The organism is Stenotrophomonas maltophilia, assembly GCF_047497515.2.
Lineage (GTDB): Bacteria > Pseudomonadota > Gammaproteobacteria > Xanthomonadales > Xanthomonadaceae > Stenotrophomonas.
Map to the genome: position 1 here is coordinate 1 of NZ_JAXAXL020000005.1, position 54692 is coordinate 54692.

Here is a 54692-nt window from a genome sequence, read left to right on the forward strand (position 1 = left end):
GCTGCATCACTACAACTGGCACCGACCCCACATGGGGATCGGCAGCCAACCGCCTATTTCCAGAATCCCGCTGAACAACGTGGTGGGTTTACACAACTAACAGTCGGCTCTACAGGACACCCGCACTTCTTCGCCCTCGCCGGACCTGCGGTGCTCGGCTCGCTTGAAGGCGGACTGGAAGGTCAAGATCAACGGCAACGGCATCCACGCATGGCGTGGATCTACTGGGTGCAGCTGTGGCATTTGACCTTGGGTCCGCCTTTTAGCGAGCCGAGCATCGCAGGGGAATCAGGGGCGCAGAGGCGCCGATGTCTGAGCGCAGCGAGTTCGGCGCCGTCCCCTGATTCGCCGAGAAGCACAGGGCACCGGTGCGTAGCACCGGCTCGCGGCCCGGCGGCGTGTTTCTTTGGTTACTTTCTTTGCACGAGCAAAGAAAGTGACACCCCTCCGCGGTCGCGGGAATGATCCGCTACAACCATCCCTTCTGCCGCGCCAGCCGATACGCCTCGATGCGATTGGCCACGCCCAGCTTGCCGATGCACTCGGACAGGTAATTGCGCACCGTGCCGTGCGACAGCCCCAGCTGCTCGGCAATCTCGCTGGCGGTACGGCCCTCGCCCGCCAGCCGCAGCACGCGGCGCTCGCGGTCGGTCAGCGGGTCGGCCTGCGACCACGCATCCAGTGCCAACTGCGGGTCGATCGCGCGGATGCCCTGCTTCACCTTGCGCAGTGCATCGGCCAGGTTCTCCGCCGGTGCGTCCTTCAACAGGTAGCCCAGGACACCCGCTTCCAGCGCGCGGCGCAGGAAACCGGCACGGGCGAAGGTGGTCACGATCACCACCTTGATCGGCAGTTCGTGGCGCGCGATGCGTTGCGCCAGCTCCAGCCCCGACAGGCCCGGCATCTCGATGTCGGTGACCAGGATGTCCGGCTGCAGCTGCTGCAGCATGCGCCAGGCAGCCTCGCCGTCGGCAGCGCTGCCCAGCACGTCGATATCCGGTTCCAGGCCCAGCAGCGCCGACAGCGCGCCGCGCACCATCGCCTGGTCTTCGGCCAGCAGGATGCGGATCATGCGGCACCGTCCTGCGCCAGCGACGACGGCGCTCCCGGGGGGAGCGGTACGGTTGCCGCAACCAACGGCACGCGCACGGTCAGCACGGTGCCGTCGCCCCGCACCGATTGCACCGCCAGCTGCCCGCCCAGCGCCGCCACACGCTCACGCATGCCGCACAGCCCATTGCCTTCAGCCTGTACCCCGCCGCGCCCGTCGTCGCGAATCTGCATTGCCAGCATTCGTCCTTCCAGCATGAATTCCACCCGCGCCTGCGTCGCCTGTGCGTGGCGCACGATGTTGGTGGCCGCCTCGCGCAGCACCAGCGCCAGGCCGCGTTCCACGTCCACCGGCATCGGCGGCGGAGGCGCGTACTGCAGGTGCACCTGCTGGCATTCCAGCAGCAGGCGCGCCGAGGCCAGTTCGCCGGCCAGGTCGCTGGCACGGATGCCGGTGACCGCACTGCGCACCTGTGCCAGCGCTTCGCGGGCGATGTCCTCGGCCTCTCCGATCTCCTGCCGCGCACGGGCATCGCCACGGTCGTGCAGCTTGCGCGCCAGTTCCAGCTTCAACGTGATCAGTGACAACGTGTGGCCGAGCAGATCGTGCAGGTCGCGGCCAATGCGCTCGCGCTCGGCGGTGGTCGCCAATCGCCGCACTTCCTCCTGCGACAACTGCAGCGCGGCATCCTTGTCCTTGTTCACCGCCTCCACGTTCACCACCAGGCCAATGATGAGCGTCACCGCTGGCACCCAGACCAGGCTTTGCCAGGGGTAGTGCGCCAGGTAGGCCACCACATAGAACACCGCATTGAGCACGGCCAGCAGCAACAGGTACCGCCACCAGGTGCCGCGTCCGCAGACCCGCAGCATCACGCAACCGAAGATGAAGTAGCTGATGCCCGAGGGATACCAGGGCACCAGTACGATCGCCAGTGCGGTCATCGCCAGCGCATAGCGCAGTGCGTGGTGACGCGGCGACAGCAGCACGCGCGCATACAACAACAGGAACAGCGGGTAGCTGGCCAGGGTGAACCACAGCCAGCGCAGCGTGTAACCGCCTGAAAACAGCGGCGTCATGAACACCCATACCGTCCACAACAGGTGGATGGCATCGGCCCAGGCCGGCTTGCCGCGGCGCAGGTTGTCGGCCACGGCGGAATCGGGTGCAGGGCGCAGCAGGGACGCAAGCCAGCTCGACGACACGGGGTGATCCAGGCGGGGACGATCGCTGCCGATCATGCCAGTTCAGCCGATCCGGCGCAGGCGGCGCCGCGCCAGCAACAACGCCACGACGGTGACCGCCAGCAGCACCAGCAGATGACCGGCAAGACGGCCCACCGACGGCAGGCCGACCACCGGCAGCGCCAGCTGGGCCAAGTGCCAGGTCGGCCACAGCGGTGCCATCATCGAGAACACCTGGGGCAACGCCGACAACGGCAGCCACAGGCCTGACAGCAGGGCCAGCGGCAGATAGACCAGGTTGACCATCGCCGGCGCCGCACTGGCGCTGACATGGCTGCCGATCAGCAGGCCGATCGCGCCCAGCGGCAGCGCGGCCAGCCCCGCCACCGCCAGCAGCTGCAGCACCTGCGCCGGCTGCAGGTGCACGCCGCCCAGTACCCGCGCCACGCCGATCAGCAACGAGGCCACCAGCAAGGCGAACAGCACCGCCATGATCAGCCGCGCCAGCAACGGGGCCGCCGCCGGCATCGGCAGCGCGCGCTTGAGCGTCAACAGGCCGCCTTCGCGGTCGAGCGCCAGTTGCACGCCGAAGCCGAACAGTGCCGGCGCCATCGCGCCGAACACGCAGTAGGTGGCCAGCAGGTACAGCGGCGCATGGCCACGCCCCAGCAGCACGCCGAACAGCAGGTAGAACAGCACCGGGAACAGCAGCGAGGGCACCGCGAAGGCCGGGGTGCGCCAGGCGCGCCGCAGTTCGGCCTGCAGTTCCGCACGGTAGGGGCGCACGGCGCGGCGCCACGCAGAACGCGGGCGCGCAGCAGGGGTGGTCGGGGTCAGGGTGTTCATGCGGCCTCCCGGGTCATGTCGAGGAAAGCGTCGGCCAGTGCCGCGCCCTGTACTTCCAGTTCACGCAGCTGTGCATCAGCGGCCAGCAGTCGCGCCACCACCGGTTCGGCCGGGCTCGCCAGCAGCTGCAGATGCTCTCCGTCGCGCTGCACCTGCTGCACGCCGGGCCACTGCTGCACGTCGTCGGCAAGCAAGGTGCTGCGGCAGCGGATGCGTCGCGGCCGGTCGGCCAGGCGCAGTTCGGCCAGCGGCGCATCGGCCAGCACCCTCCCCTGTTCCAGCACCACCACCTGCTGCGCCAGCGCCTCGGCTTCCTCCAGGTAGTGGGTGGTCAGCAGCACGCCGCAGCCTTCGGCCACCAGCTGCCGGATCGCCTGCCACATGGTCTGCCGCGCCTGGATGTCCAGGCCGGTGGTCGGCTCGTCCAGGAACAGCACACGCGGGCGGCCACACAACGCGATGGCAAACTGCACGGCACGCTGCTGGCCACCGGACAGCTGGCCGTAGCGGCGGCGTGCCAGCGCCTGCAGGCCGGCACGCCGCAGCACCTCCTGCAACGGCATGGGATCGGGATAGCAGGCGCTGGCCTGCGCCACCAGCTCGTCCACCTGCAGCATCGGCGGCAGGCTGGTGCTCTGCAGCATCACGCCCAGGCCGAGGCGGCTGGCGCGCTGCTGCGGGTCGCCGCCGAGCAACTCGACCTGGCCGGCATCGGCCCGGCGCAGGCCCAACAACACGCTGATCGCGGTACTCTTGCCAGCACCGTTGCGGCCCAGCAATGCCAGTACCTGGCCAGCACGTACCTGCAGGTCGATGCCATGCAGGGCGGTATGGTCGCGGTAACGCACCTGCACCTGCTGCAGGCGGGCCAGCGACGGGGAGATCAGATCCATTGCGTGGTACCGGTAGCGGGGACGTTGCCATCCTGTGCCGCCGTGGTCACGTTTCGCAGTTGCCGCCGTCAGTGACATCAGATGACAGCTGTCACTGCCGTCATCGCTGTGCTTGCCTTCATGCTGTGCCGCACGCTCCACCGCCGGAACCGCCGTCGTCTGCCCTTCCGGCCACACCCGCCCGAACGCCTGTGATGGAACGAATGAACGCTTCTGCCGAGCTGTTGAAGGAACTCCGTATCGACCGCAAATCGCCGCCGCCTGCCTCTGGTGGCAGTGGCGGCGGGCGCCGCTGGCTGTGGATCGCGATCATCGTGGTCGTGCTGCTGCTGGCCGCCGGCGCCTTCGCGCTGTTCGGCCGCACCCCGGTCGTAGAGGTGGAAACCGCGCCCGCGGTGGCCATCCAGCAGGGCAGCGCCAGCAGTTCGGTGCTCGACGCCAGCGGCTACGTGGTGGCCCGGCGCATGGCCACGGTGTCGGCCAAGATCACCGGCAAGGTCCGCGAGGTGATGATCGAGGAAGGCATGCGCGTGGAGCAGGGCCAGATCATGGCCACGCTGGACCCGATCGATGCCGACGCGCAGCGCAGCCTGTATGCCTCGCAGCTGCAGGCCGCGCGCAGCCAGGTCGCCGGCCTGGAGGCACAGCAGAAGCAGGCCGCCGCCGAAGCCAGCCGCCTGCAGGCGCTGGTCGGCCAGCAGCTGGTGTCGCGCTCGCAGTACGACCAGGCCGTGGCCCAGCGCGACAGCCTGCGTGCGCAGCTGGATACCGCACAGCGCAACGTCAAGGTCGCCCACGACCAGCTGGCCATTGCCGACCTCGGCGTGGACAACAACGTGGTGCGCGCGCCGTTCTCCGGGGTGGTCACCGCCAAGGCGGCGCAGCCCGGCGAAATTGTCTCGCCGTTGTCGGCCGGCGGTGGCTTCACCCGTACCGGCATCGGCACCATCGTCGACATGGATTCGCTGGAGATCGAGGTCGAAGTCGGCGAGGCCTTCATCGGCCGCGTGCAACCGAAGATGCCGGTGGAAGCCACGCTCAACGCCTACCCGGAGTGGAAGATTCCGGGCGAGGTGATCGCCATCATTCCCACCGCCGACCGCGGCAAGGCCACGGTGAAGGTGCGCGTGGCGCTGAAGGTGAAGGACCCGCGCATCGTGCCGGAGATGGGCGTGCGGGTCAGCTTCCTGGAGCAGGCGCAGCCGCAGGCCGCCAGCAAGCCGCAGGGCGTGCGTGTGCCGGCCGGCGCGGTGGTGCAGCGTGAAAGCAACACGGTCGCCTTCGTGCTGGGCGATGACAGCCGCGTGCAGCAGCGCACGGTCGAGGCCGGCCAGGCGATGGGCAAGGACCGCCAGATCCTCAAGGGCGTCAGCGCAGGCGAATCGGTGGTGGTCAATCCACCGGACACCCTGCGCGACGGCGCCAAGGTGCAACAGAAACAAGCGCAGTAACGGCCTGGCGCCCCCGCGCGCCGCCGGCAGCACCGCTCGACGCACGCCCGCGGCCATCGCGGGCGCACCGCCCCGTTTCCCGCCTTCCGTGGAGAACCACCCATGTCGACCCTGGTTTCACTGCGCAACATCACCAAGACCTACCAGCGTGGCCCCGAGAAGGTGCAGGTGCTGCACGGCATCGACCTGGACATCGCGCGCGGCGACTTCGTCGCGCTGATGGGCCCGTCCGGTTCGGGCAAGACCACCCTGCTCAACCTGATCGGCGGCCTGGACAACCCCAGCGGCGGCGAGATCAGCATCGAAGGCGAGCGCATCGACCAGATGAGCGGCGGCCAGCTGTCGACCTGGCGCAGCCACCACGTCGGCTTCGTGTTCCAGTTCTACAACCTGATGCCGATGCTGACCGCGCAGAAGAACGTCGAGCTGCCGCTGCTGTTGACCCACCTCAGCGCCGCGCAGCGCAAGCGCAATGCGGAGATCGCGCTGACCCTGGTCGGCCTGGCCGACCGCCGCAGCCACCGCCCGAATGAACTGTCCGGCGGCCAGCAACAGCGCGTGGCGATTGCCCGCGCGATCGTCTCCGACCCCACCTTCCTGATCTGCGACGAACCCACCGGCGACCTCGACCGCCAATCGTCCGAAGAGATCCTGGGCCTGCTGCAGCAGCTCAACCGCGAGCACGGAAAGACCATCATCATGGTCACCCATGACCCGAAGGCCGCCGAGTACGCCACGCACACGGTGCACCTGGACAAGGGCGAGCTGGCCGACGCGCCGCTGGCCCACTGACGGAGGCCACGACGATGAAATACTTCTCGTTGGTGTGGGCACAGCTGTTCCGCAGCCGCACCCGTACCCTGCTGACCCTGTTGTCGGTGGTGGCCGCGTTCCTGCTGTTCGGCATGCTCGACTCGGTGCGCGTGGCGTTCTCGTCCGGGGGCAGCGTGGAGGGCGCCAACCGGCTGGTGGTGGCCTCGCGACTGTCGATCACCCAGTCGCTGCCGATCCGCCTGGAAACCCAGATCCGCCAGGTGGCCGGCGTGCGCGACGTGGCCTATGGCATGTGGTTCGGTGGCATCTACCAGGACCCGAAGAACTTCTTCCCGAACTTCTCGGTGTCGCCCAACTACTTCGATGTCTACCGCGAGCTGCAGATCGACCCGGCGCAGCTGGAAGACTGGAAGCAGACCCGCACCGGCGCCATCGTCGGCGAAACCCTGGCCAAGCAGTTCGGCTGGAAGATCGGTGACACCATCCCGCTGCAGGCGACGATCTTCCCGCGCGGCGGCAGCAACGACTGGCCACTGGAGCTGAAGGGCATCTATCGCTCCAAGGACCGTGCGCTGGCGGCCAATGAAGAACGCCAGTTGATGATGAACTGGAAGTACTTCGATGAGTCCAACGACTACATCAAGAACCAGGTGAGCTGGTACACGGTGACGCTGGACAACCCCGACCACTCCTCGCGGGTGGCGCAGGCCATCGATGCGATCTCGGCCAACTCCGACCACGAGACCAAGACCCAGACCGAATCGGCATTCCAGCAGGCCTTCGTCAAGCAGTTCGCGGACATCGGCATGATCGTCACCTCGATCATGGGCGCGGTGTTCTTCACCCTGCTGCTGTTGACCGGCAACACCATGGCGCAGGCGGTGCGCGAGCGCGTTCCGGAGCTGGCCACGCTGAAGACGCTGGGCTTCAAGGACAGCACCGTGCTGGCCCTGGTGATGGTCGAGTCGGTGCTGTTGATCGGCCTGGGCGGCCTGATCGGCATGGGCCTGGCTGCACTGATCCTGCCGGCGATCGGGCCGAAGAGCATGGGCCTGCTGCCGCCACACGTGCCCACGCCAACCTGGCTGATGGGGCTGGGCCTGATCGTGGTGATCGGCATCATCGTCGGCCTGCTGCCGGCGCTGCGTGCCAAGCGCCTGAAGATCGTCGACGCATTGGCTGGCCGCTGAGGAGGACACCGACATGTTCAAGAGCAAACTCAAGAAGTGGCTGGGCAACGCGGTAACCGTGCTGCTTCTGGTGATCGGCCTGGCGGTGTGGATCAGCCTGCCGTGGATCGGCGTGCTGGCCGTGGCCGTGCTGGTGGCGCTGTGGCTGCTGCTGACCCGCGGTGGCCGGCTGGCACTGGCCGCCACCCGCATCGGCGTGGCCAGCCTGCCGCAGCGCTGGGGCGCCTCCTCGGTGATCGTGGTCGGCATCGCCGGCGTGGTCGGCGTGCTGGTAGCGATGCTGGCGATGGGCGAAGGCTTCCAGGCCACGCTCAACAACACCGGCGACGACACCACCGCCATCGTGCTGCGCGGCGGCTCGCAGGCCGAGACCAACTCGGTGATCACCCGCGAGCAGGTGCCCACGCTGTCCACCCTGCCCGGCATCAGCCGTGATGCGCAGGGCCGGCCACTGCTGTCACCGGAGCTGTCGCAGGTGGTCAACCTGGTGTCGAAGTCCGACGGTACCGACGTCAACGCGCAGTTCCGCGGTGTCGGCCCGCAGGCCTGGGCGGTGCATGACAAGGTCAAGATCATCGAAGGCCGCAAATTCGCCACCGGCCTGCGCGAAATCGTGGTCGGCCAGGGCGCCAAGGGCCAGTTCCGCGATATGGACGTGGGCAAGACACTGACGCTGGGCAACCAGACCTGGACCGTGGTGGGCGTGTTCGCCACCGGCGATGCGCACGATTCGGAACTGTGGACCGACGCCGATACGCTGGCCACCACCTATCAGCGCAGTGCCTGGCAGTCGATCAGCGTACGTACCGATGGCAAGGCCGGCTTCGAACAGTTCAAGGCCGCCGTCGCCGCCGACCCGCGCCTGAAACTGGATGTGGAAACCACCCGCGTCTACTACAGCAAGCAGGGCGGCGGGCTGACCAAGCTGATCGACATCCTCGGCAAGGTGATCGGCACGATCATGGCGGTGGGTGCGGTGTTCGGCGCACTCAACACCATGTATGCCGCCGTGGCCACGCGTGCGCGCGAGATCGCCACCATGCGTGCGATTGGTTTCCGCGGCCTGCCGGTGGTGACTGCGGTGATGCTGGAGACGATGCTGCTGGCGCTGCTCGGTGGCCTGCTCGGGTGTGCAGTGGCGTGGCTGCTGTTCAATGGCTACAGCGTGTCCACCATCGGCAGCAATTTCAGCGCGGTGGTGTTCAAGTTCCACGTGTCGCCGGAACTGCTGTGGACCGGCCTGAAGTGGGCGTTGGGTATCGGCCTGGTTGGCGGCCTGTTCCCCGCGCTCCGCGCGGCGCGATTGCCGATCACCACGGCGCTGCGCGAAACCTGAGCACCACGCAGCGATACAACGCGCATCCTGCAGGGGGACGGAGCGAAGGCTCCGTCCCTTTTCTTTTGCGCATCATCCACGCATGGCGTGGATCTACTGATGTGGTGCATCGCATGTGAGGTCGAGTAGATCCACGCCATGCCTGGATGAAATCGTGCGCACACGCGCCACTACAGATCGCCGCAACATTGCCGCTATCGATGCCTCTGCCCATCGCGCACGCAACGTGCGTGACGCTGCGCACATCGCATCTGTGGATTGTTGGTTGCGATTCATTTTCGCGCAGATCCGGCAGCGAAGAGACAAACAGTTACGAATGGAAACACTCTAGAATCGCGCCCCCCACGTTGGTTTGCAGCACCCCACGCGCCCACAGAACGGGCGCTTGTTTTTCCTGAAACACGAGATGTCACGGATGTCCCTGAAAACCACTCCGCTGCGCAACGCGATCGTCATCGCGCTGGTCGCCAGCTGCACCACCCCCGCCTTTGCACAAAGCGCTGGCGATACCCCGACCAACCTCGACCGCATCGAGATCACTGGCTCGCGCATCCGCCAGGCCAGTGTCGAAACCGCACAGCCGGTCGTCGCGCTCAGCCGCGCCGAGATCGAGAAGAAGGGCTACGTCAACGTCGCCGACATCCTGCAGGATGTCACTGCGGCTGGCGCACCGACCCTGAGCCGCGCTTCGTCGCTGAGTTCCTCGCGCGACTTCGGCGGCATGTACGTCAGCCTGCGCAACCTCGGCCCGGAACGCAGCCTGGTGCTGATCGACGGCCGCCGCATGGGCGTCAGCGCCGGCGGTTATTCCGACCTGGCCTCGATTCCGTCGGCGATTGTCGAGCGCGTGGAAGTACTGACCGACGGCGCCTCCGCGCTGTACGGCTCGGACGCCATCGCCGGCGTGGTCAACATCATCACCCGCAAGAACTTCGACGGTGGCGAAGCCAGCGTCTACGTCGGCCAGTACGGTGAAGGCGACGGCCAGAAGCGCTCCTACAGCGCGACCTTCGGCAAGACCTTCGACCGCGGCTGGTTCAGCGTCGGTGCCGAGCGCACCAAGGAAGACGAGATCCTCGGCAGCGAGCGCGAGTTCAGCCGTTACCCGGGTGGCCCGCGCCACGCCGATGACATCAAGGCACTGAACCAGACCACGCAGTGGGGCACCGTCACCGTCAACGACAAGGCGCTGACCGTGGGTCCTGGCGGCGACCCGGGCCAGAAGGGCAATTTCCATGCGCCCAATCCGGCCGACGGCGCCAACACCAAGACCAACATGAGCCTGCTGAGCGGCCTGGAGCGCACTTCGGTGTTCGCCAACGGCGGCTTCTCGATCAACGATGACCTGCGCATCGTGGCCGACGCGCTGTACAGCAAGCGCGAGTCGATCAAGCACCTGGCCGGTTACCCGTACTCGGTGTCCAGCGCGCAGGCGCGCAACGGCAGCCGTGCGGCCCTGTCCAAGGACAGCGCGTTCAACCACTGGGGCCAGGACGTGCTGTTCTCGCACCGCACCGAAGAACTGCCGCGTGCGACCGAGAACAACCTGGACACCAAGCGTGCCAGCATCGGCCTGGAAGGCAGCTTCGAAACCGGTTCGCGTTACTGGGACTGGAACGTCAGCTACATGTACAACCGCAATGAAGGCGAGCGGATCGGTACCGGCAGCCTGTACCAGCCGCACGTCAACCTGGCGGTCGGCCCGTCCTTCATGGACGGCACCGTGGCCCGCTGCGGCTCCCCGGGTGCGGTGATCGCCGGCTGCGTGCCGTGGAACCCGGCGGCGCCGATGGGCTACACCGGCCCGGGCTCGCTGAGCAACCAGGACGTGCAGGACTACCTGTTCACCCGCTTCGTCGACAAGATGAAGAGCACCACCAAGGTTGCCAGCGCCAACATCTCCGGTTCGGTGTTCACCCTGCCGGCCGGCGACGTGATGGCCGCGATGGGCTTCGAACACCGCAGCGAAGAGGCCAGCTACACCCCGGACCTGATGGTGCAGAAGGGCGAGATCACCGGCACCACCGGCCAGCCGACCCGCGGCGACTATTCGCTCAACGAGGTCTACCTGGAGCTGCAGGTGCCGCTGCTGGCCGACATGCCGTTCGCGCGTGAGCTGTCGCTGGACCTGGCCGGTCGCTACACCGATTACAACACCTTCGGTTCGACCACCAACAGCAAGTTCGGCCTGAAGTGGAAGCCGATCGACAGCCTGCTGGTGCGCGCCACCTACGGCACCGGCTTCCGTGCGCCGACCGTGGACGACCTGTACAGCGGCGGGGCCAAGACCCGCGATTCGTTCACCGATCCGTGCGATACCTCGTTCGGCATCGCCGCCAGCAGCGCCACCGTGGCCGCACGCTGCCAGGCGCTGAAGGTGCCGGCGAACTTCCGCCAGCAGACCGCGTCGGAAGGCAACGTCGCCAACCGTCCGGGCCAGCAGGGCATCGCCGACTTCGACTCCGGTTCCAACCCGAACCTGAAGCCGGAAACCGCCAAGACCTGGACCGTGGGCCTGGTCTACAGCCCCGAGTTCGTGCCGGGCCTGGACGTCAGCCTGGACTGGTGGAAGATCCGCATCAACAACGCGATCGTCGGTGAGTCGGCAACCGACATCCTCAACCAGTGCTACGTGCAGGGTGTGGATTCGGCGTGTGCCCGCTTCACCCGTTCGACCAGCGCCAAGACGCTGGGCCAGGTGACCGCGCTGGACCGCTCGCTGGTCAACGCCGGCTACCGCGAAACCGCCGGCTATGACGTCAGCCTGCGCTACCGCCTGCCGGAAACCTCGTTCGGCCGCTTCGCCGCCACCTGGAACACCACCTACACCGACTACCTGGAGCAGCGCAACGACAACGCCGCCACCACGCCGGTGGAACAGCGGACCGGCTGGCAGGGCAACTTCCGCGTGCGTTCGACCTTCAACCTGGATTGGCAGCATGGCGATCTGGGCATCGGCTGGACCGCCCGCTACTACTCGGGCATGAAGGAAGCCTGCTCGTATGACCTGGGCGGCGGCCCGGACTGCAACATGGCTGGTTTCGTCTCGGCGTACACCGATGCGCAGCCGAGCCGCAAGGTGGGTTCCAACACCTTCCACGACCTGCAGGTGCGTTACAGCCTGCCGTGGGACGGCACCGTGTCGCTGGGCGTGAACAACGTCTTCGACCACCAGGGCCCGATCATGTACAGCCAGCCGAACAGCAGCTTCACCTACTTCGGTGGCTTCGACATCGGTCGTTTCATGTACATGAAGTACCAGCAGCGCTTCTAAGCCTGCAACCGCGTTCCCGCCACAGCCATCTCTCTCCTGGCTGTGGATGGAAGCAGAGCGGCGCCCCTCGGGGCGCCGTTCTTTTTTGCGGGAAGCGGGGTCGCTACCGCTTGGCGCGCATCGTGCGGATGTTGTCACCGACGAACAGCATCAGGCCGGCCCAGATCGCCGCAAAACCGATCGCCTTGCCGGTATCGAATCCTTCCTGGAAGAAGAACACGCCCAGCAGCAGCTGCAGGCTCGGCGCGATGTACTGCAGGATGCCGACCAGCGACAGCGGAATACGCTTCACGCCGTAGGCAAAGCCGATCAGCGGTACTGCAGTGACCGCGCCGCCGAAGATCAGCAGCAGGTCGTTGCGCCAGCCCCAGCCATGGAAGAAGGCACCGCCGTGGCCGTTCTCGGCCCAGATCGCGAAGGCCAGCGCCGGCAGGAACAGGTACAGGCTCTCCACGCCCAGGCCGGCCACCGGATCGACCGAGACCAGCTTGCGCAGCAGCCCGTACAGGCCGAACGAACAGGCCAGGCCCAGCGCGATCCACGGCGGCGTGCCGGCATCGATGGTCAGCCAGGCCACGCCCACTGCCGCCATCGCCACCGCCACCCACTGCAGGCGGCGCAGGCGCTCCTTCAGCACCAGCACGCCCAGCAGCACGTTCACCAGCGGATTGATGAAGTAGCCCAGGCTGGTCTCGATCACATGCCCGGCATTGACCGCCCAGATGTACAGGCCCCAGTTGAAGGCAATGGTCAGGCTCGATGCCAGCAGGATCGGCAGCGCGCGCGGCTGCGCCGCAATCTTCTTCCACCAGCCCAGGCGCGAGCTGATCAGCAGCCAGCCCAGCACCATCACCGTGCTCCAGATGATGCGGTGGGCAATGATCTGGAACGAGGGCACTTCATTGAGCAGGTGCCAGTACACCGGCACCAGGCCCCAGATCACGAAGGTAGACGCGGTGACCAGCAGGCCCCGGCGTTGTTCTTTCTCGTCCATGCTCATTGCTTTCGCGTCCTTGCCATCGTCAATACCACCACGCCCAGAAGAATCACGACCATCGCCAGCAGGTCGCGCCAGCCAAAACGCTCAGCGTTGAGCAGCGCGCCCAGCAGCACCGCGATCACCGGATTGACGTAGGCATAGCTGCCGGCCAGCGCCGGGCGCACGTTCTGCAACAGCCACACATAGGCAGTGAAAGCGACGATGGAGCCGAACACGCACAGGTAGGCCATCGCCAGCACGCCGCTGGTGTCGGGCAGCGTGGTCGGGCGCTCGCCCACCGCCAGGCCGATCAGCACCAGCAGCACGCCGCCGCAGATCATCTGGCCGGCCGCGGTCATGAACGGGCCGGGCAGGTCCAGGCCGCGCGCCCACACCGAACCGAACGCCCAGCCGACCGGCGCGATCAGCAGCAGCACCAACCCGGTCGGCGATGCCGTCAGGCTGCTGCCGGCGTTGAGCCAGACCACGCCGAGGAAACCGATGGCAATGCCCAGCCACTCGCCGCGGCTGGCATGCTGGCCGCGCAGTGCCGAGAACAGCGCCATCCACAGCGGCACCGAAGCCACGGCGGTGGCGGCCAGGCCGGAGGACACCTCGCGCTCGGCCAGCACCACCATGCCATTGCCCAGCACCAGCATGGTCACGCCCATGACCAGCAGGTTGCGCCACTGCCGCAGGGTCGGATTCGGCAGCTTCCAGAACAGGCGCAGCGCCAGGTACATCACCCCGCCGGCAATGATGAAGCGGCTGCCGGAGACCATCGTCAGCGGCAGCGCGCCGCCGTGCAGGGCCTTGGCAATGCCCAGGTAGGTCGAGCCCCAGACCACGTAGACCAGCAGCAATGCCAGCGCAACAAGGCCACCCCGTGGGGCAGCCGCAGACGAAGAGAGAGGAGCCGACATGACGCACCAGCAGGCGGGGGAGAACCGATTCTAGAGCGTTCACCGGACGGAAATCACTCCGGTTTGCGACCGACGGCCACCGCCCGCCGCCGCGAAGTTCCGGCCGCGCGTACGACGATTTAGTTATGGTCCGGCAGGCAGGCCTGCTGCACCCTGTGCGGTTCCCATGCCCTGCCCGCCTCCCGGCACCTGGCGTTGACGTGGGATGCAGTACCTAGGAGGCTGGCCGCGGCGCCCTTCGCGCGCCGGGTACCCGATATTTCCCGCACGGAAGCGCCGCATCGAGGATCCACACCCAGATGAGCACCACGTCCCAACCTGCCGCACCCGCGAACGACCGCGCCGCCCTGCGCCGGTCGATCTCCAACACGCTCAAAGGCTCCGCCGGCAACCTGGTGGAGTGGTATGACGTCTACGTGTACTCGGTGTTCGCCGTGTACTTCGAGTCGCAGTTCTTCTCGCCCGATGACAAGAACTCCACCATGTACGTGTGGGCGATCTTCGCCGCCACGTTCCTGATGCGCCCGATCGGTGCCTGGTTCTTCGGCCGCTTCGCCGACCGCCACGGCCGCCGCCTGGCCCTGACCGTCTCGGTCACGTTGATGGCACTGTGCTCGTTCCTGATCGCCATCACGCCGACGGCGGCCAGCATCGGCATCTGGGCCGCGGTCATCCTGCTGTTCGCGCGCCTGTTGCAGGGCTTCGCCACCGGCGGCGAGTACGGCGCCAGCGCCACCTACATGTCCGAGGCCGCCATTCCCGGCCGCCGCGGCTTCCTGTCCTCGTTCCACTACGTCACCCTGGTCGGCGGCCACGTGCTGGCCCAGCTGACCCTGCTGCTGATGCTGACCTTCTGGGGCAAGCCGGAAATCTCCGAATGGGGCTGGCGCATCGCCTTCGGCATCGGCGGTATTGCCGCAGTGGTGGTGTTCTGGCTGCGCCGGGGCATGGACGAGTCGCTGTCGGAGTCGTCCATCGAAGCCGCACGCGAAGGCAAGGCACAGAAGTCCGGCTCGATGTACGAGCTGTTCGTGCACCAGTGGCGGCCGCTGCTGCTGTGCTTCCTGATCACCGCCGGTGGCACCGTGGCCTTCTACACCTACTCGGTGAACGGCCCGAAGATGATCCAGAGTGCCTTTGCCGGCAACGACCCGATGACCGGCACCCTGATCAACCTGGGCGTGCTGGCGTTCCTGATGGTGCTGCAGCCGGTCGGTGGCTGGCTGTCGGACATCATCGGCCGCAAGACCCTGCTGGTGTTCTTCGGCGTGGGCGGCGTGCTGTACAGCTGGTACCTGATCACCCAGCTGCCGCACCAGCATGACGCCACCCTGGCCTTCCTGACCCTGGCCATGGCCTTCGTCATCCTCACCGGCTACACCTCGATCAACGCGGTGGTGAAGGCCGAACTGTTCCCCACCCACGTGCGCGCACTGGGCGTGGGCCTGGGCTATGCACTGGCCAACTCGCTGTTCGGCGGTACCGCCCCGCTGCTGTACCAGGGCGCGCTGAAGACCGGCCACGTGGACTGGTTCGCCATCTACGTGACCGCCACCATTGCGGTTTCGCTGGTGGTCTACATCTTCTTCCTGACCAACAAGGGCCCGAACTGGCTCGACGGCACCCGCAAGTAAGGGCGCTGCAGTGATCGCGGCCACCGGTGCAATGCCGGTGGCCGCTGTGCAACATCAAGCGGGTGGAACCCGCGCAGTAGAGTCGACCTTGGTCGACTGCGCTTCGATCAGGCCGCGAAAGACCCCGCGCTGCGCGCGATGGAGGCGTGTCATCTGGCGGCACTTGCAGCCGCCGGCGCAGGCAAACACCCGGTAGTGCCGGCCGCTGGCCGGCAACCTCATGAGCCTTCGGAAAGGATGTGGAGTTGCCGGCCAGCGGCCGGCACTACCTCAACGGCGGGCGGCTTCGCTCTTGTCGCGCGCGCCGCGGAACTCCGATTCCTTCTCCCAGGTCGGCCAACGGCGGCTGTTGGCCAGCTCGGCACCGAGGTCGTAGACCAGCAGGGTATCGGCGGCGTGGCCGCTCGGGTCCCAGCTCGGGGTCCAGGCATCGCAGGCCTGGTGGTAGCAGTCGGCGAAGTACTTCTCACGCAGCGCGCGGCCGGCTTCCACGCCGCCGTCCAGCTTGTCCAGGCCCGGGCCGATGGTGATCGCCGGCACGCCCAGGCGGGCGAAGGCGAAGTGGTCGGCGCGGTAGAAGAAGCCCGCCTCCAGGTTCGGGTCCGGGCTGTAGCTGCGGCCGCGGGCCTTGGCCACGCGCTCCAGGTCGCCTTCCAGCGAGACCCGGCCCTTGCCCCACGAAGCGATGTCGCGGGTCGGGCCATCCGGGCTGAACATCTCGATGTTCAGTACGGCGGCGGTCTTGTCCAACGGCGCCAGCGGATGCGCAGCGTAGTAGCTGGCACCCAGCAGGCCCTTCTCTTCGGCGGTCAGCGCCACGAAGTACAGCGTGCGCTGCGGCTGCGGGCCGGCGGCGAACACGCGGCCCAGCTCCAGCACAGTAGCCACGCCGGTGGCGTTGTCGATCGCACCACGACGGATGCGGTCGCCCTTGGCGTCGGGCTGGCCGATGCCGAACGCATCCCAGTGCGCGGAGAAGATCACCGCCTCGTCAGCATGTTCGCCACCGGGCAGCTTGGCCACCACGTTGCGGGTCACCACCTGCTCGCGCTTCAGCGCGAAATCCACGCTCAGCTTGGCGTTGTCCAGCGCCACCGGGCGGAAGTCGGCGCGCATCGCCTTGCGCTTCTCGGCATCGAAATCGAGACCGGCGTCGGCGAAGATCGCCTCGGCCAGTTCGCGCTGCATCCAGCCACGCAGCGGCGTGTGCTGGGCCATCGCCTCGGCCTGGCCGCGCTCGATGTCGAACAGCGGCGAGGTCCCCGAGCCCTTCACCGTGGCCCAGCCATACGCGGCCGGTGCGGTCTCGTGCACGATCAGCACGCCTTCGGCGCCACGGCGTGCGGCTTCCTCGAACTTGTAGGTCCAGCGGCCGTAGTAGGTCACCGCCTTGCCATCGAACGCGCCCGGCGCATCGGCCTCGAAATCGGCATCGTTGATCAGCACCACCGCGATCTTGCCGTGCAGGTCCACGTCCTTGTAGTCGTTCCAGTGGCGTTCCGGCGCGTCGATGCCGTAGCCGACGAACACCAGCGGCGCATCCTTGATCTGCACGCGCTTGCGCGGCTGCAGGCTCTGCAGGGTCACGTCCACGCCGTTGGCCAGCGCGCGCTTGCCCTGCTTCAGCGAGAGGCTGGCCTTGGCCGGGCCGTCCAGCTGTGCGCGCACCAGCGGCACCGGCTGCACCCAGCTGCCGTCCACGCCGCCCGGCTGCAGGCCGTAGCTGCGGAACTGCTCGATCAGGTACTGCACCGTGCGCTCTTCGCCTTCGGTGGCCGGCGCGCGGCCCTCGAACTCATCCGACGCCAGCACGCGCACATGGCGCGACAGTGCCTGCGGATCGATGCCACCGCCGGGCAGGTCATTGGCCGCCTGGGCCAGGCCACCCACGAACAGGCAGGACGACAGCAGCAACACGCGCATCGGATTCACGGCAATACCACGGCAGGCTTGGAAGTCACCAGAGTGTAACGTGGTCGTGACATCGCGGCGCAGGCTTGGGGCTGTGTCATCCACGCATGGCGTGGATCTACTTGATGCGGTCCAGCCAGCAGGCCAGGCCCTGCGCGTTCAACTCGATGTCCATCGCCAGCACGGTGGTCACCGCCGCCTCGTCCAGCGCGCAGCCATGCTGCTGTGCGCGCTCCAGGTACAGCGCCTGCAAGGCGGCCAGCAGGCAGCGACGACGGTCCGGGCGTCCATCGCACTGGCGGCCGATGGTGGCCATCGCATCGATCTGTTCGAACAGGTCGTCGGCCAGTTTCTGCACCTGCTCGACGCGGCCATAGTGGGTCAGGTACATCGCCTGCGGCGCGTAGCCCAGCATGCGCCGGATCGAGGCTTTCATCGCCTCCGGATCGAACTGCACGGGCGACGAGGTGGGGAAGATGAAGGCACCCTGCGCGCTGTCCAGCTCGCGGTAGGAGATGCCGAACGTATCGCCGGTGAACCAGCTGCGGCTGCGCGCGCCCCACACGCAGTAGTGGTGCAGCGCATGCCCGGGCGTGTGCAACAGCACCAGCTCGCGCCCGGCCAGATCGATGCGGTGCCCGTCTTCGGCCACCACCACGCGCGTCTCCGGAATCGCCTCGATGCGGCCGTAGCTGCGCGCGATTTCCTCGGCGCCGTACACCGCTGTGGCACCGGCAATCAGCCGGGTCGGGTCGATCATGTGCGGCGCACCGCGCGGGTGCAGCACCGCCTTGGCGTTCGGCAGCTGCTGCATCAGCAGGCCGGCGCCGCCGGCGTGGTCCAGGTGCACATGGGTGAGCAGCAGCCAGTCCACCGCCTCCACGCCCAGGCCAGCGTCCGCCAGCGCCTGCAGCATCGCCGGCACGGAAAGGCCGGTGCCGCAGTCGACGAACGCGGCGCGGCCGTTTTCTACGATCAGATAGGCCGCGTCGAAATCCGGACGCTGGAAGCCGGTATCGATGGTGTGGATGCTGGGGTCGGCGGTCATCGGCACGCACCTGGCAGGATCGGGAACAGACACCCATGGTAGGCGCGCAGGCGGCCCGGGTTCGATGCGGCTTTGGTCGGGTAGTGCCGGCCGCTGGCCGGCAACCTCGGGGTAGCCTGGTGAATGCAGTTGCCGGCCAGCGGCCGGCACTACCGATCAGCCGCAGCGCAATGCGAACCGCGGCCGCAGCAGCAACGCCAGCACCAGCACCGCCAGGAACGCACCGTAGGCGTACAGCACGGCCAACACCTGCGGCCAGATCGGGCCGGCGCCGGGCTGCGCCATGCCAATGCGATAGCCCCACAACATCGACAGGATGCTCAGGGCGAAGGCCAGCAGCAGGGTGATGCCGTCGAACAGGCGCCGCCGCGCGGTGCGCGGCTGGCGCGGGAACAGCCAGTACAGGCTGCCCAGCAGCAGGAACCAGGGCAGGAACAGCAGCAGCGACAACCAGGCCATCGCAGACTCCATGTCATCGCGCCGGAGGCGCGCGGACATCATGCCATGCGCGCTGTGCCACGGTAGTGCCGGCCGCTGGCCGGCATTCCCCATGCAAATGCTGTGGTAGTGCCGGCCGCTGGCCGGCGTCTTCTATGCAGTTGCCGGCCAGCGGCCGGCACTACCCCTTATTCTTCGCGCAGCACGGCCAGGGCAGCCAGCACCGCATCCACCTCGGCTTCCAGCTTGAACAGCTCACTCTGCAGCTGGTCGCCCTGCTCGGCCTGCTTGATCACCGCAATCAGCTGGCCCGCATCGCGCGGCGAATCGAAGCCTTCGCTCTGGATCAGCAGCGTGCCGTCACCGGCGGTCAGCTTGAAGTAGAAGCGGCCGTCCTTCTCGCGGTACTGCTTGAACAGCGGCGGTGCCACGCGGGCCACGCCGGCATCTTCGCTGGCGATGTCGCCGGCGCTGGACAGGTCGCGCAGGCCCACCGCATGGCGCAGCTCGTCCAGCAGCGGGGCTGCCAGCTGCTCGCGCAGCTGCTGGCCACGGCGCTTGAGCAGCGCTTCAATCTTTTCCGGCTCGGCCATCAGCGCGTTGTAGCGCTCGCGCAGCGGCGAAAGCTCGCTGTCGATGCGCTCGAACAGCTGCTGCTTGGCATCGCCCCAGCTGATGCCGGCCGCGAACGCCTTGGCGAATTCGGCGGTCTGCTCCGGGGTGGCGAACGCCTGGTACATCTGGAACAGCGCCGAGCCCTCGGTGTCCTTCGGCTCGCCCGGTGCGCGCGAATCGGTGAGGATCGAGAACACCAGCTTCTTCAGCTCCTCGCGCGGCACGAACAGCGGAATGGTGTTGTGGTAGCTCTTGCTCATCTTGCGGCCGTCGAGGCCGGCCAGCGTTGCCACCTGCTCGTCGATCACCACGTCCGGCAGCGGGAAGTACTCCTTGCCGTACACGTGGTTGAAACGCTGGGCGAAATCGCGCGCCATCTCGATGTGCTGGATCTGGTCGCGGCCCACTGGCACCTGGTTGGCCTTGAAGATCAGGATGTCGGCGGCCATCAGCACCGGGTACATGAACAGGCCGGCGCTGACGCCCGCATCCTCGTCCACGCCTTCCTCGCGGTTCTTGTCCACCGCCGCCTTGTAGGCGTGCGCGCGGTTGAGGATGCCCTTGCTGGCAATGGCCGTCAGGAACCACATCAGCTCGGTGGTCTCGCGGATGTCGCTCTGGCGGTAGAACCACACGTGTTCCGGGTCCAGGCCGCAGGCCAGCCAGCTGGCCGCGATCTCCAGGGTCGCGCGCTGGGTGCGCTGCGGGTCCTGCGACTTGATCAGGCTGTGCAGGTCGGCCAGGAAGAAGAAGCTCTCGATCCCCGGGGCACGGCTGGCGGCGATCGCCGGACGGATGGCGCCAACGTAGTTGCCCAGGTGGGGCGTGCCGGAGGGGGTGATGCCGGTAAGGACTCGGGTCGTCATGACTGCGTGGGGTAACCTTCGATGAACGGGGCCAGTTTACCTTGCACGCCACCAACCCCGTCAGGGCCCGCGGCGCGTTCATTCACGCAACCCCGCTGGAGACGCCCGATGAAACGCCTGCTGCCCCTGCTGCTGATCCTGCCCCTGGCCGGCTTCCGCCCGGCCCCGCCTCCGCCGCCGGCCTATCCGGGCGGCCCGGTGCGCATGGCCCTGGTCGACCGCGACCGCGGCACCGAACTGCGCAGCTACCCCGCCGAGGGCCAGCGCTGGGTGGCCGGCGAGCGTGGCCATCGCTACGCCGTGCGCCTGTACAACGACAGCCCGCGCCGGGTGCTGGTGGTGCTGTCGGTGGACGGCATCAATGCCATTTCCGGCGAGGATGCCGACCCCTCGCAGACCGGCTACGTGCTCAACCCCGGCCAGCGCGCCGACATCACTGGCTGGCGCAAGAGCCAGGATGAAGTGGCGCAGTTCGTGTTCAGCAGCCCCAGCGGCAGCTATGCCAACCGCACCGGCCGCCCGGACAACATCGGCGTGGTCGGCGTGGCCGTGTTCGAGGAAGCGCGTCGCTGGCGCCCCGAGCCGATCCTGCGCCGTGGCCTGCCTGCACCGACCCCGGCGGCCGAAGCCGCCGCCGATGCCAGCGCCAGCCGCATCGAGGGCTATGCCAGCAAGTCGCAGGCACCGGCGCTGGGCACCGGCCACGGCGCACGCGAACAGTCGTCGGTGCGCGACACCGACTTCGAGCGCGCCAGCCGCAGCCCGGCACAGGTGCTGCAGCTGCGCTACGACAGCGCGCGCAACCTGCGTGCACGCGGCATCCTGGTAGACGCGCCATCGCGCCTGCCGCGCGAACCGCAGGCCTTCCCCAACCGCTACGTGCCGGACCCGCCGGCACGTTGATCGCGCCGCCCAGACAGCACAACGCCCGCAACCTCACGGTGCGGGCGTCGTGTTGTGGGGGAAACGCGTGGGGGAAACCGTGGTGCTTACTTGTAGTCCGGGTAGTCCTTGCTCACGCTGTCCTGGAACTCACGGACTTCCTTCTCAGCGCGGTCCTTGGCCCAGCCATAACGTTCCTGCAGGCGACCCGCCAGGTATTCGGCATTGCCCTCGGCCACATCGAAATCGTCGTTGGTCAGATCGCCCCACTTGGCCTGGGCCTTGCCCTTCAGCTGCGACCACTTGCCGGAAATGATGTCTTTGTTCATTGCTGGGAGTCCTTGGTTGCAACGGCGTTCTTACCGTGGCTCCAGCTTCGCGCAGTGGCTGTTGAATGCCGGTCAACCCGCCATGAAATACATGCTCACCTGCTTGAATGGTTCACTCCGCTTCGACAGCCGTGCAGCGGAAGGCGCGCAAAAAAAAGGGCCGGGGTTGTCCCCGGCCCTTCTTCTCTTTCCGTTCCGTCCAGGGCTCAACGGCCCTTCGCGGTGTCCTCGACTTTCTCGCCCGCCTTCTGCACGTCCTTGCCGGCACCGGCAATGGTGTTGCAACCGGCCAGCAGGGCCACCGAGAACATCGACAACAGCATCAGGGCAACTACGCGCTTCATGGGCTTCTCCTTGGGTTTGCCGCTACACCGCTCAATTCGCGGATGGGATTCTTTCGCTCGGCGGAAGAAGGCCAATGCCCACCGCCGCCGCGTGAAGTGCAATCTGGCGGCAGACGCGTGGAGCGGGTGTGAACGGATCACAGATCCGTTCAGGCCAAAGGCTCAGTCGCGCATCAGGGTGGACTTGCCGAACAGGCTTTCGACCAGGTCCACGGCCAGTTCGGCGGTCGCATTCTGCTTGTCCAACAACGGGTTAAGCTCGACGATGTCCAGCGAGCCCATGCGCCCGGTGTCGGCGATCATCTCCATCACCAGCTGTGCCTCGCGGTAGTTCACCCCGCCCGGCACGGTGGTGCCCACGCCCGGCGCGATGCTCGGGTCGAGGAAGTCCACATCGAAGCTGACATGCAGGTGGGTGTTCTCGTCGATGCCGGCCAGCGCCGCTTCCACGGTGCGCTTCATGCCGTTCTCGTCGATGTAGCGCATGTCATAGACATCGACCTTGTGGGTCTTGATCAGGCGCTTCTCTTCCGGGTCCACCGAGCGGATGCCGATCTGGTGCATCTGCGCCGGGGTGATCGCGGGCGACGTGCCGCCCAGCTGGGTCAGCGCATCCGGGCCGAGGCCGCACAGGCAGGCCACCGGCATGCCGTGGATGTTGCCCGACGGGGTCACATCGCTGGTGTTGAAATCCGAATGCGCATCCAGCCACAGCACGCGCAGGGTCTTGCCCTGCTCGCGGCACCAGCGCGCCACGGCGGTGATTGAACCGATGCCCAGGCAGTGGTCGCCGCCGAGCATGATCGGCATGCGGCCGGCCTGCAGTTCGGCATAGCTGGCTTCCATCAAGGCATGGTTCCACGCCACCACCTCATCCAGGTGGCGGTAGCCTTCCACCGGCGCGGTCCACGGGTTGCGCGGGCCGTCCAGGTTGCCCAGGTCACGCACGTCCACGCCGCGCGCCTCCAGCGCCTCCGGCAGGCCCGCCACGCGCAGCGCTTCCGGCCCCAGCCGGGCACCGCGATGGCCCGCACCCACGTCGGTGGGAACGCCAATCAGCGATACGGAGATGGGATGGGCCATGGGTGCCTCCTGCGGGGGAAAAAGAAGCACAGTCTAGCCAGAGCTGTGTGACACCACTCGCGGCGGTGCAGCAGTGAATTGGCATGGCATGATGCCGCGCGGACCCGCCCCCGCTTCACGGAAGATTGCGATGTCGCCCTTCATCAACACCGCCTGGCCCCGCTTTTTCATGGCGGCGCTGCCCATCGCCGTTTTTGCGGTTCTGTTGAGCAACTCCATCGATGCATCGCCGAACGGCTGGCTGATGCAGGCGACGCTCCTTCTGACGCCCTTCTCGTTTCTGCTGTTCCTCGGGTTGGGTTGGCAGCGCCTGCGCAAGGCGCACGCTGAATACCCGATCCTGAAAAGCGAACTGCACCGCATGCTGGCGGCGTTGATCGGCAACGTGAAGGTGGCCGCGCTGTGGTTCGGCCTGACCATCGTCGGCATGTTCGCCCTGATGCTGGCGTGGGTGCTGCTGCGGAAGAGCGGCGGCTGACAGCGTGGCCAGTCGCGTTGAGGGAACCGCCGACGACCACGCGTTGGTACGGAGCAGGCGCTTCTTCAGCACGCCAATCGCCACTGCCCCGCCACACACGTGAGCGCGAACAGGCGCTCGTAACGCAGCGCAAGTCCTCCAGCGGGCCACTTTTTTGCGCCCTGGCCGCTTATGATGATGGGGTAGAAGTTTCAGGCTGGAAGTTAAGCTGGCTTTACACGCCATTTCGCCCTGCCCGCAGGTGCCTGCGTAGCTGCGCGCCATTTCCAAGCGAATCCGTGCGATGCGCGATATGTCGTTTTTGACATGCAAATGCGCGAAACAGGCCAATCGCGATAATTCATTTTTCCTTTCAGATCACACGATGCCATCGGAACAAACGACTGGTAGGCGGTGATTTGCCGTGTGCATGATGAATCGCCCCCTGCAAAGGTGGCCGGGACTTCCAAGCCCGTTTAATCGAAGCTGTATACGCTTGCCAGCCGGCGCCGTCTTCCCAAGAGCGGCGTCGGCTGGCAATCCGTTCGCCGATCGACGGCGGGCGGTGCGTGGGGGCCCCGTGCCCACCGGCTCATCGATTACCGGTCTTGGAAGCCACGCATCGCCTGCCACCCTCTTCCGGTGGCACCTCTGTTCCTGCCGAGGATGCCCGCATGTCCAAGACGCTCTATCCGTACCTGACCGCCACGCTGGGCGACGCCGCCCTGCACCTGCCGCTGGAGTTGGCGCAGCCCCTGGAAGCCGCCTTCGCCGCGGCAAACGATGCGCCCGCGCCCATCAACCTTCCCGCCTGCCTGCGGCACATCCAGGCCGGCGATGCCGCCGACGGACAGCCGTGGCAGGGGCCGGCCAGCTCGCCCGGGCAAGCGGTGGCCGCCGCGCGCAGGGATCGTGCCGCAGTGGGTCTGGTGTCGGTGCTGGAGCTGTATCACGCCGCCGAGCGCGTTCGCGTGGATGGGGAAGAGAAAGACGATATCGGCGATGGCACGCGCGAGGGGCTGATGCTGGCCTGCCGGGGGTTGGCGGAGTATGTGGCGTTGCAGGTACGTAGCTGAGGCTGCGTTGGCAGTGTCAGCCGCGTTGATCGAAGGATCTGCCCACGTCATGCATTGAGCTGACTCACCGGCTTGGGACGAAGAAACCGCCGAAAGGCGGTTTTTTCATGTTCGTTCCACCGCCTTTGCGACCGGCGGCGCGCCGACGCATCAAGATCGGCGCGTGTGCTTATGCTGCGCTGGCATGCAGGCGTACACCCAGGGCGCGGGTCACTTTGAGGATGGTCGCGAAATCAGGGCTGCGCTCGCCCGACAGTGCGCGATACAGGCTCTCACGCGACAGGCCCGCCGCACGTGCGACCTTGCTCATCCCCTGGGCGCGCGCGATATCGCCAAGTGCCTTGGCAATGAACGCAGAATCGCCATCGCTTTCTTCGATGCAGGCATCGAGATAGGCCGCCATCTCCTCCGGTGTGCGAAGGTGCTCGGCCACGTCAAATGCTTTGAGTTCGACTTTCTTCTTGATGGCCATGATGGGACAGCTCCAGTACTTCGGTAGTGAGTCGTTTCACCTACAGCCCGTTCGACGCCTACAAGGCACGCGCAATCTCCCTGGCCTTCTCGATGTCGCGTTGCTGCGTACCCTTGTCGCCGCCAGCCAGCAGAATCACCCACTGCCTGCCGCGCAGGGTGTAGTACACGCAGTAACCCGGTCCCACATCGATGCGCAGTTCGGAAACGCCATCGGCCAGATAGCGGTGATCGCCCAGATGGCTTTCGCTGAGCCGACCGATACGGGCCATCGGTACGAGCAAACTCGGTTACGTGCTTGAGAGAACAAAGCAATCTTCTCTAATCTATGGAAAACCTCAAAGACCCAACCATGCACAGCGCCAACTCACTAATGAATATACTCGCTTGGCTCAGCGTTACCGTCACCATTCTGGCGATCACCATCATCTTGGGAAGGTTCTATCCACCACAGCTGCTAGCCGCATTCGGCCTGGGCTGCACGTTTCTTGGATTATCTGCCTCATTCGTGTCGGCATACACAGCGTCTAGACGAGCGCGGAAAGTAGAACACATGTCACCAAAGGATTTTTTACCACAAGAGCCTGCTCCTAGTGCCACTTTTGTTGACGAGTCCGGAATCATGGGCCAGCCCCCGCCAAGCCTGGATTCACTTAGCGCTCGACTCGACCAGCTAAAGAGCAGAGTCAACATTCTCCACTCGACTACTGAAAAGAGATTTGCGTTCTCCGATAGACGACATGATGCGATACTCGCGGTACTGCGGCATCAGCGGGAGGTGCTGATCCCCTTGGCGGCTGCCTCAACGTCTAGATACGTGTATTTCTCGTGTTGGCTAACGTTATACGGGGCAGTGCTTTTGGCTTTCCCCATCTGGATCAGCCAAGTCATCTCCGAAGTGAGCAATTCTGCGATCTACGTTTTCGGCGAGCTGCACCGCGTTTTGTGGCTGTAGTCATCGAGGATCTGCTGGCGCGTTTATAGAACCATCGCCATAGGGCAAGCGGGAGCTTAGGAGCCACGGATAACGTCATACAGGGGTGGGAATCCTGCAGGGGTTTCAGAAAAGGCAACCCATGGGTCTGACCGCAAGACGAGTAGATACGCCGGCTTGTGCGCGCGGAGATTCACACCTAACCTGAATGACGTTTGCGCTGCCTACGCAGGGCAACTGACATGCTCACCGGAAGGAGCCTCGTAATGACCGCAGAGTCCACGCTCGTTCGCTTGATTTCCTCGCCACAACCGCGAGCAGTAGCTCTGATTGGAGGCTGGGGGCGAGGTAAGACCCATTTGTGGCGCAACCTAGTCGAGTCCACGCCACACCAACCGCGTGCCAAGTACAGCTATGTGTCTCTCTTCGGAGTCAACAGTCTCGAAGATTTGAAGCTGGCGATCTTTCAGCGGGAGATCGACGCAGGCCCTCCGCTGGCCGAGCCGACTTGGTGGGAACGGATAAAATCAAAAGTGTCCGGGCGAGCCATTGTTGAATCCGCGACGCAGATCGAGAACCCTTGGCTAAACAACCTAAACGCGCTCTACAGAACGATTGCTTTCTCTCAAGTGAGAGAGCGACTCATCTGCCTGGATGACCTCGAAAGAAGGGGGAAAGATCTCAATCTGGAAGAAGTTTTGGGTTTAGTAACCTTCCTATGCGAAGAGCGGCAATGCGCTGTCGTGCTGATCTTGAATGACACCACTATGGACGGCATCGATGATTGGAACAAATACCGAGAGAAGGTTTTCAATGCAGAAGTGACATATCGCCCATCAAGTGAAATGTGCATCGACATAATTCTAGGAACCGACGTTCAGAATGAATGGTACAGAGGCGCGCGCCACGTTCTGATGCAACTGGACGTAAGTAACATGCGCATCATGACCCGTGTAAAGGACGCAATTGCACCCCTCACCGAACTATTTCCAGCTGCATCGGGCCCGACTCAGTTCCAGATCGGCGCAACGCTGGCTCTGTACGTGTACTGCCACAACGCCTCGGGAGAGGGAGCTCCGCCCATGGATCGAGCACTTGCTCACAATCGATTCGCGTTCGCGATGAGCGATGGTGAGCACACTGAGGAAGAGAAACGATGGGAGGCCATTCTGAGCAAGGTTGACTTCTACCCGGACGAGCTTGATCTCGCGGTGACGGCCTACGTCCGGGACGGCTATCCTGACGTTGCAGCGTTCACTGCCCAAGTCGCTCGAATGGAATCTGCGCATCAAGCAAACAGCGCAGACCAAGCTTTCACTTTGGCATGGGAGTCCTATCACAACTCGTTCGACGACAATTCAGAAGATGTCATTGCCAAGTTCGCCGAGGCGTTCCCAGCAGCAGCTTCGACCATGCACGCAATGAACGCGAATTCTTCGATTGCGCTGATGAGGCAGCTGGGGCAGGATCAGCTTGCCGATGCCTTCATCGCAAACTGGATCGCCCCGCGTCGGGGCGCGCGGCGGCGGGAGCTCTCTCTGCATGAGGCTCAGATCTTCGGCCCGCTTACCGACGCAGGGTTCATTAGTGCATTGGACCTAGCGGAGCGAGAGGAAACTACCGAGCCCGACTTGGACGAAGCCTTGGATACCGTAGCCCGAGGCCAAGGCTCGCTTGACCGAGCGCTCCATACGATCTCCCGCTCGGACCTTGAGGAGGTAGTTCATTGGTTTGAACGTAATCCGGGTCGAACGTCTAGAACCTTTATCACTACTAGCATGCAATTTCAGGGTGGTGAACACGTGGCCGTTGCGCAACGCCGAATCCGCAGTGCGCTTGAAACGCTTGCCGAACGGTCTCCCATCAATTCGGTACGAGTATCAGCCATACTCAGGGCCATTGATGGCTATTGACTTCGCTTGGAATTTCGATGAAGTCGAACCCTTGCATGGTTCAGAAGCGCCCAGCTGTGGCCGCATGCCATCCGGCTTATCTCAGATCCGATACCGCGCCGCGTGAAACACGCGCACTGTAGGATTTCGGCCCTGGGCGGCAGCCGACGCCAGTCATTTAATAGCAGCGCCTGAGCGTCATCCTTCCTCATGCGGAAGTATTGGGCCGGTCATAGGCGAATCCATGTCAGATGGAATTTCTAGTCCCATTCATGGTCGGCGAAGTCCTCGTGGGCGTGGCAATCGTGCTTCAATGCGGGCTAAGCCACACGAGCAGCACACCGCGCTAGCCTTCTTCGTTGAAACATCCATTTTCAATGGCGTTTCAGCAAATCCCAAGTGGTGCCGCTTATCCGAATCGAACGGATGACCTACTGTTTACAAGACAGTTGCTCTACCAACTGAGCTAAAGCGGCAAGGATGGATCACCGGCGGCAGTGCCGCGGTCCGGGGATTCTAGCGCAACCGCGTGCATTCCAGCGACCGGCTCTGGGCCGCGCCGCTGCGCTGCTGGGCCTGGGCCGGCTGCGTGCCCGCCGCCAGCTGGCCTTCCAGCCACCATTGGCCGGCGTCGCCGCTGGCCACCAGGCGCGGTTGGAAGCCGGCGGCCTGCACCGCTGCCATGCGCCGCTCGGCACCTTCGCGGTTGCGGTACTGGCCCAGTGCCACGGCGTTGATGTCCTCGCCCTGGCTGATGATGTAGTAGTCGCTCAGGCCGGCGGCGACGATGCGCTTCACCGTGGCCTGCGCTTCTTCCCGGTTGGCGGCAGCCGGCAGCAGCACACGATAGCGGGCACTGCCGCTGGCAGCGGGCTGTTCGCGCAGGCGCACCTGGCTGATGGCGTTGCCGGCCTTGCCCTGCGCGGCGGTCGCCGCGGCGCGGTCGGCAAACGGGCCCAGTGCAACGCAGCGCGGCGGTTCCGGGGCCGCAGGCGGGGTCGCGGGCTTCTCAGGTGCCGGGGTCGGCGCGGGTGGCGTCACCGGCTTGGCCGTTGCGGCAACAGGCGTGGGCTCGGGCTTGGCCGGCACCGCAGGCGCGGGCGTCGCTGCCACCGCGGTCTTCTCGGCCGGTCCGCGCTCCATCAGCGATGCGGTCGGGGCGGCAGCGGTGGCTTCGGCAGCGGCCGTCGCATCAGCCCCACCCGGCACCCAACGCAGTTCGGCCACGCCGGCCGGTTGCGGCGGCGGCGCAGGCGCTTGCGGCGCATCGCGCAGCAGCCACCAGCAGGCGACGCCAAGATTGAGGATGGCCAGTACGACGATCAGGGCACGGGTCAGCATGCGCGGATACTAGCCTGCGGGCTGGTGCACCGCCCAGCGGGCGAGGCCATCCAGCACCAGCGAGGGGTGGTAGTCGGCGCCGGGCAGCAGCGGCATCAGCGCCGGTGCGCCCCCCCCGTGCACCAGCAGCGACGGTGCCACGCCCAGCAGCGCGTGCGCCTGCTGCGCGCTGCGTTCGACCAGCGCCACCGCGGCGCCATCGCAGCCGGAGGCCAGCGCGTCGGCGGTGTCGTTGGCGAATTCGCTGTAGTCGCCGCCGGTGGCCGGCAGCTGCACCGCACGCGCATGCAGCGCTTCGCGCATGGTGGTGGGCGATGCGGAGATACGGCCGCCATGGTGCTGGCCCTCGGCGTCGAGCAGGTCAATCGTCAACGCAGTGCCCACGCCAACCACCAGCACCGGGCACTGCGCCTTGGCCGCAGCCAGCAGGGCCAGGAAGCGGTCAACACCGAACTTTTCCGGCTTGGCATAGGCAATGCGCACGCCGGCACACTCGGCGCTGGTGCGCACCACGTGCACGTGTTCGAAGCGGCGCTGCAGCTGGTCCAGCATGGCGCTGGTCAGCGACGGTGCGGCCACGCTGGCGACGAACGCGGTGGTGCCGCTGGGCAGGCTGTGCGGCGGCTGCCCGGCCATGCCTTCGGCGCCATGCGCCCAGGCCTGCACATCGCCAGCGCGATCACCCTGCAACGGCGCGAACTTGAAGCGCGAGTTGCCCAGGTCGAACAACCAATCGCTCATGCCGCCCTCACGCTGACTTCGCCGGCGTGCAGCAGGCGTTCCTGGCCATCGATGCGCACGCGCAGCGCGCCGTCATCGGCCAGGCCCAGTGCGGTGCCATGCTGCCACTGCCCTTCCAGCTCCACGCGCACTTCGCGCCCGGCCAGCATGTCGAACGCGGCGTAGCGCGGCAGGAACGGCGCCAGGCCTTCGCGATCGAATTGCTCCAGCGCCGGCAGCAGGCGCGTCAGCACTGCGGCGACCACCACGTTGCGGTCCACCGGCTTGCCGGCCAGCGTATCCAGGTCCACCCATGGCTGGGTGATCTGTTCGGCGAACGCGGGCGGCATGTGCGTGTTGATGCCGATGCCGATCACTGCGCGCGCCGGGCCGGCGTATTCGCCACCGCCTTCGGCGAGCAGGCCGACCAGTTTGCGCTTGCCATCGACAATCAGGTCGTTCGGCCACTTCAGCTGCGCCTGGGTGAACCCGAGGTCATGCAGCGCTTCGGCCACGGCGATGCCGGCCACCAGGCTCAACCCGGCCAGGCGGCCCAAGCCACCGGAGTACAGGCGCAGCACCGACAGGTAGATATGCGCGGCCAGCGGCGAGGCCCAGGTACGGCCACGACGGCCGCGGCCACCGGTCTGGCGTTCGGCCAGAAGGACGCTCACTCCGCGCTGGGGCGCGCTGCAACGCAGCAATTCGGCGTTGGTGGAGTCCACCGTCCAGGCCACCTGCAGGTCGTGCAGCAGCGGCAGAACCGCGGCAGGCAGGCCGGCGCGGATCGCGTCCGGGTCCAGCAGGTCGACCGGTCGGGTCAGGCCGTAGCCCTCGCCAGCGCGGCCCTCGACGTCTACGCCGGCAGCCCTAAGTCCTTGAATACGCTTCCAAATAGCCGCCCGGGTCTGGCCCAGCTCACGGGCCAGGGCGTCGCCGGACAGGCGACCGGCAGCGAGTTTGGCCAGCAATTGGCGATCGTCCACGGCAGCTTCCACGAAGTCAGAACGGAATTATGCGGGAAAGCCGCCAGCGACGCCTGCCACTCTGGGTTCCGCAGGGGCTTCCAACGGGGCCTCGGGTTCGGGCTAGAATCGGGAACTCACCTTCCCTTAACGTGGATGTCGTCAATGCGCCGTTATGCCCATTGCCTGATCCTGCTGACGATGCCCTTCGCGGCGTCTGCGACGGCAGCGCTGGACGACAGCCGTGGCGCCTGCGTGTCCTCCAACGGCGATGCCGCTTCGCAGCGTGCACCGACCGCGACCGCTTCGGCAGCTGCCGCCAAGCCGGCGCCGGTACGCCCGGCGGCCAACGGCAGCACCGGCGGCGGTGGCAGCGATGACGACGTGCTGCAGCGCATCCGTGCGCCGAAGTGGCACAGCTACCTGCCGGGAATGTTCCGCTGATCAAGTCGTTGCTGCGCTGGCTGCGGCCTGCGCCGCGGCCGATTGACGATGCACTTTGGGAGGACGCCTGCCGCCGCGCTGCGTGGCTGCACGGCCTGGACGACGCACGCCGCGCGCGCCTGCGGGTGCTGGCCACGCGCTTCCTGCACGAGAAGACCCTTACCCCGATCGGCGAGCTGCAGTTGCAGCCCGGCGATGGCGTGCTGCTGGCCGCGCTGTGCTGCCTGCCGCTGCTGGAGTTCGGCGAAGTGGGGCTGGAAGGCTGGTCGCAGCTGATCGTCTACCCCGATGCGTTCCGCGTGCACCGCAGCCACATGGACGCGGCCGGCGTACTGCACGAATGGGATGACGAACTGATTGGCGAATCGTGGGACAGCGGCCCGTTGATCCTGTCCTGGGCCGATGTGCAGGCCGACCTGGCCGCACCGCACGAGGGTTACTGCGTGGCCGTGCACGAGATGGTGCACAAGCTGGATGCGCTGGATGGTGCGATGGACGGCACCCCGCCGCTGCCACGCCCATGGCAGCGCGAATGGGCGGGCATTTTCCAGCGTGCCTACGATGCGTTCTGCGCGCAGGTGGATGCCGGTGAGGAAACGCTGATCGATCCGTATGCGGCCGAGGCGCCGGAAGAGTTCTTCGCAGTGGCCAGCGAGTACCACTTCTCTGCACCCGACCTTCTGCAGCAGGCGTTGCCGGAAGTGGCCGCGCAGCTGCGGCGGCTGTATGGCGAGCCGCCGAAGATCGAAATACGGTAGTGCCGGCCGCTGGCCGGCAATCTGCCACCTAAGATCTTGAGGTTGCCGGCCAGCGGCCGGCACTACCGGGACACCACGCGTTGTTGCGCCAGGCGATGCCCGGCGGACGGGAACGCGCGGTTTACGGCCCCGGCGGCAGGCGCACTTCGAAGCGGGCGCCGCCCAGTTCACTGGAACGGCCGACGGCCAGTTCGCCGCGGTAGTCCTTGATCAGGTCCTGCACGATGGACAGGCCGATGCCATGGCCCTGCACGCGCTCGTCGCCGCGCACGCCACGCTGCAGCACCTTGCCGATATCGTCCGGGGCGATGCCCGGGCCATCGTCGTCCACCGCCAGCAGCAGGCCGGCGCGGCGCGCGTTCGGGGCCGGCAGCGGCTGCGCGGTCAGCAGCACGCGGCGATTGGCCCACTTGAAGGCGTTTTCCAGCAGGTTGCCGAGCAGTTCCTGCAGATCGCCGGGTTCACCATGGAAGCGCGCGGCCGGGTCGATGTCGAATTCGCACAGCACACCCTTCGACGCGTAGACCTTTTCCAGGCCGCGCACGATTTCCTCGGCGTTGGATTCGATCGGCAGGGGCGCGGAGAACAGCTTGTGGCCCGACGACGCCGCGCGCGCCAGCTGGTACGAGACCAGGTTGTTCATGCGCTGCAGCTGCACGTCCAGTTCCTCGCGCAGCGCGCCATCACCGGCACCGCTGTCCATCTGCGTGCGCAGCACCGCGATCGGCGTCTTCAGGCTGTGCGCCAGGTCGGCCAGGGTGTTGCGCTGGCGCTCCAGGTTCTCGCGCTCACTCTCGATGAAGGCATTGATGCTGTCGGTCAGCGGCTCCAGCTCGCGCGGATGGCGCTCACTCATGCGCGCGGTCTCGCCACGCTGCACCTTGGTCAGCTCGGTGATCACGCGGCGCAGCGGGCGCAGGCTCCACTGCAGGATGACGGTCTGCAGCAGCAGCAGGATCAGGCCGATGCCGCCCAGGTAGAACCAGACGCGGCCGCGGAAGACACGCAGCTGCGCACCCAGCGCGCGCGAGTCTTCCATCACGTAGATGGTGTACGGGAATTCGGTGGCCGGATCGGCGTCGGCATCCCACACCAGGCCCAGGCCATAGCGGTACACCGAACCCTGGCTGCCATCGATCTGGATCATCGGCAGCGGGCCTTCGAATACTTCCTGGCGCGGGGCCAGCAGGCCGCCGCCCACGGTGGGCAGCATGGGGCCTTCGGCGGACATTGAATTGCCCTTGCCGTCAGGCATCACTACCTGCAGGTACAGGCCACTGCCGGGTACGTCGAAGCGCGGATCCGGCGGCTGCTCGCGGATGTACAGCGAGCGGTCGCGGGTGAAGTCGATGCCGGCCGCATAGGCCGTGGCGTAGTTCTTCAGGCGCTCACGCAGGTTCGCCTTCGCCGTATCGGCGAAGGCGGCGTCGAGCGCGTAGCCGGCCAGGGCCAGGAACGCGACCAGGCCCACGGAAGCGGCGAGCATCTGGCGCGCCTGCAGAGAGCGCGGCCGCCAGCGTCGGAAGAACCACAGACGGCCGGACATCGTGTTATCGCCAGGGTGAGCCGGCTCAGCCCTCGTTGCGCGGAATCGCGAAACGGTAGCCGCGACCGCGCACGGTCTCGATCGGCTTCAGTTCGCCATCAGGGTCCAGCTTCTTGCGCAGGCGGCCGATGAAGACTTCCAGCACGTTCGAGTCGCGGTCGAAGTCCTGCTGGTAGATGTGCTCGGTGAGGTCGGCCTTGGAGACCAGTTCACCGGCATGCATCATCAGGTACTCCAGCACCTTGTACTCGTAGCTGGTCAGGTCGACATTGCTGCCGGCGACGCTGACGGTCTGCGCGGCGAGATCCAGGGCGACCGGGCCGCATTCCAGGGTCGGCTTGCTCCAGCCTGCAGCGCGGCGCAGCAGCGCGTTGACGCGGGCCAGCAGCTCTTCGACGTGGAACGGCTTGACCAGGTAATCGTCGGCACCCTGCTTCAGGCCCTCGACCTTGTCCTGCCAGCTCGAACGCGCGGTCAGGATCAGCACCGGGAACTTCTTGCCTTCGTCACGCAGGGCCTTGATCAGCTCCATGCCCGACATCTTGGGCAGTCCGAGGTCGATGATGCCGACATCGAACGGAACTTCGCGGCCCATGTAGAGGCCTTCCTCGCCGTCCTGCGCAGCATCGACGGCAAAGCCTTCGCGCTTGAGCCGGGCTGCCAGGGTCTCACGCAGCGGGGCTTCGTCTTCGACCAGAAGGATACGCATGAACTCTCCCTAGTGTCCTGGGTGTGGCCCGGAGGCCTGTGGGTACGGGTTGATGGCGACAACTATCCCTGTTCAGGGGTTATCGCCGCGTAGTGATGACATATCCGACCGCGGCGTGCGCGGCTGTGAACGCGACGGGGCGGGGTCGTCCATGTAGCGGACCCGGCCCCGGTCGTCCATGTATTTCACCCGGTTGATGTCACGACCATCGAACGGCACCCGCTCGGCACCGAGGATGTGGCCCCCGGTGGTGCGCTGCACGCGGCGCACGGCATCGGACAGCGAACGCTCGTCGCCACGGCCACCGCGCTCGCCCCGCTCCATCATCTCCGCGCGCCCCTGGTCGCCACGCGGCGGCTGTTGCGCCAGCGCCGAAGACAACGGCGCAGCCGCCAGCACCACGCAGGTGGCCAGGGCAATGCGGCGATGGAAGGGAGCGGAAGACATCGATGCGATCCTAGCCGAGCACGGCGATTCGTTCAAAAGTCGTAAATCCGGGGACCGGGTTCGAGACCCGGCGCTTTACAAATCCTTTGCAAATTCTTGGTTTGGAGCAGTGAATCCGGTCTGAACTTTTCCGGCCCCACCGTCGTGTTGTTCAGCTAAGTGAACATTCGGGACGAATCCTCGTCCCTTGTCAAGTCAGGAATGTGACTTCGGTCACGCTGCGGCGCGATCTGCTTCGCGTTCGGTCACCGCCAGCGCCTGCTCGACCAGGGTCCAGTCGGCGCCCGGGCGGTGTGCGCCCTCGCTCAGCACCTGGCGGAATGCGCGGCCACCGGGCTGGCCGTGGAACAGGCCGAGCAGATGGCGGGTGATGTGCTTCAGCGCCAGGCCTTCGCCCAGGCGCGCTTCCACATAGGGGCGCAGCGCGCGCAGCAGATCGCCACGGGCCTGCAGCGGGGCGCCGGTGTGCAGCGCCTCCAGCTGATGCAGCAGGTAAGGGTCGTGGTAGGCCGCGCGGCCCAGCATCACGCCGTCGACGTGCGCGGCCTGTGCCTGCACCGCCTCAAGGCTGGCCAGGCCGCCGTTGAGCACCACCGGCAGCGCCGGGCGCTCCTGCTTCAGGCGATAGGCCCAGTCGTACTTCAGCGGCGGAACCTCGCGGTTCTCCTTCGGCGACAACCCCTTCAGCCACGCGTTGCGGGCGTGCACCACCACCATCGCCGCACCGGCGGCGACCTGGCGATCGACGAAGGCGGCAAATACGTCGTAATCGTTGTCTTCATCCACGCCGAGGCGGCACTTCACCGTTACCGGGATATCCACCGCATCGACCATCGCCGCCACGCACTCGGCCACCAGCACCGGCTCGCGCATCAGGCAGGCGCCGAAACGCCCAGCCTGCACGCGGTCGGAGGGGCAGCCACAGTTGAGGTTGACCTCGTCGTAGCCCCAGTCGGCGGCGATGCGCGCGGCCTGCGCCAGCAGGGCCGGATCGCTACCACCCAGCTGCAGCGCCAGCGGCTGCTCGCTGCGGTCGAAGCCGAGCAGGCGCTCGCGGTCGCCGTGGATGACCGCGTTGGCGTGCACCATCTCCGTGTACAGGCGCGCGCCCGGGGCCAGCACGCGATGGAACACGCGGCAATGGCGGTCCGTCCAGTCCATCATCGGGGCGACGGACAGGCGCAGGGAATCGGCGTAACGGGCGGTGGCGGACGTCATCGGGGCGTTGATCGTGGAGACTGGCATTGCCAGTGAGATCAATAGTTTACACCGGGTGGCTGAATGGCGGCGGGGCACCCTGCGAAGACACGCTTCGATCCCGCCGACTACCTCGATGACGACGTCGCAATCGCCACCTATCTGAGCGAGGCCTTGGCAGCCGGGGATGCGGGCCACTTTCAGGAGGCACTCGGAACAGTGGCGCGCGCCCGTGGCATGAGCGGCGTTGCCGAGGTCTCCGGTCTTGGACGCGAGAGCCTGTACAAGGCACTGCGCCCCGGAGCACACCCACGCTTCGACACCGTGCAGCGGGTACTGTCAGCGCTCGGCGTGCATCTCATCGTGCAAGCCGACAAGCAACCCGCAGGCACCGCCTGATTGCCGCCGCCGTGCTCGCCGGGCATGGCCCGGCGCTACCTGGGCGCGCTGCGGACTCAATGCCCCGCGCGCGCGCCACCCACCTGCTCGATCAACGTCTGGCTGGCGGCATTGAGCCCCACCACCGTCACCTGTGCTCCATGCGCGGCCAGTTTTTCCTGCGCGCGCTCCAATGCGGCCACGGCGGTCAGATCCCACAGATGGGCATCGCGAAGATCGATCTGCACCTTCGGCGCCACGTGCTGGTAGTCAAACGCCACACCCAGTTGCCCCGCCGAGGCGAAGAACACCTGCCCGCGCACGCGGTAGACCTGCGTGTCACCGGCATCCTCGCGTCGCACCTCCAGCATGCGGCCGACCTTGCGTGCGAAGAACAGCGCCGACAGCAGCACGCCGCTGAGCACGCCCTTGGCCAGGTCGTGGGCGGCCACGGTGACCACCACGGTCAGCAGCATCACCGCTGACGAACTACGTGGATGCGTGCGCAGGTCGCTAAGCGAGCGCCAGCTGAAGGTACCGATGCTGACCATGATCATGACCGCCACCAGCGCGGCCATCGGAATCTGCCGCACCAGGTCGCTGCCATACACCACCAGCACCAGCAGCAGCACGCCGGCCACCAGGCAGGACAGGCGCCCGCGGCCGCCGGAGGTCACGTTGATGACCGACTGGCCGATCATCGCGCAGCCAGCCATGCCGCCGAGGAAACCGGTGACCGTGTTGGCCACGCCCTGGCCGACGCATTCGCGGTTGCGCTCGCTGGGCGTTTCGGTGATGTCCTCGACGATCTGCAGCGTCATCATCGATTCAAGCAGGCCGACCACCGCCAATGTGGCTGACACCGGCAGCAGGATGCGCAGCGTTTCCCAGCTGAGCGGGACATCGGGAATGAGGAAGTGCGGCAGGCTGTCGGGCAGCTGGCCCATGTCGCCGACGCTGCGCACGTCCACGCCAAAGCCGATCACCACGGCGGTGAGCACGACGATGGCCACCAGCGGTGACGGCACGGCGCGAGTGATGCGCGGCAGCAGGTAGATGATCGCCAGCGCGGCGGCGCACAGCACATAGACGGTGGGGCCGCGGCCGATCAGCTCGGGCATCTGCGCCAGGAAGATCAGGATGGCCAGTGCGTTGACGAAGCCGGTGATGACCGAGCGCGAGACGAAGCGCATCAGCGAGTCGAGCTTGAACACGCCGGCCAGCACCTGCAGCAGGCCGGCCAGGATGCTGGCGGCGAACAGGTACTGCAGGCCGTGGTCCTTGACCAGGTCGACCATCACCAGTGCCATCGCACCGGTGGCGGCAGAGATCATGCCGGGGCGGCCGCCAGCGATGGCGGTGATCACCGCGATCGAGAACGCGGCGTACAGGCCGACCTCGGGATCGACGCCGGCGATGAGCGAAAAGGCGATGGCCTCGGGAATCAGGGCCAGGGCGACGACGATGCCGGACAGCAGGTCGCCACGGATATTGCCGAGCCATTGCTGGCGCAGGGGGTAGGACGTTTGCATGGGAAAACTCCGCGCACACGCGGGCATGGCCACGTGGCGCTGCAGTGGAAAGTCACGGGTTCCTGAGCCGGGCGGGCCGGCTGCCGATGTGCGGCAAGGGTCAGGGTGGCGTGATCACTGCAGGGCGGGGTCGATGCGTGGGAGGGGCGCAGTCTACGCCACTGCGACTGCCGGGGACAGGGTTGTCGACTTCGACGGCAGCGGAGCGTGGCTCCGCTCTACAATCGCGCCATGGCCACCGATCGCCCGCACTTCTTCGACCCCGCCACCGAACAGGGCGTGCTGCGCCTGTCGATCGCCGGTGCACTGCTGCTGGCGGTCGCCGCCGTGGTGTTCGGCCTGCTGGCCAATTCCTCGCTGATCATCTTCGACGGCATCTACGGGCTGATCGACGTGGTCATGACCTGGCTGTCGCTGCTGGTTGCACGGCTGATTGCGCTGTCCACCAACACCGATGCGCTGCAATCGCGGCTCAACCAGCGTTTCACCATGGGCTTCTGGCACCTGGAGCCGATCGTGCTGGGGGTCAGCGGCACGCTGATGATCGGCGCGGCGCTGTATGCGCTGGTCAATGCGGTGGATGCGCTGATGTCCGGTGGCCGCCACATCGCATTGGGCCCGGCGATCATCTTTGCCGGCCTGTCACTGCTGGCCGAGAGTGCGCTGGCCTGGTTCGTGCTGCGCGCCAACCGCCGCATCGGGTCGGAGTTCATCGCGCTGGATGCGAAGAACTGGGTGATCGCGGCCAGCATGTCGGCCTGCTACCTGCTCGCTTTCCTCGGCGGCGCGCTGGTGCAGGGCACGTCGTGGGCATGGGTGGGGCCGTACATCGACCCGGCCATCCTCGCCTTCGTCTGCGTACTGGTGATGATCGCCCCGCTCGGCACCGTGCGCCGGGCGCTGGCCGGCATCCTGCTGGTCACCCCGCCGGAACTGCAGACGCACGTGGATGCGGTGGCCCGCGCGATCGTGGCGAAGCATGGCTTCGTCGAGCACCGCAGCTACGTGGCGCAGGTGGGCCGCGGTGAGCAGATCGAGCTGTTCTTCGTGGTGCCGGAAAATGACCCGCCGCGGCCGCTGGTGGAATGGGACCAGCTGCGCGACGAGATCGGCGACGCGCTGGGCGAGGCCTCGCCGGACCGCTGGCTGACCATCATGTTCACCACCGACCGCGAGTGGACGCTCTAGGCCGGCAGGACGATCGATCAAATTATTCGTACGAACTGCAACCCAACGTACGCGGAAACCGGGCAAAGTAAGCTCCAACGCACCACCTACCCACCCACCAGGAGCATCCCGATGTCCATCGAAAAGGTTCTGTACACCGCCCAGGCCACCTCCACCGGCGGCCGCGAAGGCCGTTCCGTCTCCTCCGACAACGTGCTGGACATCCAGCTGTCGACCCCGCGCGAGCTGGGCGGCGCCGGTGGCCCGGGCACCAACCCGGAGCAGCTGTTCGCCGCCGGCTATTCGGCCTGCTTCCTGGGCGCGCTGAAGTTCGTGGCGGGCCAGGCCAAGGTCGCGCTGCCGGCCGACACCACCGTCACCGGCAAGGTGGGCATCGGCCAGATCCCGACCGGTTTCGGCATTGAAGCCGAGCTGACCATCAATGTGCCGGGCGTGCCGCGCGAGCAGGTGGAAGAGCTGGTGCAGAAGGCGCACATCGTCTGCCCGTACTCCAACGCCACCCGCGGCAACATCGACGTGACGCTGGTCGTTGCCTGATGCGGTGATGCCGGCCGGCGGCCGGCACTACCCGCGCGCGGGGCAGAAAAAATGGGCGGATGCCGGTCGAAACCGGGCATCCGCCCATCCCACCTTCGTTGTCCCCTAGGGGGGGCATGAGGTTGCCGGCCAGCGGCCGGCACTACCAGGTCACTTCTCGCTCGTGATGAGCTGCACGACGCTGGAGAAATCCAGCTTGCCGCGGCCGGCCTGGTGATTCATCGAGTACAGGTTGCGGGCCACTTCGCCCAGCGGGATCGAGGCACCGACACTCATCGCCGCTTCCACCGCCAGGCCCATGTCCTTCAGCATCAGATCGCTGCCGAAGCCGCCGCTGTAGCCACGCGACGCCGGGGCGTTTTCCAGCACGCCCGGCCACGGGTTGCACACTTCGGTGGCCCAGCTGCGGCCGGTGCTGACCGCCATCATCTGCGACAGCACCTTCGGGTCCAGCCCGTGTGCCACGCCCAGTGCGATGGCCTCGCCGGTGACCGCCATGATCACGCCCAGCGCCATGTTGTTGCACAGCTTGGCGACCTGGCCGGCACCGCTGGCGCCGACGTGGAAGATGTTCTTGCCCATCGCCTGCAGCACCGGGCGCGCGCGTTCCAGCGCGTCCTCTTCGCCACCGACGATGAAGGTCAGGGTGCCGGCCTGGGCACCGGCGGTACCGCCGGACACCGGCGCGTCGATCATCTGCAGGCCGCGCGCGGCGGCGGCTTCAGAGACCTTGCGGGCGCTGGCCGGCGCAATGGTGCTGCAGTCGATGACCAGCGCACCGGCCGGGATCGCGGCGAGGATGCCGTCCTCGCCCAGGTACACGCCTTCGACGTGGCGGCTGGCCGGCAGCATCGAGATCACCACCTCGGCATCGGCCAGGGTGTCACGCGCGGTGGATGCGGCGCTGGCACCGGCATCGACGGCGGCCTGCACCGCGGCCGGGACCAGATCGAACACGCGCACGGTGTGGCCGTTCTTGACCAGATTGGCGGCCATCGGGCCACCCATGTTGCCCAACCCGATGAATGCAATGCGGCTCATGCAAGGCTCCTTTCAGCAAGCGGAGTGCCCAGGTCGGCCAGCGGATGCGCGGCGTCGGCCCAGGGGGAAGCGAAGAAGGTCTCGGCCCATGCGGTGGTGGCTTCGGCCAGGGTGGCCGGGTTCCACTGCGGGTTGCGGTCCTTGTCGATCAGCAGTGCGCGGATGCCTTCGGCAAAATCGCCGTGGGCGGCGCAATGCAGCGCGGTGATGTATTCCAGCCGGTAGACGCTGGCCAGGTCCTGGCCCGCGCTGCGGCGCTGCAGTTCAAACGCCAACCGCGCCGAACCGGGTGCACCGGCGGCGAGGGTCTTCTGTGCCGCCTGCAACCACGCATCGTCGGCCTGCAGGCTACTGATGCGGTCGATGATGGCTGGCAGGTCATCGCCTTCGCACAACGCATCCACCTGCGCGGCATGGGCCAGCAGCGGGCCGGTGACGGCGTCGCTGGCGTGCGACTGCAGCAGCTGGCTCAGGCGCTCGTGGTTGTGCGCGGCATCGCCCGACCAGGCTACCTGCAGCAGCGCATCGAACACCGCACTGCGGCGTTCTTCGGCCACGTGCACATCGGCCAGGCCGGCGTAGATGGCATCGCCCGGATTGAGCAGCGCGCCGGTCAGGGCCAGGAACAGGCCCCCCTTGCCCGGTACGCGCGGCAGCAACCAGCTGCCGCCGACATCGGGGAACAGGCCCACGGTGATTTCCGGGAACGCCAGCTTGGAGCGCTCGCTGACCACGCGGTGGCTGGCGCCGGACATCAGGCCGATGCCGCCGCCCATCACGATGCCGTGGCCCCAGCACAGGATCGGCTTGGCGTAGGTGTGGATGAGGTAGTCGACGCGGTACTCGACGTCAAAGAACTCGGCAGCGTAGTCGTTCTCGCGGATGTCGCGGCGGCCGGCCTCGCGGAAGGCAGCCATGCTCTTGTACAGGCTGTGCAGGTCGCCGCCCGCGCAGAACGCCTTTTCGCCGGCGCCCTGCAGCACCACCATCGCGATGGCGTCGTCGTCGGCCCAGGCGTTCAACTGCTTCAGCAGCAGGTGCGCCATCGGCAACGAGAAACCGTTGAGCGTACGCGGCGCATTGAGCGTGGCGATGCCGATGCGCGTGCCGTTGCCGGCCACGCGCTCTTCGAACAGCACCGGTGCTTCATCGGCAACGGTGTCGGTGCTCATGCGTTCTTCCACTGCGCGGCGCGCTTTTCCAGGAACGCGGTCACGCCCTCGACCTGGTCGGCGGTGTCGAACAGATCGACGAAGGCTTCGCGCTCGGCCACCAGTGCCGAGGCATGGGTGCCGCTGCGGGTGGACTGCACCAGGGTCTTGCAGGCGGCGATGCTGGTCGGGCTCTGCTTGCCGGCCTTGTTCGCCCACTCCAGTGCCAGCGCCTTGGCTTCACCCTTGCCGACCTTTTCTTCGGCCAGGCCGATCCGCAGTGCGGTTTCAGCGTTGATGCGCTCGCCCAGCAGGATCATGCGCTTGGCCCAGCCCTCGCCGACCAGGCGCGGCAGGTTCTGGGTGCCACCGGCGCACGGCAACAGGCCGACGGTGGCCTCCGGCAGCGCGACCTGGGCGTGCTCTTCGATGATGCGCAGGTCGCAGGCCAGCGCGCATTCCAGGCCGCCGCCCATGGCGTAGCCGTTGATCGCGGCGATCGACACGCCACGGAACCCGGACAGCGCTTCGAAGGCTTCACCGAAACGGCGTGCGGCTTCGCGTGCGGCGGCCTTGTCGCCCGAGGCGAACTGGTTGAGGTCGGCACCCGCGGAGAAGAACTTCTCGCCGTCACCGGTGATCACCAGCGCGTAGATCTCGCGGTCCGCGTTGAGCGCGCCCACCAGGTCGCGCAGCGCGGCCAGGCTGTGCACGGTCCAAGTGTGTGCCGGCGGGTTGTGCAGGGTGACCACGGCGGTGTGGCCATCGGCCTCGACCTTCAGGCCCACGTGCTCCTGGGTACGCCAATCCTTCATCGCAGTTCCTCTTCGGTGTTGAGCAGGTGACGGGCAACGATCACCCGCATGATCTCGTTGGTGCCTTCCAGGATCTGGTGCACGCGGCAGTCGCGCAGCAGGCGCTCGATCGGGTATTCGCGGATGTAGCCGTAGCCACCGTGGATCTGCAGCGCTTCGTTGCAGACGTTGAAACCGGCATCGGTGGCGAAACGCTTGGCCATCGCGCACCACACGTTGGCATCGCTGGCACCGGCATCGAGCTTGCGTGCGGCGGTGTGCACCATCTGCCGTGCGGCGACCAGTTCGATGGCCATGTCGGCCAGCTTGAACTGCAGCGCCTGGAACTCGGCCAGCGCCTTGCCGAACTGGCGGCGCTCGCCCATGTAGCGGCGTGCGGCATCCAGCGAGCCCTGCGCAGCGCCCAGCGAGCAGGCGGCGATGTTGATGCGGCCACCGTCCAGCCCCTTCATCGCCAGCTTGAAGCCGCCGCCTTCCTCTCCCAGAAGGTGGCTGACCGGCACGCGGACGTTTTCAAAGGTGATGCCACGGGTGGGCTGGCTGTTCCAGCCCATCTTCTCTTCCTTGCGGCCGAAGCTGACACCCGGCAGGTCGGCCGGCACCGCAATCGCACTGACACCACCGGCACCGGCACCGCCGGTACGCGCCATCACCACCAGCAGTTCGGTGGCACCCGCGCCGGAGATGAAGGCCTTGGAGCCGTTCAGCACGAAGTGGTCGCCATCGCGCACGGCGGTGGTCTTCAGCGAGGCCGCGTCGGAACCGGCACCCGGTTCGGTCAGGCAGTAGGAAGCCAGCTTGAGGCCGGCGGCCAGATCCTGGCCCCACGCATCGCGCAGTGCCGGCTGGCCCCACTTGGACACCATCCACGAAGCCATGTTGTGGATGCTGATGTAGGCCGCGGTCGACGGATCGACGTTGGCGAGCTCCTCGATGACGACGGCGGCGTCCAGTCGGCTCAGGCCGCTGCCGCCCACTTCCGGGTCCATGTACAGGCCGCAGAAGCCCAGTTCACCGGCCTTGGCGATCGCCTCGCGCGGAAAGATGCCCTCCGCATCCCATCGCGCGGCGTGCGGCGCCAGTTCGGCCTGTGCGAAGTCGCGCGCCGCCTCGCGGTACGCCTGCTGCGCTTCTTCCAGTTCCGTCGTCATCGAGTGGCTCATGGCTGCTCCTGCCGTTACTTCAGGCTGATCGTGGTGTTGACGCCATGGCTCAGCGTTTCGTCATCGAACCAGCGCGCGGTGACCGTCTTGGTCTGGGTGTAGAACAGCACCACCTGCTTGCCGTACGGGCCCAGGTCGCCCAGCTTGGACGCACGCGAACCGGTGAACGAGAACAGCGGCACCGGCACCGGGATCGGCACGTTGATGCCGACCTGGCCGACGTCGATGTCTTCCTGGAACTTGCGCGCGGCGGCGCCGGACTGGGTGAACAGCGCGGTGCCGTTGCCGTTCGGGTTGCTGTTGACCATCGCGATGGCCTCTTCCAGCGTTTCCGCTTCGAGGATGACCAGCACCGGCCCGAAGATTTCTTCCTGGTAGATGCGCATGTCGGTGGTGACACCGGCAAAGATGGTCGGGCCGACGAAGTTGCCCTTCTCGAAGCCATCCACCTGCGGCTTGCGGCCGTCCAGCACCAGCTTGGCGCCCTGCTCCACGCCCGAGGCGATCAGGCCTTCCACGCGCTCGCGGGCGCTGCAGGAAATGACCGGGCCGACATCGGTGCCGGACACGGTGCCGCCGCTGACCTTCAGGGTCTTGGCCTTGGTGACCAGGTCCTGCACCCAGTTGCGTGCTTCACCGACCAGCACCAGGGTGGAGGCGGCCATGCAACGCTGGCCCGCGGCACCGAAGGCGGCACCCACCATCGCGTTGAGGGTCTGTTCCTTGTTGGCGTCCGGCAGCACCACGGCGTGGTTCTTGGCGCCCATCATGCACTGCACGCGCTTGCCGGCCAGCGAGGCGCGGTTGTAGACGTGGGTGCCGACACGGGTGGAACCGACGAACGACACGGCCTTGATGTCCGGGTGGTCGCAGATCGCGTTGACCACTTCCTCGCCGCCGTGGACGACGTTCAGCACGCCCTTCGGAATGCCCGCTTCCAGGGCAAGCTCGACCAGGCGCATGGTGACCATCGGGTCCTGCTCGGACGGCTTGAGGATGAAGGTGTTGCCCGTTGCAATGGCCATCGGGAACATCCACAGCGGGATCATCGCCGGGAAGTTGAACGGGGTGATGCCCGCGCACACGCCCAGCGGCTGCATGATCGTGTAGGTGTCCACGCCATTGGCCACGTTGTTGGCCAGCTCGCCCAGCTGCAGGTTGCCGATGGCGGCGGCGTGCTCGACCACTTCCAGGCCGCGGAACACATCGCCTTCGGCGTCGGGCAGGGTCTTGCCCTGTTCGGCGGTGAGGATGTGGGCCAGCTCGCTCATGTTCTCGCGGATCAGCTGCTGGTACTTCAGGAAAATGCGCGCGCGGGTGCCGATCGGGGTCTTGCGCCAGGTCTTGAAGGCTTCCTTGGCGGCGGCGACGGCGGCGTCCACTTCGCCGGTGGTGGCGAACGGCACCTGGGCCAGCACGTCCTGGGTGGCCGGATTGATTACGTCCTGCCAGTGGGAGGTGGCCGATTCAACGAACTGGCCATCGATCAGCATGCGGATACGGGGCGCTGCAACAGTCATGACGACAATCCCACGGGGTGCGAAAGATGCTTGGCATTATTCACAGCGCCCGCCTCGATTTCTGGGCTGAATCCGCTTAATCTGGCCAACACGCCAGACGATTCATGTTAATTCTGTGAATTATTCAGCCCCTCAGCGACAACTTGGCCTGCGCCTGCTGCGCCTTCGCGAACAGCGCGGCTACAGCCAGGCCGACCTGGCACGGGCGCTGGGGCTGTCGGCCAGCTACCTGAACCAGATCGAGCGCAACAAGCGCCCACTTACACCCGCGGTGCAGAAGAAGCTGGGCGAGGTATTGGGCGACGTTTCCGCGCTGTTCGACGAGGATGAGCCCGCCGCGCTGCAGGAGGCGCTCAGCGAAACCCTGCGCGACCTGGGCCTGGCCGAGGTGAGCGCGACCGAGCTGCGTGCGTTGGCCGGCAACCTGCCGCAGGTCAGCCGCGCCCTGCTCGACCTGCACCGCCGCCACCTGGCCCTGCGCGAGCATGCGGCGGCACTGGAGTTCCAGCTGGGCGAGCCCGGCGCTGGCAGCACCCTGCCGGCCGGCGACCAGGTGCGCGAGTTCTTCAACCGCATGCACAACCACATTCCCGAGCTGGATGAACTGGCCGAGCGCCTGTTCGCCGAATGGGGACTGTCCCCTGGGCACGTGGCACCGCGCCTGCGCCAGCTGCTGGCCGACCGCCATGGCGTGCTGGTGGAAGTGGCCGCACTGCAGGCCGGCCGCGAGAAGCGCCAGTTCGATGCCGGTGCGCGGCGGCTGTGGTTGCCCGATTACCTGGAGCCGGGCCAGCAGGCGTTCCAGATGGCCGCCGAACTGGCGCTGCACGGTTACCTGCCGCAGATCGATGCGGTGATCGCGCGCGCGGGCTTCCACGATGACGCGCGCATCGCGCAGGCGCGCATCGGCCTGTCGAATTACTTCGCCGGGGCGCTGGTGATGCCGTACATGCGCTTCCTGCGTGCGGCCGAGGCCAGCAGCTACGACATCGAACTGCTGGCGCATCAGTTCGGCGTCGGCTTCGAAGCGGTGTGCCATCGCTTGAGTACGCTGGCGCGACGCAGTGCGCCCGGGCTGCCGTTCTTCTTCATCCGCGTGGACCGCGCGGGCAATGTGTCCAAGCGGCATTCGGCCACCGATTTCCATTTCTCCCAGGTGGGCGGCTCGTGCCCGCTGTGGATCGTCTACGAGGCGTTCAACCAGCCCGGTCGCATCCTGACCCAGACCGCGCGCATGCCCGACGGCCGCCGCCACTTCTGGCTGGCACGGCAGGTCAGCAGTGGCCCGGTGGGCCATGGCCAACCGCGCAAGACCTTCGCGGTGGCGCTGGGCTGCGACCTGCAGCATGCGGAGCGGCTGGTGTATTCGCTGGGGCTGGATGTGCAGAGCCCGGGCAACTCGGTGTCGATCGGCCCGGGGTGCCGGGTGTGCCCGCGCGAGGACTGCATGCAGCGCGCGTTCGCGCAGTTGCCGGGGAGGTAGGGGTGGTTCGGCAGGGCTGCGCCCTGCACCTGCCGAAGCCGAAGCAACGGCAACAGCGGGCTTTCCGCGGGATGGCGGGGCGGTGTCAGATTGCGGGGACGCCGTGAACCCATCCCTGGGGGCTTGGCCGCGGCATCCATGCCGCGGACACCCCGCAACCTGACACCACCCCGCCTTCGACAGGTTCATGCCATCTGTCGGAACGAGGTACTGCCCTGGTGGGTGTCGACCTTGGTCGACACGGTAGATCCACGCCATGCGTGGATGTTCTTCGATGAATGTTCGAAATATTCGATTTCGATGGGGTTCCATCCACGCATGGCGTGGATCTACTAAACCTTTCGTGCGTAGGCTGCATCCCATTGCAATGCCCGCCTTGGAGATGGCCATGTCCCTGCCGCGCACTTGCCTGGTCCTGCTGCTCGCTGCCGTCGCGGCGCCAGCGTGGGCAACCTTTTCCATCGTGGCCTGCAACGCGGCCGGCGACTGCGGGGTGGCGGTGGCCACACACAACCTGGCGGTCGGCGGCGTGGGCGTGCCGTGGGCGCAGGCCAAGGTGGGGGCGGTCGCCAGCCAGTTCGAAACCAACCCGACCTATGGCTCCAAGGGCCTGGCACTGCTGGGCCAGGGCCGCACGCCTGCGCAGGTGCTCAAGCAGCTGCTGGAGGAAGACGGTGATTTCGATGGCACCACGCTCGCCGAGCGTCAGGTAGGCCTGGTCAGTGCGCGCGGCGGCAATGCGCAGTACACCGGCGCCACCGCGCAGCAGGCGGATTGGGCCGGTGCGCAGGGCGAGGGCATGCTGAGCGTGCAAGGCAACGGCCTGGCCGGGCCCGAGGTGCTGGCGGCCATGCAACGCAGCTTCTCCGCCTCGCGCGGTGCACTGGCGGCGCGCCTGCTGGCGGCGCTGGAAGCCGGCCAGGCCGCCGGTGGCCAGCGCAGCGGGCAGTGGTCGGCGGCACTGCTGGTGCGCACGCCCGGCGGTGATTGGCAGGACACCGATCTGCGCGTGGATGCCAATCCGCGCGCCGTGGCAAGGCTCCGCGAGCTGTACGACATGCGCCTGTCCAACGACGCGATCATCCGTGCCGAGCAACGCTGGGAAAAGGGCGATGTCGCCGGTGCGCGTGCGGCGCTGGCCACCGCATTGTCACTGGCGCACGGCTGGGACCGCACCTGGGCGCGTGCCGCACGACTGGCCATGCGCCAGGGAGATGCGGCGCTCGCCCGCGAGTATCTGGCCGGTCTGCGCGCGCTCAATCCGGGCTGGGTGACGCAGGAGCTGGCGTTGCCGCTGTATGCGCCGTTGCGGGGTGATGCGGTGGTGGAGGCGTGGCGATAGCTGCCAGGAGCATCCACGCATGGCGTGGATCTACTGTAGTTCCACGCCATGCGTGGATACCCATGGCGCCCCTGGATATCGGCTCAGTAGATCGGCGTCACCTTCATCTGCGGCAGCGGTCGCGGTGCGCCGTCGGTGAGGTCGGGGCCAAGGTCATCCCAGCTGCGTCCCTGCTCGACCATCAGCCCCCACAACTGCTGCGAGGCCAGTCGCTTGTCTTCCGAGCCCAGCTTGTACGACGGCGGTGCCGGCTGGCCACTGGCGACCATCGAATAGGCTGCGCGGTAGGCCAGCACCTGCTGTGCCGGGTCATCGGTGCGCGCCACTTCCAGCGTGTAGCGCTGGTACGCCGAAGCCAGGTTGCGCCAGCGGATCCAGTAGTGGTTGTCGAACGAGAACGAACAGAACCGTGCACCGGCCAGGCTGCCCTTGTCGGCGATGCGGGTGAGCACCTCCTGCGGCATGTCCAGGTTCATGCCACCCTCGTCGCCCTGCAGGCTGACGTGCACGATGCGATCGCGGTAACCCGGCGCGCGCGCCTGCAGCAGGTCGCGCCAGTTCTGCATGGTCGCCACCACCGCGAACAGGAAGCGCCCCAGTTCGGCCGCTGCCAGCGGCGTGGCGATCGACTGATAGGTGCGCTGCCAGCCGTGGCGGTTCTCGGTGGGCAGGAACACTGCGTGCTCCAGCGCCTGGCGGCCGCTGCTGCCATGACTCACGTCTTCGGCGTGCTGCGGGTAGACCAGGTTGATGGCGAAGGTCGGCCAGCGTGGCAACGCCGCATCGAACAGGTGGATCGGGAAATTGCTGCTGATGCCGCCATCGGAGAACCAGCAGATGCGGAAAGCGGTGATCACCGGGCCGCAGGCCTGCCCGGCACTGGTCAGCCCTTCCATGCTGTCGGCCACGTTGTGCTCCGGGTCGGCCGCCGGGGCGGTCGGTTCGCAGCGGCGCTCGCGGCGCGAGGGCTCATGCAACGGCACCGCGCTGATCAGCAGCGGAAAACTCAGGCTCATGCGCGTGGCCACCAGCACCGGCAGCTGCGGGCCCTGCGGCAGGTGGTAGTACTGGCGCCCCTCCACCTCCAGCGGCGGGCCGGCCTTCTGTACCAGCCACTGCACCACGCTGGCCGGGAACAGCTGCTCGAACTCCTCGCGCAGGAACCAGAACTGCGCGCCCCCCAGCGGCAGGGTGCGCGGTTCGTTGTGCGAGACACAGGTGGTGATCATCTGCAGGCTGATTGCATGCGGGCTGTCAGGCTCACCGGCATAGCGCGGCGCGTCGTGCAGGTCGGCGAAGGTCAGCGGGGCATCCAGCGGCTTGCCCGACAGCTGCTGCAGGCAGGCATGCAACCACTCGGTGAGGGCCGGCTTGCGCACGTCGCGGCCGAGCCCGCTGCACAGGCCCAGCAGGTTGCGCCGCGCCACCCGCGCCACCCGCAGCGCGGCACCGGCCACGCCGGCTCCGTAGGCACACAGCAGCGACGGCAGCAACGTGGCGGCCACGCCGCTCCAGCCGCCGCCCCACCAGCCCAGGCCAAGCAAGAGGGCCAGCGACACTAGCACCTCCAACGGCGCGATCTCGAACACGGCAATGGCCAGGCACAGAAGCTTGCGTGGCAGGCCGGCATTGCCGGTCAGCACCACCAGCAGCCGGTAGGCCGCGCGTGCCCCCCGTGCTGGCTGGAACAGGCTGTAGATGAAGCCGCGACGCGACAGCTGGGCCGACACCGCCGACAACCCGCCATAACCGGCGTCGCCGGGCAGGTGTTCGCCCGCCTGCTGGCGGCGATCGCCACACGCCGCCGCGGCCGCCACCGCGGCGGCGATGGCGCCGGCCGAAGTGCCGCCAATGCTCTTGAACCGATAGTCGCGGGCCAGCGCCAGTACCGCATTGGGGTACACGATGCCGCTGGTGATGCCGCCCTTCATGACCAGATCGCAGTACTTGTCTGCCACGCGCCCTCTCCCGTCCGTCGGTGTCCAGTATGGCAAGAGGCGCTCTCACAGCCTGAGAAGTGGGCCACAGCACTGCATGGTCCTGGGCCCTTGACCATCGCGGCCAACGGGTCCACCGTGCACACGCCGAAGGTATCCCTGCCCTCGCTCCGGCAATGGCAGGGATTTAAACGGGAATCCGGTGAAGGTGCCTCACGCGCCCATTCCGGAGCTGCCCCGCAGCGGTGAATGGAAACGAATCCTGCCAACAGCACTGGGCTTGCGCCTGGGAAGCGGCAGGGAGTAGGTGGGCTGCGGCCCGTGTCCATCAGCCCGAAGACCGGCCCCGGCCGGGGGACACGACCGTCCCCTGACTCGACCTGGACTCTCCGCGGGGAGGGTGCCGGGGCCGTCGTTGTCCTGCGCCTGCAGGCGACGCGGCCGCGCGCGTCCTTTTCACGGTAGCTGCCCAGATCTGCTTCCCACGCGCTGATGCATGGGCCACCGCCGTTGCCGACGGTCCATGCGGTACCTGACGATGACCGAGCTCCAACGCCCCACCCTGAACCTGCCGGCCGACGGCAAGCGCCTGCTGCTGCACTCGTGCTGCGCGCCCTGCTCCGGCGAAGTGATGGAGGCGATCACCGCCTCCGGGATCGACTACGCGATCTTCTTCTACAACCCCAACATCCACCCGGTGAAGGAATACGAACTGCGCAAGCAGGAGAACATCCGCTTCGCCGAGCAGCACGACATTCCCTTCATCGACTGCGACTACGACACCGACAACTGGTTCAGCCGCGCGCGCGGCATGGAGAACGAGCCCGAGCGCGGCATCCGCTGCACGATGTGCTTCGACATGCGTTTCGAGCGCACCGCGCTGTACGCGCATGAACATGGCTACGACACCATCAGTTCGTCGCTGGGCATCTCGCGCTGGAAGAACATGGCGCAGATCAACGACTGCGGCATCCGCGCCGCCTCGCGCTATGAAGGCCTGCAGTACTGGGACTACAACTGGCGCAAGGGCGGCGGTGCCAGCCGCATGATCGAGATCAGCAAGCGCGAGCAGTTCTACCAGCAGGAATACTGCGGCTGCGTGTACTCGCTGCGCGATGCCAACCGCCACCGCCGCGAGAACGGCCGCGAGCGGATCAAGATCGGCCTGCTGTACTACGGGCAGGACGCTGAGACGCCGCAGGGCGATTGACGTGTGGGCATGGGGCGGCCACGCTGGTCGCCCCTCATGTTGTGCCGGACCTGCCATGACCGCCCTGCCCGCCGATGTCGCCCTGCTGGTGATCGACCTGCAGCCGGACTTCATGCCCGGTGGCGCGCTGGCCTGCGAGCAGGGCGATGCACTGGTCACGCCGATTGCCGCGTTGCTGGCGCAGCGCCACTACCGCACGGTGGTGGCCACCCAGGACTGGCACCCGGCCGACCACGCCTCGTTCGCCAGCCAGCATCCCGGCAAGCGCCCGTTCGAGACCATCCTGCTGCACGCGCAACCGCAGACCCTGTGGCCGGACCATTGCGTGCAGGGCAGCGACGGCGCCGCGCTGCACCCGGGCGTGGACTGGACCGTGGCCGACCTCATCCTGCGCAAGGGCACGCGCCAACAGGTGGATTCGTACAGCGCTTTCCGCGAGAACCATGGCCCTGATGGCGAACGACCGCCGACCGGCCTGGCCGGCTGGCTGCACGAGCGCCGCATCCGCGAAGTGCACGTGTGCGGCCTGGCACGCGACTACTGCGTGCTGTGGAGCGCGCAGGACGCGGTGAAGTCCGGCTTCAAGGTGAAGTTCCTGTGGGACCTGACCCGGCCGGTGACCGAGGCCAACGACGCGATGGTGCGCGAGGCGCTGGGCAAGGCCGGGATCGCAGTCGTCTGACCGACAACGGCCGGGCTGCCCGGCGGTCGGTGAATGCTGCGTGGTTGAGCGTGGGACACCCATGCTGGGAATGTCGCCTCTGCCGCTTGCAGGCCCTTGCGGACGGCAACACAATGGACCCATCCAGCCCTCCAAGTACGCCCCCCTACAGATCGCGGGACGGCCGAACCGAGGGCTTTTTACTGGATGGAATCGAAAGGGCAAAGGCATGCCAACAGCGATCCTCATCGATGGCGGTTACTTCGTTAAGCGATTCCGCCGGATTGAACCTCACAACGCCAGCAACGGTGAACGTGCCGCAGAAGTAGCGCATCGATGGGCCCTCGCGCACCTGACCTCCTCGGGGTGTGAGCGACGGGATCTCTACCGGATTTTCTTCTACGACTGCCCGCCGCTTCGAAAGCGGATGCACAACCCGATCTCGGGTGCCTGCATCGACTATGCAAGCTCACCGGAGGCACGCTTCAGAATCAGCCTGCACGAGGCCCTGAAGCAGAAACGAAAAGTGGCACTTCGCCTTGGTCATCTCGCGGACTCCAGTTCGTGGACAATCGATTCCCGAACGCTCGATGCACTTCTGAAAGGCAAGCGCGTGTTCTCCACGCTTCTGCCCGATGAGCTTCATCCAGAGGTCAGGCAGAAGGGCGTCGATATGCGCATCGGCCTGGATATCTCTTCACTTTCTCTCAAACGACAAGTCCGTCAGATCGTTCTGGTAGCCGGTGATGCCGACTTCATCCCCGCTGCCAAACTCGCTCGACGCGAAGGCGTTGACTTCATCCTGGATCCGATGTGGTCGCCGATCTCCCAGGGCCTTCTGGAACATATCGACGGTGTCCGTTCCACCTGCCCCAGGCCTGCGGACAGGATCCGGGAAAAGAAGGTGATCGGGCACGCAACGGCAGATGCGACCCGACCCTAGCGGAACACGACCGTGCGGTGCCCGTTGAGCAGGATGCGGTGCTCGACATGCCGGCGTACGGCACGCGCCAATACCAGCGATTCGGTATCACTGCCCAGCCGCACCAGCTCGCGCGGCGCCATGGCATGGTCCACGCGCGCGACGTCCTGCTCGATGATCGGGCCTTCGTCCAGATCCTCGGTGACGTAGTGCGCGGTGGCGCCGATGATCTTGACCCCGCGCGCGTGCGCCTGGTGGTACGGCTGCGCACCCTTGAAGCTGGGCAGGAAGCTGTGGTGGATGTTGATCGCGCGGCCGGCCAGGGCGCGGCACAGCGTGGGTGAGAGGATCTGCATGTAGCGCGCCAGCACCACCAGGTCGATGCGCTCGCGCTCGACCAGGTCGATGATCTGCTGTTCCTGCACGGCGCGCGTGTCCGCGTTCACCGGCAGGTGGTGGAACGGCACCTGGTAGGACGCCGCCAACGGCGCAAAATCGGCGTGGTTGGACGCCACCGCGGCGATATCCACTTTCAACTGCCCGCTGTGGGCGCGGAACAGCAGGTCGTTGAGGCAGTGCCCCTGCTTGCTGACCAGCACCAGCAGGCGCGCGCGGCGACGGCCATCGTGCAGCTGCCAGTCCATGCCGTAGTCGGCGGCCAACGCGGCCATCGCGGCGTGCACGGTGTCCAGCGGCAGGCTGGCGTCGCGGTCGAAATGCACGCGCAGGAAGAAGCGACCGCTTTCCTCATCGCCGAACTGCTGGGCGTCGAGGATGTTGCAGCCGTGGTCGAACAACAGGCCGGACACGCGGTAGACGATGCCGGTGCGGTCGGGGCAGGACAGGGTGAGGATGGAATCGGGGCGCATCGCCCGAGTGTAGGGCAGCGCCCGGCCCGGCGGATCGATGGTCACCGTTGCAACCGAACGACTTGGTTCAGTCCCAAGCGATACTTGGGCTTCCGCATGGCAAGCTGGTCGGTCATGAACCTGTTGCAACTGATCCGCAGCTTCACCCGTACCGCAGAGACCGGCAGCATTGCCGCTGCGGCCCGCACGCTTGGCATCAGCGCCACCGCCGTCGGCCAGAACATCAACCGGCTGGAGGCGCATCTGGGCGTACGGTTGCTGAACCGAAGCACGCGCCAGCTGGCGCTCAGCGAGGCCGGTACGCTGTACCTGGCACAGGTGCGCCACATCGAAGCCGACCTGGCGCGCGCGCAGGCGATGGTCACTGCCGGTGATATCGAACCGGCTGGGCCACTGCGCATCGCCAGCAGCAGCGCCTTCGGCCGCCACGTGCTTGCGCCGTTGCTGCCCTCGCTGCAGCAACGCTACCCACAACTGCAACTGGAGCTGCGCCTGAGCGATCGTGCCGTGCAGCATGGACCGGAAGCGGTGGATGCCAGCATCCGCATCGGTGCACAGCTGGAAGATGGCGTGGTCGCGCGGCAGCTGGCACGCATCCCGTTCGTGTTCTGCGCCTCGCCGGCTTACCTGAAGGCACACGGCACCCCGCAGCAACCCTCGGAACTGGGCACTCATCGCGGCCTGCTGCACCGCTTCCCCACCGACGGCCGGCCGCTGCGCTGGGGCCTGCGGAACGACGGCCAGCGCGTGGATGCGGTGCTGCCACCGAGCATGGTCTGCGATGACATCGATGCGCTGGCAATGCTGGCAGCCGCAGGCGCAGGCATCACCCGCTTGGCCGCGTTCGTGGCCGAGCCGTATCTGCGCGACGGCCGCCTGCAGGCGGTGTTCGGCGCCGACACCGCGTGGCGGCCGGAACCGATGGAGGTCTATTT

The 54692-nt window shown here is 66.7% G+C and carries 51 protein-coding genes, 1 tRNA gene, 1 pseudogene and 1 riboswitch (1 of these 54 running past the window's edge); of the genes and pseudogenes, 22 read left to right on the forward strand and 31 right to left on the reverse strand.

Going from position 1 to position 54692, the window contains the following annotated elements; translation table 11 throughout:
* A pseudogene (locus tag ACMZPQ_RS09695) lies at positions 1–100 on the forward strand (IS481 family transposase); the annotation flags it as partial.
* Positions 101–469: 369 nt separating this feature from the next.
* Here ACMZPQ_RS09695 and ACMZPQ_RS09700 read toward each other — a convergent pair.
* From ACMZPQ_RS09700 to ACMZPQ_RS09715, 4 genes are read right to left on the reverse strand one after another with little or no spacing between them, the layout of a single operon-like run.
* Positions 470–1072 carry a response regulator transcription factor gene (locus ACMZPQ_RS09700; RefSeq protein ID WP_164136263.1) on the reverse strand — a complete coding sequence of 201 codons (603 nt, stop codon included), beginning with the start codon at positions 1070–1072 and terminating at the stop codon, positions 470–472.
* Entirely contained in the window at positions 1069–2292 is a 1224-nt protein-coding gene (locus tag ACMZPQ_RS09705) for a sensor histidine kinase (RefSeq protein WP_414485955.1), read from the reverse strand. The genes ACMZPQ_RS09700 and ACMZPQ_RS09705 overlap by 4 nt, the downstream gene beginning before the upstream one ends.
* 6 nt (positions 2293–2298) lie before the next feature.
* Positions 2299–3081: an ABC transporter permease gene (locus ACMZPQ_RS09710; RefSeq protein WP_197583375.1), complete on the reverse strand. Its 783-nt coding sequence runs from the start codon at positions 3079–3081 to the stop codon at positions 2299–2301.
* Positions 3078–3974, reverse strand: a complete 897-nt coding sequence (locus ACMZPQ_RS09715; protein ID WP_197583374.1) for an ABC transporter ATP-binding protein — start codon at positions 3972–3974, stop codon at positions 3078–3080. Before ACMZPQ_RS09715 ends, ACMZPQ_RS09710 begins: the two co-directional genes overlap by 4 nt.
* Positions 3975–4177: 203 nt before the next feature.
* Between ACMZPQ_RS09715 and ACMZPQ_RS09720 the strand changes: the two genes are divergently transcribed.
* The 5 genes from ACMZPQ_RS09720 to ACMZPQ_RS09740 all read left to right on the forward strand — a co-directional run bounded on the left by ACMZPQ_RS09720 (position 4178) and on the right by ACMZPQ_RS09740 (position 11999).
* Positions 4178–5425, forward strand: coding sequence for an efflux RND transporter periplasmic adaptor subunit (locus tag ACMZPQ_RS09720; protein WP_197583373.1), 1248 nt, complete (start codon positions 4178–4180; stop codon positions 5423–5425).
* Positions 5426–5527: 102 nt separating this feature from the next.
* Complete coding sequence (locus ACMZPQ_RS09725) at positions 5528–6217, forward strand: ABC transporter ATP-binding protein (RefSeq protein ID WP_414485956.1); 690 nt, start codon at positions 5528–5530, stop codon at positions 6215–6217.
* 14 nt (positions 6218–6231) lie between these two features.
* Complete coding sequence (locus tag ACMZPQ_RS09730; RefSeq protein WP_197583372.1) at positions 6232–7389, forward strand: FtsX-like permease family protein; 1158 nt, start codon at positions 6232–6234, stop codon at positions 7387–7389.
* Between the two features lie 13 nt (positions 7390–7402).
* Positions 7403–8725, forward strand: a complete 1323-nt coding sequence (locus ACMZPQ_RS09735; protein ID WP_197583371.1) for an ABC transporter permease — start codon at positions 7403–7405, stop codon at positions 8723–8725.
* Between the two features lie 415 nt (positions 8726–9140).
* A complete protein-coding gene (locus ACMZPQ_RS09740; RefSeq protein WP_197583370.1) occupies positions 9141–11999 on the forward strand; it encodes a TonB-dependent receptor domain-containing protein in 2859 nt (952 codons plus the stop codon).
* A gap of 103 nt (positions 12000–12102) precedes the next feature.
* Here the strand turns inward: ACMZPQ_RS09740 and rarD are convergent, their stop codons facing one another.
* Positions 12103–12999, reverse strand: coding sequence for an EamA family transporter RarD (gene rarD / locus ACMZPQ_RS09745; protein WP_197583369.1), 897 nt, complete (start codon positions 12997–12999; stop codon positions 12103–12105).
* Positions 12996–13901: a drug/metabolite exporter YedA gene (gene yedA, locus ACMZPQ_RS09750; protein WP_197583368.1), complete on the reverse strand. Its 906-nt coding sequence runs from the start codon at positions 13899–13901 to the stop codon at positions 12996–12998. Before yedA ends, rarD begins: the two co-directional genes overlap by 4 nt.
* A 299-nt stretch (positions 13902–14200) precedes the next feature.
* Here yedA and ACMZPQ_RS09755 point away from each other — a divergent pair, with 299 nt between their 5' ends.
* Positions 14201–15535: an MFS transporter gene (locus tag ACMZPQ_RS09755; protein ID WP_197583367.1), complete on the forward strand. Its 1335-nt coding sequence runs from the start codon at positions 14201–14203 to the stop codon at positions 15533–15535.
* A 270-nt stretch (positions 15536–15805) separates the two neighbouring features.
* Here ACMZPQ_RS09755 and ACMZPQ_RS09760 read toward each other — a convergent pair whose 3' ends face one another.
* The 4 genes from ACMZPQ_RS09760 to ACMZPQ_RS09775 all read right to left on the reverse strand — a co-directional run bounded on the left by ACMZPQ_RS09760 (position 15806) and on the right by ACMZPQ_RS09775 (position 20413).
* Complete coding sequence (locus ACMZPQ_RS09760) at positions 15806–17458, reverse strand: M28 family metallopeptidase (protein WP_312646814.1); 1653 nt, start codon at positions 17456–17458, stop codon at positions 15806–15808.
* Positions 17459–17564: 106 nt separating this feature from the next.
* On the reverse strand, positions 17565–18494 hold the full coding sequence (locus ACMZPQ_RS09765; protein WP_414485958.1) for an MBL fold metallo-hydrolase: 930 nt from the start codon (positions 18492–18494) through the stop codon (positions 17565–17567).
* 156 nt (positions 18495–18650) lie between these two features.
* The gene (locus ACMZPQ_RS09770; protein WP_312646813.1) at positions 18651–18953 is read right to left on the reverse strand and encodes a hypothetical protein; all 303 of its coding nucleotides are present in this window, start codon (positions 18951–18953) and stop codon (positions 18651–18653) included.
* Positions 18954–19120: 167 nt separating this feature from the next.
* A complete protein-coding gene (locus ACMZPQ_RS09775) occupies positions 19121–20413 on the reverse strand; it encodes a tryptophan--tRNA ligase (RefSeq protein ID WP_008265040.1) in 1293 nt (430 codons plus the stop codon).
* A gap of 108 nt (positions 20414–20521) precedes the next feature.
* Here ACMZPQ_RS09775 and ACMZPQ_RS09780 point away from each other — a divergent pair, with 108 nt between their 5' ends.
* On the forward strand, positions 20522–21316 hold the full coding sequence (locus ACMZPQ_RS09780; RefSeq protein ID WP_197580975.1) for a hypothetical protein: 795 nt from the start codon (positions 20522–20524) through the stop codon (positions 21314–21316).
* 86 nt (positions 21317–21402) lie between these two features.
* Here the strand turns inward: ACMZPQ_RS09780 and ACMZPQ_RS09785 are convergent, their stop codons facing one another.
* From ACMZPQ_RS09785 to rocF, 3 genes are all read right to left on the reverse strand, one after another.
* Positions 21403–21624, reverse strand: a complete 222-nt coding sequence (locus ACMZPQ_RS09785; protein ID WP_004137109.1) for a CsbD family protein — start codon at positions 21622–21624, stop codon at positions 21403–21405.
* A 206-nt stretch (positions 21625–21830) separates the two neighbouring features.
* Complete coding sequence (locus ACMZPQ_RS09790; protein WP_008266021.1) at positions 21831–21968, reverse strand: entericidin A/B family lipoprotein; 138 nt, start codon at positions 21966–21968, stop codon at positions 21831–21833.
* Positions 21969–22130: 162 nt separating this feature from the next.
* The gene (rocF, locus tag ACMZPQ_RS09795) at positions 22131–23051 is read right to left on the reverse strand and encodes an arginase (RefSeq protein ID WP_008268266.1); all 921 of its coding nucleotides are present in this window, start codon (positions 23049–23051) and stop codon (positions 22131–22133) included.
* 130 nt (positions 23052–23181) lie between these two features.
* On the opposite strand from rocF, the gene ACMZPQ_RS09800 reads away from it, so the two are divergent.
* A complete protein-coding gene (locus ACMZPQ_RS09800; RefSeq protein ID WP_197580976.1) occupies positions 23182–23529 on the forward strand; it encodes a hypothetical protein in 348 nt (115 codons plus the stop codon).
* Between the two features lie 653 nt (positions 23530–24182).
* The gene (locus ACMZPQ_RS09805) at positions 24183–24584 is read left to right on the forward strand and encodes a hypothetical protein (RefSeq protein WP_197580977.1); all 402 of its coding nucleotides are present in this window, start codon (positions 24183–24185) and stop codon (positions 24582–24584) included.
* 169 nt (positions 24585–24753) lie between these two features.
* On the opposite strand, the gene ACMZPQ_RS09810 is transcribed toward ACMZPQ_RS09805, so the two are convergent.
* Positions 24754–25056 (reverse strand): addiction module antidote protein, encoded by a 303-nt coding sequence (locus ACMZPQ_RS09810; protein ID WP_004136950.1) that lies wholly within the window; start codon positions 25054–25056, stop codon positions 24754–24756.
* A 58-nt stretch (positions 25057–25114) separates the two neighbouring features.
* Complete coding sequence (locus ACMZPQ_RS09815) at positions 25115–25327, reverse strand: type II toxin-antitoxin system RelE/ParE family toxin (RefSeq protein WP_197580978.1); 213 nt, start codon at positions 25325–25327, stop codon at positions 25115–25117.
* Between the two features lie 928 nt (positions 25328–26255).
* Between ACMZPQ_RS09815 and ACMZPQ_RS09820 the strand changes: the two genes are divergently transcribed.
* Positions 26256–27902 carry a hypothetical protein gene (locus tag ACMZPQ_RS09820; protein WP_197580979.1) on the forward strand — a complete coding sequence of 549 codons (1647 nt, stop codon included), beginning with the start codon at positions 26256–26258 and terminating at the stop codon, positions 27900–27902.
* A 379-nt stretch (positions 27903–28281) separates the two neighbouring features.
* Here the strand turns inward: ACMZPQ_RS09820 and ACMZPQ_RS09825 are convergent.
* The 4 genes from ACMZPQ_RS09825 to birA all read right to left on the reverse strand — a co-directional run bounded on the left by ACMZPQ_RS09825 (position 28282) and on the right by birA (position 30928).
* Positions 28282–28357: transfer RNA gene (locus ACMZPQ_RS09825), tRNA-Thr, on the reverse strand.
* A gap of 40 nt (positions 28358–28397) precedes the next feature.
* Complete coding sequence (locus ACMZPQ_RS09830; protein WP_197580980.1) at positions 28398–29222, reverse strand: SPOR domain-containing protein; 825 nt, start codon at positions 29220–29222, stop codon at positions 28398–28400.
* Between the two features lie 9 nt (positions 29223–29231).
* Positions 29232–29963: a type III pantothenate kinase gene (locus ACMZPQ_RS09835; RefSeq protein ID WP_197580981.1), complete on the reverse strand. Its 732-nt coding sequence runs from the start codon at positions 29961–29963 to the stop codon at positions 29232–29234.
* The gene (birA, locus tag ACMZPQ_RS09840) at positions 29960–30928 is read right to left on the reverse strand and encodes a bifunctional biotin--[acetyl-CoA-carboxylase] ligase/biotin operon repressor BirA (protein WP_197580982.1); all 969 of its coding nucleotides are present in this window, start codon (positions 30926–30928) and stop codon (positions 29960–29962) included. Before birA ends, ACMZPQ_RS09835 begins: the two co-directional genes overlap by 4 nt.
* A 144-nt stretch (positions 30929–31072) precedes the next feature.
* Here birA and ACMZPQ_RS09845 point away from each other — a divergent pair, with 144 nt between their 5' ends.
* Together ACMZPQ_RS09845 and ACMZPQ_RS09850 are read left to right on the forward strand one after the other, a co-directional pair.
* The gene (locus tag ACMZPQ_RS09845) at positions 31073–31351 is read left to right on the forward strand and encodes a hypothetical protein (protein ID WP_197580983.1); all 279 of its coding nucleotides are present in this window, start codon (positions 31073–31075) and stop codon (positions 31349–31351) included.
* Entirely contained in the window at positions 31318–32109 is a 792-nt protein-coding gene (locus ACMZPQ_RS09850) for a M90 family metallopeptidase (RefSeq protein ID WP_197580984.1), read from the forward strand. Before ACMZPQ_RS09845 ends, ACMZPQ_RS09850 begins: the two co-directional genes overlap by 34 nt.
* A 121-nt stretch (positions 32110–32230) precedes the next feature.
* On the opposite strand, the gene ACMZPQ_RS09855 is transcribed toward ACMZPQ_RS09850, so the two are convergent.
* From ACMZPQ_RS09855 to dusA, 4 genes are all read right to left on the reverse strand, one after another.
* On the reverse strand, positions 32231–33655 hold the full coding sequence (locus ACMZPQ_RS09855) for an ATP-binding protein (RefSeq protein ID WP_197580985.1): 1425 nt from the start codon (positions 33653–33655) through the stop codon (positions 32231–32233).
* A gap of 25 nt (positions 33656–33680) precedes the next feature.
* Positions 33681–34364, reverse strand: coding sequence for a response regulator transcription factor (locus tag ACMZPQ_RS09860; RefSeq protein ID WP_004136763.1), 684 nt, complete (start codon positions 34362–34364; stop codon positions 33681–33683).
* A gap of 72 nt (positions 34365–34436) precedes the next feature.
* A complete protein-coding gene (locus tag ACMZPQ_RS09865) occupies positions 34437–34811 on the reverse strand; it encodes a hypothetical protein (RefSeq protein ID WP_005407693.1) in 375 nt (124 codons plus the stop codon).
* Between the two features lie 213 nt (positions 34812–35024).
* On the reverse strand, positions 35025–36056 hold the full coding sequence (dusA, locus tag ACMZPQ_RS09870; protein ID WP_197580986.1) for a tRNA dihydrouridine(20/20a) synthase DusA: 1032 nt from the start codon (positions 36054–36056) through the stop codon (positions 35025–35027).
* 36 nt (positions 36057–36092) lie between these two features.
* Here dusA and ACMZPQ_RS09875 point away from each other — a divergent pair, with 36 nt between their 5' ends.
* Positions 36093–36407 carry an addiction module antidote protein gene (locus ACMZPQ_RS09875; RefSeq protein ID WP_197580987.1) on the forward strand — a complete coding sequence of 105 codons (315 nt, stop codon included), beginning with the start codon at positions 36093–36095 and terminating at the stop codon, positions 36405–36407.
* Positions 36408–36463: 56 nt separating this feature from the next.
* On the opposite strand, the gene ACMZPQ_RS09880 is transcribed toward ACMZPQ_RS09875, so the two are convergent.
* Positions 36464–37918: a SulP family inorganic anion transporter gene (locus ACMZPQ_RS09880; RefSeq protein WP_414485959.1), complete on the reverse strand. Its 1455-nt coding sequence runs from the start codon at positions 37916–37918 to the stop codon at positions 36464–36466.
* 231 nt (positions 37919–38149) lie between these two features.
* On the opposite strand from ACMZPQ_RS09880, the gene ACMZPQ_RS09885 reads away from it, so the two are divergent.
* Both ACMZPQ_RS09885 and ACMZPQ_RS09890 read left to right on the forward strand, forming a co-directional pair.
* A complete protein-coding gene (locus ACMZPQ_RS09885; RefSeq protein WP_197581009.1) occupies positions 38150–39106 on the forward strand; it encodes a cation diffusion facilitator family transporter in 957 nt (318 codons plus the stop codon).
* A 111-nt stretch (positions 39107–39217) separates the two neighbouring features.
* Positions 39218–39643, forward strand: coding sequence for an organic hydroperoxide resistance protein (locus ACMZPQ_RS09890; protein ID WP_005411948.1), 426 nt, complete (start codon positions 39218–39220; stop codon positions 39641–39643).
* 150 nt (positions 39644–39793) lie between these two features.
* Here ACMZPQ_RS09890 and mmsB read toward each other — a convergent pair whose 3' ends face one another.
* From mmsB to ACMZPQ_RS09915, 5 genes are read right to left on the reverse strand one after another with little or no spacing between them, the layout of a single operon-like run.
* Positions 39794–40684, reverse strand: coding sequence for a 3-hydroxyisobutyrate dehydrogenase (mmsB, locus tag ACMZPQ_RS09895; protein ID WP_197580989.1), 891 nt, complete (start codon positions 40682–40684; stop codon positions 39794–39796).
* Entirely contained in the window at positions 40681–41856 is a 1176-nt protein-coding gene (locus ACMZPQ_RS09900; RefSeq protein WP_197580990.1) for an enoyl-CoA hydratase/isomerase family protein, read from the reverse strand. Before ACMZPQ_RS09900 ends, mmsB begins: the two co-directional genes overlap by 4 nt.
* Positions 41853–42650, reverse strand: coding sequence for an enoyl-CoA hydratase (locus tag ACMZPQ_RS09905; RefSeq protein WP_197580991.1), 798 nt, complete (start codon positions 42648–42650; stop codon positions 41853–41855). Before ACMZPQ_RS09905 ends, ACMZPQ_RS09900 begins: the two co-directional genes overlap by 4 nt.
* Positions 42647–43801 carry an acyl-CoA dehydrogenase family protein gene (locus ACMZPQ_RS09910; protein ID WP_495495832.1) on the reverse strand — a complete coding sequence of 385 codons (1155 nt, stop codon included), beginning with the start codon at positions 43799–43801 and terminating at the stop codon, positions 42647–42649. The genes ACMZPQ_RS09905 and ACMZPQ_RS09910 overlap by 4 nt, the downstream gene beginning before the upstream one ends.
* Before the next feature lie 26 nt (positions 43802–43827).
* Positions 43828–45333, reverse strand: coding sequence for a CoA-acylating methylmalonate-semialdehyde dehydrogenase (locus tag ACMZPQ_RS09915; protein WP_197580993.1), 1506 nt, complete (start codon positions 45331–45333; stop codon positions 43828–43830).
* A gap of 115 nt (positions 45334–45448) precedes the next feature.
* On the opposite strand from ACMZPQ_RS09915, the gene ACMZPQ_RS09920 reads away from it, so the two are divergent.
* Both ACMZPQ_RS09920 and ACMZPQ_RS09925 read left to right on the forward strand, forming a co-directional pair.
* Entirely contained in the window at positions 45449–46816 is a 1368-nt protein-coding gene (locus tag ACMZPQ_RS09920) for a helix-turn-helix domain-containing protein (RefSeq protein ID WP_197580994.1), read from the forward strand.
* A gap of 388 nt (positions 46817–47204) precedes the next feature.
* Complete coding sequence (locus ACMZPQ_RS09925; protein WP_197580995.1) at positions 47205–48158, forward strand: DUF1028 domain-containing protein; 954 nt, start codon at positions 47205–47207, stop codon at positions 48156–48158.
* Between the two features lie 83 nt (positions 48159–48241).
* Here the strand turns inward: ACMZPQ_RS09925 and ACMZPQ_RS09930 are convergent, their stop codons facing one another.
* Positions 48242–50116 (reverse strand): patatin-like phospholipase family protein, encoded by a 1875-nt coding sequence (locus tag ACMZPQ_RS09930; protein WP_414485962.1) that lies wholly within the window; start codon positions 50114–50116, stop codon positions 48242–48244.
* A gap of 113 nt (positions 50117–50229) precedes the next feature.
* A riboswitch (cobalamin riboswitch) is annotated at positions 50230–50458 on the forward strand.
* A 160-nt stretch (positions 50459–50618) separates the two neighbouring features.
* Between ACMZPQ_RS09930 and ACMZPQ_RS09935 the strand changes: the two genes are divergently transcribed.
* The 3 genes from ACMZPQ_RS09935 (at position 50619) to ACMZPQ_RS09945 (ending at position 52909) form a co-directional block, all read left to right on the forward strand.
* The gene (locus ACMZPQ_RS09935) at positions 50619–51305 is read left to right on the forward strand and encodes an epoxyqueuosine reductase QueH (protein ID WP_414485963.1); all 687 of its coding nucleotides are present in this window, start codon (positions 50619–50621) and stop codon (positions 51303–51305) included.
* A 55-nt stretch (positions 51306–51360) separates the two neighbouring features.
* Positions 51361–51987, forward strand: a complete 627-nt coding sequence (pncA, locus tag ACMZPQ_RS09940) for a bifunctional nicotinamidase/pyrazinamidase (RefSeq protein WP_197580997.1) — start codon at positions 51361–51363, stop codon at positions 51985–51987.
* 208 nt (positions 51988–52195) lie between these two features.
* Positions 52196–52909, forward strand: coding sequence for an NYN domain-containing protein (locus ACMZPQ_RS09945; RefSeq protein WP_197580998.1), 714 nt, complete (start codon positions 52196–52198; stop codon positions 52907–52909).
* Here ACMZPQ_RS09945 and purU read toward each other — a convergent pair.
* The gene (gene purU, locus ACMZPQ_RS09950) at positions 52906–53757 is read right to left on the reverse strand and encodes a formyltetrahydrofolate deformylase (protein ID WP_008265630.1); all 852 of its coding nucleotides are present in this window, start codon (positions 53755–53757) and stop codon (positions 52906–52908) included. The two genes, ACMZPQ_RS09945 and purU, sit on opposite strands and share 4 nt — an antisense overlap.
* A gap of 114 nt (positions 53758–53871) precedes the next feature.
* On the opposite strand from purU, the gene ACMZPQ_RS09955 reads away from it, so the two are divergent.
* A protein-coding gene (locus ACMZPQ_RS09955) for a LysR substrate-binding domain-containing protein (protein ID WP_197580999.1) crosses the window boundary here: on the forward strand, positions 53872–54692 show its 5' portion. It continues 91 nt past the right edge of the window; 821 of the gene's 912 nt are visible here — the first part of the coding sequence; the start codon lies at positions 53872–53874; its stop codon lies off the right edge, out of view.

What these genes read in the sequence shown, in the direction of transcription:
- rarD (WP_197583369.1), bottom strand. Translation starts at nt 12,999, where the DNA reads ATGAGCATGGACGAGAAAGAACAACGCCGGGGCCTGCTGGTCACCGCG.
- ACMZPQ_RS09740 (WP_197583370.1), top strand. Translation starts at nt 9,141, where the DNA reads ATGTCCCTGAAAACCACTCCGCTGCGCAACGCGATCGTCATCGCGCTG.
- ACMZPQ_RS09865 (WP_005407693.1), bottom strand. Translation starts at nt 34,811, where the DNA reads ATGTCTTCCGCTCCCTTCCATCGCCGCATTGCCCTGGCCACCTGCGTG.
- ACMZPQ_RS09715 (WP_197583374.1), bottom strand. Translation starts at nt 3,974, where the DNA reads ATGGATCTGATCTCCCCGTCGCTGGCCCGCCTGCAGCAGGTGCAGGTG.
- dusA (WP_197580986.1), bottom strand. Translation starts at nt 36,056, where the DNA reads ATGCCAGTCTCCACGATCAACGCCCCGATGACGTCCGCCACCGCCCGT.
- ACMZPQ_RS09710 (WP_197583375.1), bottom strand. Translation starts at nt 3,081, where the DNA reads ATGAACACCCTGACCCCGACCACCCCTGCTGCGCGCCCGCGTTCTGCG.
- ACMZPQ_RS09725 (WP_414485956.1), top strand. Translation starts at nt 5,528, where the DNA reads ATGTCGACCCTGGTTTCACTGCGCAACATCACCAAGACCTACCAGCGT.
- ACMZPQ_RS09880 (WP_414485959.1), bottom strand. Translation starts at nt 37,918, where the DNA reads ATGCAAACGTCCTACCCCCTGCGCCAGCAATGGCTCGGCAATATCCGT.
- ACMZPQ_RS09935 (WP_414485963.1), top strand. Translation starts at nt 50,619, where the DNA reads ATGCGGTACCTGACGATGACCGAGCTCCAACGCCCCACCCTGAACCTG.
- ACMZPQ_RS09910 (WP_495495832.1), bottom strand. Translation starts at nt 43,801, where the DNA reads ATGACGACGGAACTGGAAGAAGCGCAGCAGGCGTACCGCGAGGCGGCG.
- ACMZPQ_RS09735 (WP_197583371.1), top strand. Translation starts at nt 7,403, where the DNA reads ATGTTCAAGAGCAAACTCAAGAAGTGGCTGGGCAACGCGGTAACCGTG.
- ACMZPQ_RS09830 (WP_197580980.1), bottom strand. Translation starts at nt 29,222, where the DNA reads ATGCTGACCCGTGCCCTGATCGTCGTACTGGCCATCCTCAATCTTGGC.
- ACMZPQ_RS09875 (WP_197580987.1), top strand. Translation starts at nt 36,093, where the DNA reads ATGGCGGCGGGGCACCCTGCGAAGACACGCTTCGATCCCGCCGACTAC.
- rocF (WP_008268266.1), bottom strand. Translation starts at nt 23,051, where the DNA reads ATGGCCCATCCCATCTCCGTATCGCTGATTGGCGTTCCCACCGACGTG.
- ACMZPQ_RS09780 (WP_197580975.1), top strand. Translation starts at nt 20,522, where the DNA reads ATGAAACGCCTGCTGCCCCTGCTGCTGATCCTGCCCCTGGCCGGCTTC.
- ACMZPQ_RS09815 (WP_197580978.1), bottom strand. Translation starts at nt 25,327, where the DNA reads ATGGCCCGTATCGGTCGGCTCAGCGAAAGCCATCTGGGCGATCACCGC.
- ACMZPQ_RS09885 (WP_197581009.1), top strand. Translation starts at nt 38,150, where the DNA reads ATGGCCACCGATCGCCCGCACTTCTTCGACCCCGCCACCGAACAGGGC.
- ACMZPQ_RS09810 (WP_004136950.1), bottom strand. Translation starts at nt 25,056, where the DNA reads ATGGCCATCAAGAAGAAAGTCGAACTCAAAGCATTTGACGTGGCCGAG.
- ACMZPQ_RS09760 (WP_312646814.1), bottom strand. Translation starts at nt 17,458, where the DNA reads ATGCGCGTGTTGCTGCTGTCGTCCTGCCTGTTCGTGGGTGGCCTGGCC.
- ACMZPQ_RS09765 (WP_414485958.1), bottom strand. Translation starts at nt 18,494, where the DNA reads ATGACCGCCGACCCCAGCATCCACACCATCGATACCGGCTTCCAGCGT.
- ACMZPQ_RS09790 (WP_008266021.1), bottom strand. Translation starts at nt 21,968, where the DNA reads ATGAAGCGCGTAGTTGCCCTGATGCTGTTGTCGATGTTCTCGGTGGCC.
- ACMZPQ_RS09845 (WP_197580983.1), top strand. Translation starts at nt 31,073, where the DNA reads ATGCGCCGTTATGCCCATTGCCTGATCCTGCTGACGATGCCCTTCGCG.
- pncA (WP_197580997.1), top strand. Translation starts at nt 51,361, where the DNA reads ATGACCGCCCTGCCCGCCGATGTCGCCCTGCTGGTGATCGACCTGCAG.
- ACMZPQ_RS09820 (WP_197580979.1), top strand. Translation starts at nt 26,256, where the DNA reads ATGACCGCAGAGTCCACGCTCGTTCGCTTGATTTCCTCGCCACAACCG.
- ACMZPQ_RS09730 (WP_197583372.1), top strand. Translation starts at nt 6,232, where the DNA reads ATGAAATACTTCTCGTTGGTGTGGGCACAGCTGTTCCGCAGCCGCACC.
- ACMZPQ_RS09800 (WP_197580976.1), top strand. Translation starts at nt 23,182, where the DNA reads ATGTCGCCCTTCATCAACACCGCCTGGCCCCGCTTTTTCATGGCGGCG.
- mmsB (WP_197580989.1), bottom strand. Translation starts at nt 40,684, where the DNA reads ATGAGCCGCATTGCATTCATCGGGTTGGGCAACATGGGTGGCCCGATG.
- ACMZPQ_RS09945 (WP_197580998.1), top strand. Translation starts at nt 52,196, where the DNA reads ATGCCAACAGCGATCCTCATCGATGGCGGTTACTTCGTTAAGCGATTC.
- ACMZPQ_RS09890 (WP_005411948.1), top strand. Translation starts at nt 39,218, where the DNA reads ATGTCCATCGAAAAGGTTCTGTACACCGCCCAGGCCACCTCCACCGGC.
- ACMZPQ_RS09755 (WP_197583367.1), top strand. Translation starts at nt 14,201, where the DNA reads ATGAGCACCACGTCCCAACCTGCCGCACCCGCGAACGACCGCGCCGCC.
- ACMZPQ_RS09860 (WP_004136763.1), bottom strand. Translation starts at nt 34,364, where the DNA reads ATGCGTATCCTTCTGGTCGAAGACGAAGCCCCGCTGCGTGAGACCCTG.
- ACMZPQ_RS09770 (WP_312646813.1), bottom strand. Translation starts at nt 18,953, where the DNA reads ATGGCCTGGTTGTCGCTGCTGCTGTTCCTGCCCTGGTTCCTGCTGCTG.
- ACMZPQ_RS09700 (WP_164136263.1), bottom strand. Translation starts at nt 1,072, where the DNA reads ATGATCCGCATCCTGCTGGCCGAAGACCAGGCGATGGTGCGCGGCGCG.
- ACMZPQ_RS09805 (WP_197580977.1), top strand. Translation starts at nt 24,183, where the DNA reads ATGTCCAAGACGCTCTATCCGTACCTGACCGCCACGCTGGGCGACGCC.
- ACMZPQ_RS09900 (WP_197580990.1), bottom strand. Translation starts at nt 41,856, where the DNA reads ATGAGCACCGACACCGTTGCCGATGAAGCACCGGTGCTGTTCGAAGAG.
- ACMZPQ_RS09925 (WP_197580995.1), top strand. Translation starts at nt 47,205, where the DNA reads ATGTCCCTGCCGCGCACTTGCCTGGTCCTGCTGCTCGCTGCCGTCGCG.
- ACMZPQ_RS09835 (WP_197580981.1), bottom strand. Translation starts at nt 29,963, where the DNA reads ATGAGCGATTGGTTGTTCGACCTGGGCAACTCGCGCTTCAAGTTCGCG.
- ACMZPQ_RS09720 (WP_197583373.1), top strand. Translation starts at nt 4,178, where the DNA reads ATGAACGCTTCTGCCGAGCTGTTGAAGGAACTCCGTATCGACCGCAAA.
- ACMZPQ_RS09855 (WP_197580985.1), bottom strand. Translation starts at nt 33,655, where the DNA reads ATGTCCGGCCGTCTGTGGTTCTTCCGACGCTGGCGGCCGCGCTCTCTG.
- purU (WP_008265630.1), bottom strand. Translation starts at nt 53,757, where the DNA reads ATGCGCCCCGATTCCATCCTCACCCTGTCCTGCCCCGACCGCACCGGC.
- ACMZPQ_RS09775 (WP_008265040.1), bottom strand. Translation starts at nt 20,413, where the DNA reads ATGACGACCCGAGTCCTTACCGGCATCACCCCCTCCGGCACGCCCCAC.
- ACMZPQ_RS09905 (WP_197580991.1), bottom strand. Translation starts at nt 42,650, where the DNA reads ATGAAGGATTGGCGTACCCAGGAGCACGTGGGCCTGAAGGTCGAGGCC.
- ACMZPQ_RS09915 (WP_197580993.1), bottom strand. Translation starts at nt 45,333, where the DNA reads ATGACTGTTGCAGCGCCCCGTATCCGCATGCTGATCGATGGCCAGTTC.
- ACMZPQ_RS09785 (WP_004137109.1), bottom strand. Translation starts at nt 21,624, where the DNA reads ATGAACAAAGACATCATTTCCGGCAAGTGGTCGCAGCTGAAGGGCAAG.
- ACMZPQ_RS09705 (WP_414485955.1), bottom strand. Translation starts at nt 2,292, where the DNA reads ATGATCGGCAGCGATCGTCCCCGCCTGGATCACCCCGTGTCGTCGAGC.
- yedA (WP_197583368.1), bottom strand. Translation starts at nt 13,901, where the DNA reads ATGTCGGCTCCTCTCTCTTCGTCTGCGGCTGCCCCACGGGGTGGCCTT.